The sequence below is a fragment of the Thermomonospora echinospora genome, assembly GCF_900108175.1.
Taxonomy (GTDB): Bacteria; Actinomycetota; Actinomycetes; order Streptosporangiales; family Streptosporangiaceae; genus Thermomonospora; species Thermomonospora echinospora.
Genome location: NZ_FNVO01000016.1, coordinates 114,274 through 162,485, shown reverse-complemented (window position 1 = coordinate 162,485; position 48,212 = coordinate 114,274). Strand labels below are relative to the sequence as shown.

Below are 48,212 nucleotides of genomic sequence, written 5' to 3'. Positions count from 1 at the left end.
CGCCACAGAGTTTCCCGTGCTGTTGGGCCGGATTGCCGGTCTGGGGGTGCAGGGGTGAGGCGTTCCGGTGGTTATGGCGGAGGGGAAACACCCGGTCTCTTTCCGAACCCGGTAGTTAAGCCCTCCAGCGCCGATGGTACTGCATGGGAGACTGTGTGGGAGAGTAGGACACCGCCGGACACATACCTACAGTGGTCGGGGCCCGTCTGGAGTGATCCAGGACGGGCCCCGACCCATATCCGGACCCCTTTTCCTACCTTGCCGTTGATGGTTTTCCAGCCAGAAGCCGGCACCCGCTGCCGGACGGTTCCTCTGGACAGGAACGCCTGGATGGAAATGGCCGCCCGGGACACTGCTCCGGTCTATGTGCCGGAGGCGGAAGCTTAGACGGACTCGCTGTCTTCCTTCCGAGAAGCCTGTGAGGCCTCGGTGAGGACGGCATCCAGAGTCCGGGCCCATTGGGTCAGCAGGCGGGTGCGGCGGGCCGAGTCGTCGGTGAGCAGGTCGGCCAAGCCCAAGCCGCGGACCAGGTCCAAGGTGGCCTGGACGGTTTCGCGCACGCCCGGTACAGACTCGTCGGCGTTCAGGGCCTCGACGGTGAGGCGGTGGGCCTCGCGTCCCACTCTGACCTCCAGCGGGAGGACCTGGGCCTTGAGCTGGTCGTCGGAACTGGCGGCGACCCACAGTTGCAGAGCGGCCCGGAACAGGGGGCTGGTGTACAGCTCGCCGAGCATGGTGACCACCTCCAGTGTGCTGGGGCGGGCATCGGCGAGGGCGTCCAGACGAGCGCGCATCTGCCGCATGCGGACGTCGGAGCCGTACTCGACCGCAGCGGTGACCAGCTCCTCACGGGTGCGGAAGTGGTGCTGGGCGGCTCCCCGGGAGACCCCGGCCCGTTCGGCCACCACCGTCACGGTGGTGCCGGCCCAGCCGACGGAGGCCAGGCAGTCGATGGCGGCCTCCAGCAGACGTCGCCGGGTGGCCCGGCTGCGGTCCTGCCGGGGCTCGCGGGGAAGTGCCTGGGGCGTCATGCCGTCCTCTGCTCGGTCGATGTCCCCGAGTGAACCAGAGGGCGACCGAGCAAAACAATCATGCATGATTGATTTTTTCCCGGGTGGCTGGCAGGGTGCAGCCATGACCCACGCGCAGGGAGCGCCGCTGCGGATCGGCAACGCCTCGGGCTTCTACGGGGATCGCTTCACCGCGGTCCGCGAGATGCTGGAGGGCGGCCCGCTGGACGTGCTCACCGGTGACTATCTTGCCGAGTTGACCATGCTGATCCTGGGCCGGGGCAGGCTCAAGGACCCCGGCGCCGGGTACGCCACGACGTTCCTGCGGCAGATGGAGGACGCCCTCGGCCTGGCCGTCGAGCGCGGCACCAGGATCGTCACCAACGCGGGCGGGCTCAACCCGAGGGGGCTGGCCGACCGACTGCGCGAGCTGGCCGAACGGCTCGGCCTGGACGTCAGGGTCGCCCACCTGGAGGGGGACGACCTGCTCGGACGGGCCAAGGAGCTGGGGTTTGCCGACACTCGGTACGGGGATCCGCTGACCGCCAACGCCTACCTGGGGGCGTGGGGCATCGCCGAGTGCCTGCGCGGCGGGGCGGACATTGTCGTGACCGGCCGGGTGACCGACGCCTCGCTGGTGACCGGGCCGGCCGCCGCCCGCTTCGGCTGGCAGCGCGACGACTGGGACGCGCTCGCCGGGGCCACCGTCGCCGGGCACGTTCTGGAATGCGGCGCCCAGGCCACCGGCGGCAACTACGCGTTCTTCCGGGAGGTGGGAGACCTGCGCCATGCCGGGTTCCCGATCGCGGAGATCCATCCGGACGGATCCAGCGTCATCACCAAGCACGAGGGGACGGGCGGCGCGGTCACGACCGAGACGGTCACCGCCCAGCTGCTGTACGAGATCGGCGGGCGGCGCTACGCCGGTCCCGATGTCACCACGAGGTTCGACACGATCGAGCTGGCCCAGGAGGGACCCGACCGGGTGCGGATCACCGGGGTCAGGGGCGAGCCGCCGCCTTCGACGGCCAAGGTGTGCCTCAACCATCTGGGAGGCTTCCGCAACGAGATGACGTTCGTGCTCACCGGGCTCGACATCGAGGCCAAGGCCGAGCTGGCCAAGGCACAGATGGAGGCGGCGTTCGGCGACGCCCGCCCGCGCCGGGTGGAGTGGACGCTCATCGGTACGCCCGGGACCGATCCGGCGACCCAGGGAGCGGCCACGGCACTGCTGCGCTGCGCTGTGCTGGACCCGTCCGAGGGCAGGGTGGGACGAGCCTTCAGCAACGCCGCCGTTGAGATGGCCCTCGCCGGGTACCCCGGGTTCTCGATGACGTCCCCTCCAGGCAAGGGCGCGCCGTACGGGGTCTACACACCCGCCTACGTCGACAGCGCGGAGATCGACCACATCGCGGTCCTGCCGGACGGCACCCGCGTCCCGATTCCGCCCTCGCCGTCCTCGGACCGCTGCTCCGACGCGGATCCGGGCACCCGGCCTAGAGCGTACGAGGAGTCGGGCCTACCGCCCGGGACGGATGCGGAGCCGAACGCACAGCCCGGCACGGATGCCGGGTCGGGGGCGGACGCGGCAACCGGCGGACGGGCCGAGGCGCCGCCGGGCGGTCCGCCATCGGACGAGGGGCTGCCCGAGCCCTGGGACGGCTCCGGCCGGTCGGTGAGGGTGCCCCTGGGCAGGGTCGCGGGTGCGCGCAGCGGCGACAAGGGCGGTGACGCCAACATCGGCGTGTGGGCCCGCACCGACCCGCAGTGGCGCTGGCTCGCGCACTTCCTGACCGTGGAACGCCTCGGGGAGCTCCTGCCGGAGACCCGGGAGCTCACGGTCACCCGGTATGTGCTGCCCAACCTCCGCGCGGTCAACTTCGTGGTCGAGGGGCTCCTGCAGGAAGGAGTGTCGGCCTCGACCCGCTTCGATCCGCAGGGCAAGGCCCTCGGCGAATGGCTGCGTTCCCGTCTCGTCGATCTTCCGGAGGCGATTCTGTGAGCGCCCTGACCAGTACGCTCGACCCCCACGACCCCGAGTACCGGCGGCGTCGGGAGTCCATGCTGGCCAAGCTCGCCGAGCTGGACGCCGAGCACGCCAAGGCGCTGGCCGGCGGCGGCGACAAGTACGTCGAGCGGCATCGCCGGCGCGGCAAGCTGCTGGCCCGCGAGCGCATCGAGCTGCTGGTGGACCCGGACGCGCCGTTCCTGGAGCTGAGCCCGCTGGCCGCCTGGGGCAGCGACTTCCCGGTGGGCGCCAGCGTGGTGACCGGCATCGGCGTGGTCGAAGGCGTCGAGTGCATGATCGTCGCCAACGACCCCACCGTACGGGGCGGGTCCAGCAACCCGTGGACGGTCAAGAAGAGCTTCCGGGCCAGCGACATCGCGCTGGAGAACCGGCTGCCGGTGATCAACCTGGTGGAGTCCGGGGGCGCCGACCTGCCCACCCAGAAGGAGATCTTCATCCCGGGCGGGCGGATGTTCCGGGACCTGACCCGGCTGTCGGCGGCGGGCATCCCGACGATCGCGCTGGTGTTCGGCAACTCCACGGCGGGCGGGGCGTACATTCCGGGCATGTGCGACCACGTGGTGATGGTCAAGGAGCGCGCCAAGGTGTTCCTCGGCGGGCCGCCGCTGGTGAAGATGGCCACCGGCGAGGAGTCCGACGACGAGGAGCTGGGCGGCGCCGAAATGCACGCCAGGACCTCCGGGCTGGCCGACTACATGGCCGTCGACGAGGCGGACGCGCTGCGGCTGGGCCGGCAGATCGTGGCGCGGCTCAACCACCGCCGGCTCGGCCCGGCGCCCGGCCCGGTGACCGAGCCCCGCTACGACGCCGAGGAACTGGCCGGGATCGTCCCGGAGGACCTGAAGGTGCCGTTCGATCCCCGGGAGGTCATCGCCCGGATCGTGGACGGCTCGCAGTTCGACGAGTTCAAGCCGCTGTACGGGACCAGCCTGGTCACCGGGTGGGCGCGGCTGCACGGCTACCCGATCGGGATCCTGGCCAACGCACAGGGCGTGCTGTTCAGCGCCGAGGCGCAGAAGGCCGCCCAGTTCATCCAGCTCGCCAACCAGGCCGACACCCCGCTGCTGTTCCTGCACAACACCACCGGCTACATGGTCGGCAAGGAGTACGAGCAGGGCGGCATCATCAAACACGGCGCGCTGATGATCAACGCGGTGGCCAACAGCCGGGTGCCGCACATCTCGATCATGATGGGCGCCTCGTACGGGGCTGGCAACTACGGCATGTGCGGCCGGGCCTACGACCCGCGGTTCCTGTTCACCTGGCCGAGCGCCAAGTCCGCGGTGATGGGCCCGCAGCAGCTGGCCGGGGTGCTGTCGATCGTGGCGCGCGCCGCCGCCGAGGCGCGCGCCGCCGCCGAGGCGCGGGGGCAGGCCTACGACGAGGACGCCGACCGGGCCATGCGGGAGATGGTGGAGGCCCAGATCGAGGCCGAGTCGCTGCCGTTCTTCCTGTCCGGGCGGCTGTACGACGACGGGGTGATCGACCCGCGCGACACCCGTACCGTGCTGGGGCTGTGCCTGTCGGTGATCCACAACGCTCCGGTGCGCGGAGCCGACGGCTTCGGTGTCTTCCGGATGTGAGGCGGGTCCACCAGATGAACAGGAGCGAGATGGAAGCGATCGGCACGCTGCTGGTGGCCAACCGGGGGGAGATCGCCCGCCGGGTCTTCCGGACCTGCCGTGATCTGGGCATCGGCACCGTCGCGGTGTTCTCCGACGCGGACGCGGGGGCGCCGCACGTCCGGGACGCCGCCCGCGCCGTGCGGCTGCCGGGCGCCGCGCCGGCGCAGACGTACCTGCGCGGCGACCTGATCGTCGAGGCGGCGGTGGCGGCCGGGGCGGACGCGATCCATCCCGGGTACGGGTTCCTGTCGGAGAACGCCGCCTTCGCCCGCGCCGTGCGGGACGCCGGGCTGACCTGGGTGGGGCCGCCGCCGGAGGCGATCGAGGCCATGGGGTCCAAGGTCGCCGCCAAGAAGCTGATGGCGGACGCGGGCGTGCCCGTACTGCCCGAGCTGGATCCCGACGCGGTGACCGAGGACGATCTGCCGATCCTGGTGAAGGCGGCGGCGGGCGGCGGCGGCCGGGGGATGCGGGTCGTCGGCACGCTCGCCGGACTGCCGGATGCGGTGGCCGGCGCGGCGCGGGAGGCGCAGTCGGCCTTCGGCGATCCGACGGTGTTCTGCGAGCCGCTGCTGGGAGCCGCCCGGCACATCGAGGTGCAGGTGCTGGCGGATCGGCACGGCACCGTGTGGGCGTTGGGGGAGCGGGAGTGCTCCATCCAGCGGCGCCACCAGAAGATCGTCGAGGAGGCCCCGTCCGCCGCCGTCGGGCCGGAGCTGCGCGCCCGGCTCTGCGCGGCGGCCGTCGAAGCGGCCCGCGCCATCGGCTACGTGGGGGCGGGGACGGTGGAGTTCCTGCTCGCCCCGGACGGGCGCTTCTTCTTCCTAGAGGTCAACACCCGGTTGCAGGTCGAGCATCCGGTCACCGAATGCGTCCACGGAGTGGACCTCGTCCGGCTGCAGATCGAGGTGGCCGAGGGCGCCCGGCTCGCGCCACGGCCGCCCGAGCCGCGCGGGCACGCGATCGAGGTCCGCCTGTACGCGGAGGATCCCACGCAGGACTGGCGGCCGTCGAGCGGCGCCCTGCACACCTTCGAGGTGCCGGGGGTGGACGCGCGGTTCGCGGTGCCCGCCTCGTACGGGCTGCGCCTGGACAGCGGGGTGGAGAGCGGCGGCGAGGTCGGGATCCACTACGACCCGATGCTCGCCAAGGTGATCGCCTGGGCTCCGACGCGGGCGGCGGCGGCGCGCAGGCTCGCGGCGGCGCTGCGGGACGCCCGCGTCCACGGACTGACGACCAACCGCGAACTGCTGGTGCGGATCCTCACCGAGCCGTGCTTCCTGGCCGGGGAGACCGACACCGCCTACCTCGACCGGCACCCCCCGTTCAACCGCGGTACCGGCCAGGTCCCGGCGTGCGCCGGCGCGACGGCCGACCTGACCGCGCCGCTGGCCGACGGCGACGCCGTCCGCCTGTCGGCCCTGGCCGCCGCGCTGGCCGACGCCGACGCCAACCGGAAGGCCGCGACCGTGCTGGGCGGGCTGCCCTCCGGCTGGCGCAACGTCCCCTCGCAGCCGCAGCGCAAGTCCTACCAGGGGGCGGACGGCGAGATCGAGGTCGCCTACCGATTCACCCGCGACGGCCTGGTCGCCGAGGGGCACTCCGGCGTGGCCTGCCTGGCCGCCGGTCCCGTCGTCACGCTGGAGGCGGACGGGGTGCGCCGGGACTTCGCGGTGCGGCGGGTGGGCGACGCCGTGTACGTGGACTCCGACCTGGGGCCGGTCGCGCTGCGGGCGCTGCCGCGTTTCACCGACCCCAGCGTCCGGATCGCGCCCGGCTCGCTGGTGGCGCCGATGCCCGGCACCGTCGTGCGGGTCGAGGTGGAGCGGGGTGCGGCCGTCACCGCCGGGCAGGCCCTGGTGGTGCTGGAGGCGATGAAGATGGAGCACCGCATCGCCGCCCCGTCCGCCGGAGTCGTCACCGAGCTCAACGTCAGTGCGGGACAGCAGGTCGAGGCCGGTGCCGTCCTCGCCGTCATCACGGAGGAGAACCACCAGTGAGCTTCATCGAGTCCGAGGAGCGGCGGGCGCTGCGGGCGGCCGTGGCGGAGCTGGGCGCCAAGTACGGGCCGTCCTACTACGTCGCCAAGGCCAAGGCGGGGGAGAAGACCGACGAGCTGTGGAACGAGGCCGCCGCGCTCGGCTATCTCGGGGTCAACGTCCCCGAGGAGTACGGCGGCGGGGGCGGCGGCATCGGCGATCTGGCGGCCGTCTGCGAGGAACTGGCCGCGGCCGGCTGCCCGCTGCTGCTGATGGTGGTCTCCCCGGCGATCTGCGCCACGATCATCGCCCGGTCCGGCACCGAGGGGCAGAAGAAGCACTGGCTGCCGCGGTTCGCCGACGGGTCGGTCAAGATGGCGTTCGCGATCACCGAGCCGGACGCCGGGTCCAACGCCCACTGCATCACCACCCAGGCCCGCCGCGACGGCGACGGCTGGGTGCTGAGCGGACAGAAGACCTTCATCTCCGGGGTGGACGAGGCCGACGCGGTGCTGTTCGTCAGCCGCACCGAGGACCAGAAGGGTAATCTGCGGCCCTCGCTGTTCATCGTGCCGACCGACGCGCCCGGCTTCACCTGGACGCCCATCGAGATGGAGATCGTCTCCCCGGAGAAGCAGTTCATCTGCCATCTCGACGAGGTCCGGCTGCCGTACGAGGCGCTGGTCGGCGAGGAGGACGGCGGGCTGCTGCAGCTGTTCGCCGGGCTCAACCCCGAGCGGATCATGGCCACCGCGATGGGCGCCGGGATCGGCCGGCTCGCGCTGGACAAGGCCGTCTCCTACGCCAGGGAGCGGCAGGTGTTCAAGGTGCCGATCGGCGCCCACCAGGGCCTGGCGCACCCGCTGGCCGCCGCCAAGGTGGAGTTGGAGCTGGCCCGGCTGATGGGGCAGAAGGCCGCTTGGCTATACGACTCCGGTGACGACATGGGCGCGGGCGAGGCCGCCAACATGGCCAAGTACGCCGCCGCCGAGGCCGCGGTCCACTGCGTCGACCAGGCCATCCAGACCCACGGCGGCAACGGCCTGACCACCGAGTACGGCGTCGGGATGCTGGCCGGCGTGGTCCGCCTGATGCGCATCGCCCCGGTGAGCCGGGAGATGATCCTCAACTTCGTCGCCCAGCACTCCCTGGGCCTGCCCAAGTCCTACTGACGGCGGCCCGGACCGCCGGGACCGCGTCCTCCCGGTGGTCCGATCGCCTGCCGTCCGGTGGCCGGGGCGGCCCGTCCGGTGGCCGGGGCGGCGGTGTGCCGGCCGGCTGTGCGGCGCCGACGGCGTACCGGTGGAGGGCGGGGTCAGGAGGTCGTCGCGGCCACGAGCCTGTCGAGCCGGTCGGCGAGGGCCGGGGATGCGGACAGGCGGTTGTCGACCTCCAGGTGCGGGACCGGAGGCGGGACGCCGGGGCGCATGCGGGCGAGGAAGGCGTCGAAGGCGGCCAGCTTGCCCGCGTCGCGGGGCAGGGCGCGGGCGGTGAGACGGTGGTGCAGGGTTTCGGGATCGGTGCGGATCCACACCAGGTGCACCGGCGGGCCGCCCAGCTCCCCGACCCAGGCGTGCCAGCGCCCGGTGTCGTGGATCTGGCCGGTGAACGGGCCGGACAGCAGCACCGGGCAGCCGTGGGAGCGGATCTCGCGGGTGGCGGCGGCCATCCCGGCGTACTCGTGGCGCTTGATGTGCTCGTCGTACCAGGGGCCCTCGCGCTCTCCCGGGTCGCGTCCGTGCGCGGCGAGGGTGGCGGCGACGAACGGGCCGTACATGGTGTCCTTGTCCAGCAGGGCGGGAACGGGACGCAGGCGTGCCAGCAGGGCGTCGGCGACGGTGGTCTTGCCGCTGCCGGGCGGTCCCGCGACCACCCAGACCGCGGCGGGGGCGGTCACGCCGGGATCCGCAGGGTGTCGGTGGCCAGCCGGGCGATGCGGTCCTCGTCGACCTCATGGCCGAGGCCGGGCTGGGTGAGCGGCACCCCGACCACGCCGCCGGAGGAGCGGACCGGCGGCGACACGAAGGCCGGGCCGCCCGCCGGGTCGGTGACGTCACTGGGCAGCGTGCAGCCCGGCAGCGCGGCCACCGCCACCGCGGCGGCCTGGCCGATGCCGAAGGAGCCGGACCCGACGCACCACACGTCCCAGCCGGCGGAGTAGGCGCGGTCGTGCGCGCCGCGCGCGGCGGTCAGCCCGCCGAGGCGGCTGACGTCCAGGCCCAGTGCGCGGCCGGCCTGTTGCTCGATGGCGGCGTCGAGCATGTCCAGGTCGCCGATTTCCGGGCATAGGGCGGTGGTGAGCCGCTGCTGGAGCCGGGCGTGGGCGGCCAGGTCGCCGGTGGGGAAGGGCCGTTGGAGCGCCAGCAGCCCGTAGGCGTCTAGGGCCTGCAGGGCGTCGAGGTGCTCGGCCGACTCGGTGTAGGAGCCGCCGGCGTCGGCCACCACGGCCAGCGCCGGGTAGGCAGCCCGGACGGCGCGTACCGGCTCGATGTCCCAGCCGGGCCGGACCCGGAGCGTGACCCGGGTGTGGCCGCCGCCCACCGCCTGGTTGGCCCGGGTCACCAGGGTCTCCAGGAGGAACGGCTCGGTGTCGATGCGGACGCCGGTCACGATGGAGGTGCGGGTGCCGCCGAGGGCGTGCGCCAGGGGCAGGCCCCGGATCCGGCACCACAGGTCCCAGCAGGCGATGTCCACGGCGGCGGCCGCCCGCCGGGTGCCGAACTCGGAGGTGGCCGACACGTCCTCGGGCCGTTCCCAGTCCAGCCCCAGCAGCGCCGGGGCGAGCCGTTCCTCGATGTCGGCCCAGGTCGAGTCGGGGGGCTCGGGAAAGGCCACCTCTCCCCAGCCCACCGTGCCGTCCTCGCCGGTCAGCCTGACCAGGATGCTCTGCGGCCGCCGCCCGCGCGGCATCGTCACCCGGAAGGCCTGACAGCCCTGGACCCTCGGCACTGCACCCGCCTTCCCGGTCGTCTGTTGCGTCCACCTTCCATGATCCCCCCTCGGGAGGACCGGAACGGACGGCGACCGGGCCGGGCGGGGCGGCTCAGGCCGCGGCGTCGGCGCTGCTCAGCGTCCGGTCGATGACGGCCGCAGCGCGCCGCAGGTCGGTGACGGGGGCGATTCGGTCGGCCCACGACCACCAGAACCAGAGGTCGTCCTCGCTGCCGCGCTCGCAGATCACGGTGCCGTAGCGGTCGGGGTCGGTGCGGTCGAGCACGTTCAGGCGGGGCGTCCCGTCGGTGACGATCATGGTGAGGTGACCGCGACCGGTCAGCTCCTCGCTCAGGTCGTCGAGATGGGCGAGGTCGGCGTGCTCCTCGCTGCTCGTCGGTGCCATGGACATCCCCCTGTGGTTGTGCGGGTCTTCATGGAGGTTCGACGCGGGCTGGGCCGCCGAAGTTCGCCGTTCCGGACAAATTGGGATGAGCCGGGCGAGATTGCGGAGCCCCGCCCGCGGGTCGTCCGTGTCCCGCGCCGCTGGCGCCGGCACCGGACGGGTGCCCGGACGATTGATCGCCGCAGCGCGGGTAGAGGCCTTCACCGGCAGAAGACACGAAAGGGGGACGCCATGACCCAGCCCGATCACCAGCCGCAGCCCCGGAACCGGCCCGAGCCCGATCCGCACTCCCGTTTCGAGGACGAGGGCATACCGGATCTGCAGGAGGGCACCCCGGAGCAGCAGCGGGCCGTGGACCCGAGCGAGATGCCGCTGCCCGGCGACCAGCCGGTGGCCGTCGACGAGTGGGGGACCACGGCCGAGGAGCAGGCCGAGGGCGAGCCGATGGACCTCAAGCTGTCCAGGGAGCAGCCCGACTTCGGCGAACGGCCGGTCGACACCTCCCAGGCGGCCGGGCGGATCGTTGAGGAGGACGAGGGCGTCCGCCCCGACACCGAGAAGGACAGCGTCGCCCGGGATGTCGGGCCCGACTTCGGCGGCTACACGGCCGAGGAGCAGGCGATGCGCATCGATCCGAGCTGAGCGCTCAGTGGCGGGTGAAGCGCAGCGGGCGCTTGGTGTAGCCGCCGTCCTCCAGGCCGGCCAGACGCTCGAACGGGTTGTAGGAGGCGTGGTCGCCGCACAGCGCCATCGACAGGCCCGCACCCGCCAGATAGAGGACGATCATGAGGGGCCCCAGGCAGCAGGCGTACTGGGTGGCGTGGCGGGCCTCGTGCGCCAGCAGCCGGGGCCGCCGCTCCAGTACCGAGCCGTCCCCCCGGACCAGCACTACGTTGCCCACCGTGAACGCGGGCGCGACCGGCAGCGGCAGCCGGTAGCCGGTGCCGATCAGCAGCCCCTGCGGCCCGCGCCGCAGGCCGCCGGTGCCGGTCCGCGCCAGCAGCACGCCCAGCGGCGTGGACAGGTTGGCGACGTTGACGATCTGGCGGAGGCGGTGCCGGCGCTCCATGCCGCCGAGCCCGTCAGGACGGGCAGGACTCGTCCAGCGAGACCGGCTTGGCCTGGTCGCGGGCGTCCGGCGAGGAGGAGGCGTGCGGAGAGGAGGAGGCGTGCGGGCGCGGGGTGGCCGACCGCGACGAGGACGGTGACGGCGAGGGGGTGGCGGTGGCGCCCTTCTCGCTGGCGGCGATGGCCTTGGCGGTCAGCGACTTGATCAGGTCAAAGTCGGGGTTGCCGGTGCTGATCAGCGGCGGCACGAACTGCAGGCTGTTGATCGTGGCGCCGTCCCGCATCCGGCTCGACAACTTGACGAAGGCCGGCAGCAGCTCGGCCGGGATGTCGGTGGAGACCGCCCGGCGGGCGGCTTCGGCCAGTTGGTCGAAGCGGGTCAGCACCCGCTGTGGGTCGGCCTGCCGGGCAACGGCCCGCAGCAGGCACTTCTGCCGCCCCATCCGGACGTAGTCGTCGCTGTTGGTGCGCGAGCGGCCGTACCAGAGGGCCTCTTTGCCCGACAGCGTGCGGGTGCCGGCCTTGACCCGGCCCTCGCCGAGCCTGCCGTAGACGATGTCCTCGGGGACGGTCAGCCGCACCCCGCCCATCGCGTCGATGAGGTCGGCAAAGCCCTGCATGTCGACCAGGATGTAGTAGTCCACCGGCACGCCCAGGATCCCGGCGAAGGTGCCCTTGATCAGCTCGGGGCCGCGCTGCTTCTTGGGGACGCCGGGAACGACGTCGGGGTGGTTCTCGGCGTACTCGTAGACCTCGTTGAGCAGTCCCGGGGTCTGCGGCCCGTCGCCGGTGAACCCGTAGGGGAACCGGTCGCGGGCGGGCCCGGGCGGCATCGGGAAGCTCTCCAGATTGCGCGGCAGGCTGAGCAGGACGGTATCGCCGGTGTGGGTGTCCACGCTGGCCAGCGTCATGCTGTCGGTGCGCACCCCGACCCGGTTGGGGCCGGCGTCCCCGCCGAGCAGCAGCACGTTGACCCGCCGCTGCCCGTTCCAGGGGTCCTTGCGGTCGATCTCGCGGCCGTTGCCGCCGGCCTGGAAGATGCTCGACAGGGTGTCGTTGGAGACCTGGGCGAGGTGAGCGGCCCACACCAGCGGCAGCGACACCAGCACGCACAGCACGGCTACGGCGGTGGCCCCGACGGTGCGGGTGAACGCGGTCCGGTCGAAGGGCCGCGCGATCTGGTACGAGCGGATCACCACGGCGGCCCACACGATGCCCAGCGTGAGCAGCCCCGCGGTGATCCGGGTCAGCCAGTCCGACTGGACGGCCAGGCCGGTCAGCTCCGGCCTGAAGAGGGTCACCGCGACCACCGTCACGGTCACCAGCGCGGTGTACAGGGCCATCAGCAAGATCCCGGCCACCCGGCGGCCCGCCCACAGGTGGGCCACCCCCCACAGCAGGCCCGAGGCGAGCGTCAGCCCCAGCGCGCCGGGGAGACCGCGTGCGCCCGTCGCGTCCGGGGGTTGGTTCTCCCCGGGCGCGGTGCCGCGGCCACGGACCGCTTTCCAGGCCATGTCAGCTCCGATCCCCCACGCGCGGTGATATAAGCCACCGCCTATCTACTGGACGCGCAAGACCGGCCGACGGGTTGCGCGGTAGTGGACCGAACGCGAACTGTCACCGCATTGAGCGCATGTGTGGGAAACAATACGCAATTCGGCGGGCTTGTTCCGGTCCGGGCCGGAATCCTTGATCGTGGGGACTGTCCGGCGGTCCGGGGGCGGCGGCCGGCTCGCGCCGCAGGTGGCAGTATCCGGTCGAGGCGATCCTTACCTGCCGGGTCCAGGACCAGGCCGGACCACCGTGCCGCGCGGTGTTCCCCGGTGCGCGCGCCTGGCGGACACACCGGGGCGGCTCCCCGGCCACGCATCACGCCGCCCCCTCCCAGGGGCGATGATCGGCCCCTGGGGAGAAGCGTGCGCGTTCAATCGCGGACTGCGCCAGCATGGTTACGGCGTGTCGCTTGATTGGGGTGCGCCGTCGCCCTACCGCCGTCTCACCAACTGGTGGCCAGCGGCATACCCTCCGCGTAGCCGGACGAGCTCTGCACGCCCACCAGCGCGCGCTCGTGGAACTCCTCCAGGGTCCGGGCCCCGGCATAGGTGCAGGCGCTGCGCAGCCCCGCCACGATCGAGTCGATCAGGTCCTCCACGCCGGGCCGCCGCGGGTCCAGGAACATCCGGGAGGTGGAGATGCCCTCCTCGAACAGCGCCTTGCGGGCCCGCTCGAACGGCGAGTCGTCGGCCGTGCGCAGCCGCACCGCCCGCGCGGAGGCCATCCCGAAGCTCTCCTTGTACAGCCGCCCGTCGGCGGAGCGCTGCACGTCGCCGGGGGACTCGTAGGTCCCGGCGAACCACGAGCCCACCATGACGTTGGCGGCGCCCGCGGCCAGCGCCAGGGCCACGTCGCGCGGATGACGGACCCCGCCGTCGGCCCAGATGTGGCGGCCCAGCCGGCGGGCCTCGGCCGCGCACTCCAGCACCGCCGAGAACTGCGGCCGGCCCACCCCGGTCATCATCCGGGTGGTGCACATGGCGCCGGGGCCCACCCCGACCTTGACGATGTCGGCGCCCGCCCCGACCAGGTCGCGGACCCCCTCGGCGGTCACCACGTTGCCCGCCACCACCGGCACCGACGGGTCCAGCCCGCGCACCGCGGCCAGCGCGGCGATCATCTTCTCCTGGTGGCCGTGCGCGGTGTCCACCACCAGCAGGTCGGCGCCCGCCTCCAGCAGCGCCTTGGCCTTGCCCGCCACGTCGCCGTTGACCCCGACGGCGGCGGCGACCCGCAGCCGTCCGGCGTCGTCGGTGGCGGGCGTGTAGAGGGTGGCGCGCAGCGCGCCGGTACGGGTCAGGATCCCGGTCAGCCGGCCGGCGGCGTCCACCACCGGGGCCAGCCGGTGGCCGCGCTCGTGCAGCCGGTCGAACGCCTCTTGCGGGTCGACGGCGTCCGGCAGCGTGACCAGGTCGCGGGACATGATGTCGCGCACCTGGGAGAAGCGGTCCACACCCTGGCAGTCGGCCTCGGTGACCACCCCGACCGGCCGGTCGTCCTCGACCACGATCACGGCGCCGTGCGCCCGCTTGTGCAGCAGCCCCAGCGCCTCCCCGGCGGTCCCGGAGGGGGCCAGCCGGATCGCGGTGTCGAAGACCAGGTGGCGGCGCTTGACCCAGCCGATGACGTCGGCCACCACCTCGGCGGGGATGTCCTGCGGGAGGACGGCCAGGCCGCCGCGCCGGGCGATGGTCTCGGCCATCCGGCGGCCCGCCACCGCGGTCATGTTGGCCGCCACCAGCGGGATGGTGGTCCCGCTGCCGTCAGTGGTGGTCAGGTCGACCTCTAGCCGGGAGCCCACCGCCGAACGGCGGGGGACCATGAAGACGTCGTTGTAGGTCAGGTCGTGAGCGACGCGCTCACCGTTCAGCAGCCGCACGGTCTCAGTTCACACCCATCTCGTCGGAGGTTTCAGTCTAGAAGCCGCAGGCATGGGGATCGGCCGCGCGGACGGCCCGCCCCCTGACCTCCCGTGCGCCTCGCGGGGCCCGGCCGCAGGGTGCGGCCGGGGTGACGTTACGGGCGATCTTGACCGCCTTGTGAAGTTCTGCATGCCCTGCGGCGAGGCGAGATCGTGAGATTTCACCGGTTCTCGCGTTACCACTTGACGAAAATGCCGCATCATTGCACTTTTCTTACAAGTGCCTCAGGCGGTCGTCCGTTCCGCCGGGCGAAGCGACAGATGAACACCGGGAGAGACGCATGCATGTCAGGCGCCGGTACCCGGTGCGGTCGAGGGACGGCCCGGCCCGCCGCGCGGGCCCGGGTGCCGATCGTCGCCCGGGCCGGGTCCGTCCGCGTGCGCGCGGCGGGTCCGCTGGGAGTCGGAGACCGGCTCGCGCGGGTCCGCACGGGAGCGCCGTGCCACGGTCGCGTACCGGGTGGCGTCGCGCTTTTCGGCGCCGCGCGGGCACCGCGCCCGACGCATCGACGGCGGCCGGAGGGAGCGAACACGATCAAGATCAATATTTGACGGGTTACCGCCCGAAAATGGAATGATCTTGCGGTCGGTGACATAACGATTCACTGCAGTCGAGGAGGAGACCCGTGCTGGATGCGGTCGACACCGTGCTCGTCCGCGAGCTCCAGCGGGATGGCCGGGCCACGTTCCAGGCGCTGGCTGATCGCGTGGGGCTGTCACGGACGGCGGTGCGGGCCCGGGTGCAGCACCTGCTCGAGACGGAGGTCGTGCGGGTCGTCGGCATCGTGCACTCCGCGGTGGTGGGCACCGAGGCGGTCGGCCATGTGTCGATCACCGTGAACGGGTCGGCGCGGGAGGCCGCCGAGAGCATCGCCGAGCGCCCGTGCGTCAGCTTCACCGCGCTCACCGCCGGACCGTACGATCTGGTGGCGCAGGTGCGCACCCGTGACGACGCGGCCCTGGCCGCGGAGGTGGACCAGCTGCGGGCGGTGCCGGGCGTGCGCTCGGCCGAGGTGTTCCGGTCGGTGACCACCGTGCGGGACGCCCACTCGGTGGTACGCGAGCTCGGCGACATCGCGCTCGACGACATCGACTGGCGGCTGCTGCAGGAGCTGCAGCGCGACGGACGCGCCCCCTACACCCGGCTGGCCCAGGTCATCGGCCTGTCCCAGGCCGCGACGCGGGCCCGGGTGGTGCGGCTGATGCGCTCGGGCGTGATCCAGGTGACCGGGCTGGCCGACCCGCTGGCGCTCGGCGCCGCCGAGCTCGGCGGCTTCGGGCTGGTGGTGGCCGGCGGCGTCCGGAGGGTGGCCGAGACGGTCGCCGCCCAGCCGGGGGTGCGCTACGTGGCCACCGGATTCGGCCGCTACGACATCGTGGGGCTGGCCGAGGCCGCCTCGCGGGAGGATCTGGTCGGCATCCTGGACTCCGTCCGCAGCGTGCCGGGGGCGACCGTGCGCGAGTCCTGGCACCACCTGCACGTCGTCAAGGAGTCCTACGCCGCGGAGCTGCCCGAGAAGCCGGGCGAGGGCTGACCCCGGGTCCCGGGGGCCGGCCGGCCCCCGGGACCCGGTCAGTCGCGCGACAGCGCCACCTCCTCCAGGTCCAGCTCGTTCAGGACCCGGTCGAGGACCTCGTCGTCGATGCGGCGCTCGTCGCGCATGCGGACGAACACCTCCCGCTCGGCCGCCAGCATCTGTCTGCGCAGCCGCCGGTAGGTGGCGGTGGGGACCTCCGCGCCGCCGGGGCCGGTGCCGCCGCCCAACCGTTCCCACGCGCTCAGCCGCCGGTACTCGGCCAGGTCCCGCAACCGCTCCACCACCTGGCCGTCCAGCCGCTCGCCCTCGGCGGCGGCCAGCGTCTCCAAGCGTGCCAGGGCGGCGCTCCCGGCGGCGTGCTGGGCGCCCGCCTCGGCCACCGCGTCGGCGTGCTGCTCCTGCGATCCGCCGATCCCCAGCCGGCGGATCAGCGCCGGGAACGTCGCCCCTTGGAGCAGCAGCGTCCCCAGCACCGTGGTGAACGTCAGGAAGCTGATCAGGTCGCGCTGCGGGAAGGCCGCGCCGCTCGCGGTGCTCAGCGGGATGGCGAAGGCGGCCGCCAGCGACACCACCCCGCGCATGCCCGCCCACGAGATCACCGTCAGCTGCCGCCACTCCAGCCGCCGCCCGTTCGCGCCGCCGCGCCGCGACAGCAGCGCGGGCACCGGCGCGGTGGCGAAGACCCACAGGAACCGGGCGGCGACCACCACCCCGAACACCGCCGCCGCCCACCAGGCCAGGGTCAGCGGATGCCATCCGGACACGCCCGCCAGCACCGCCGGCAGCTGCAGCCCGATCAGCAGGAAGACCACGCTCTCCAGGATGAAGATCATCACCTTCCAGAACGAGCGGCCGATCAGCCGGGTCACCGGCGGCGAGTCGGTGAACCGGTGCCCCAGGTACAGCCCGCTGACCACCACCGCGATCACCCCGGAGGCGTGCACCGCCTCGGCGACCAGATACGCGGCGAACGGGGCCAGCACCGCCACCGAGTTCTCCACCAGCGGATCACGCAGCCGGGTGCGCAGCCGGTGCAGCGGGGGCCCGGCCACCAGCCCGATCAGGGCGCCGCCGAGCGCCGCGTACAGGAACCGCCAGCCGCCGTCCAGCAGCGAGACCCCGGCGCCGCCCACCGCCACCACCGCGATCCGGTAGGCCGTCAGGGCGGTGGCGTCGTTGAACAGGCTCTCGCCGACCAGCACGGTGACCACCCGGCGCGGCAGCCCCAGCCGTTTGGCCACGCTCACCGCCGCGACCGCGTCCGGCGGCGCCACGATCGCGCCCAGCACGAACGCGGCCGGCAGCGGCAGCCCCGGGACGATCAGGTGCGCCGCGTAGCCGACGGCCAGCGCGGTGAACAACACCAGCCCGACCGACAGATAGGCGATGGTCCGGCCGTTCTCGCGCAGGTTGGGCAGCGAGCTCTCCCAGGCCGCCGAGAACAGCAGCGGCGGCAGGAAGACGAACAGCACGAACTCCGGATCCAGCTCGAACGCCGGCGTCCCCGGCACCATCGCCGCCAGCAGCCCGGCGACGACCAGCGCCAGCGGGGCCGGCACCCTCGTCCGGCGGGCCGCCGCGGCCACGCCCACCGCCGTGACGGGCACGGCCAGCAGCCACAGTGCCTGCGTCGCGTCCACGCATCCTCCCCCAGCCGATCGGAATCTGGCAGGGGAACACGCCGCGGGCTAGAGGTGTTCCCTGACCCGGCCGTCACCGTTGCGGCGCTCGCGGGCGGCGTCCTTGGCGAACGCCAGGAAGTCGCGGGCCACCGGCGGCAGCCGCCGGTGGGCGTGCACCAGCCCGATCATCCGGCTCAGCGGCGGCGTGAAGGAGCGGACCACCAGCCCCTGAGTGTCCTCCAGCCCGCTGCGGTACCACAACAGGGAGCCCGCCCCGGCCCGCACCCAGCTCGGCCAGGAGCGCTGCTCGTCGGATTCCACGGCGGCCACCGGGCTGACCCCGATCCGGGCCAGCATGGCGTCCAGTTCGGCGCGCCGAGGCCCGCCCCGGGTCGGCAGCACCAGCGGCATGCCGTCCAGCACCGCGGGCGGCAGCGGCTCGCGCAGCTTCAGGCCCGGCGGGGACACCAGCACCACCTCACGGTGCTCGACCGGATGCGCGGCCAGGTCCGAGGGCACCGGCAGGTCGGTCAGCGCCAGGTCGGCTCGGCCCGACCGGATGGCCGCCGCTACCGCCTCCCGCCCGGCGCAGCGCACCGCCCGGATCCGGACGGCCGGCTGGTCGCGGGAGAAGCGGGGGATCAGCCACCCGGTCAGCTCGGCCTCCAGCGCCAGGGTGGCGGCCACCCGCAGCTCGGCCCCGCGCCCGTCGGCGCGCGCGACTGTCAGGCCCTCGATGGCCTCGACGGCCTCCAGAGCGATCCGGGCCTGCCGGACCACCTGCTCGCCGACGGTGGTCAGCGCGACGCCGCGCCCGGACCTGGCGAACAGCTCCACACCGAGTTCGCGTTCGAGCTCGCGGACGGCCCGGGAGAGGGCGGGCTGGGCGACATAGAGCGCCTGGGCCGCCGACGTCATGGTGCCGTGGTCGGCGGTCGCCACCACATAGCGCAGCTGCCGCAGATTCATGCCTCGACCGTATGGCAACGAACCGATGCGGTCCTGGACATAGCCGGAATCGAAGGCGACGTCCTGCGGTCACCAGGTGTTTGACAAGGCGTCATCCTGGCTGGTGGGAGCCCTCCCAGGGGTCCGGGAAGCGGACAGACGTGGAGATACGGTGTGTCAAGTCAGCCGCCGACGGCCCGGCGGAGCCCGGTCAAGGTCTCCCGGCACATTGCCATGTGGCCGATTGAGGCCGCGTACTCGGCCAGCGCCGCGCACAGGAACACCGCCAGCACCCGCGCCCGCAGCTCGCGCTCGGCGTTCACCGGGCCGTAGGCCGACAGCATCGCCGACCGGGCCGGGCCGGTGAACGCGCTGTAGGCCAGCGAGAGGTCCACGGCGGGGTCGGCCAGGCACAGGTCGCCCCAGTCGATGACGCCGGCCGCCCGTCCGTCCTCGCCGACCAGCAGGTGACGCGGATGCAGGTCGCCGTGGCACACGACGGGCCGGTCCGCGGACGCCCCCAGCCGCGCGCCCTCGGCCAGCAGGTCCGTCACGGCCTCGTCGGGTTCCCACAGGCCCTGGCCGGCGAGCCGTTCCAGCCGTTCGCGGGCCATCGGCACGCGCACGCTCGGGTCACCACGGCGCAGGGGGTCGCGGGGCAGCCCCGCGCCCGCCTCCTCCACCAGCCGGGGGTCGTGCAGCGCCCGCAGGAACGCCCCCGCTCCGGCCGCCGCCACCGTCCTGCGGGCATCGGGCAGCCCGGCGTCCACCAGTTCCCGGCCGGGCAGGTGCCGGGCGCCCCAGAACGGCCAGGGGAAGCCACCAGCCGGGCGCCCGGCCAGTTCCGGCACCGGGACGGGCAGCGGCAGGTGCGGCGCCAGCCCCGGCAGGTACGCGATCTCGCGCTCCACTCCGGGCACCGCGATCGCCCGGCGCGGGAACCGGAAGATCCACCGGCCGCCCACCAAAAACACCGTGTTGTCCCAGCCGGTGGCCAGCGGCTCGACCGGTGCCCCGGCCAGTGCGGGGAACTGCGCGCCCACCAAGTCGGCCGCCTCGGCAGCGTGTACGGCGTGCTCGGCGTCCCATTCGGCCGGGGCGGGCGCGGAACCGTTCACGGCGGTCACGTTACCGAGGCGGCGCCGGGAGGGTCAGGCGACGGGCGGGGCCGGTCGGGCTCCAGGGGAGGGGCGCCGATGCCGCAGTGGCTCCGGCACACCGGCTCGGCCGCGCGCGGTGCGGCGCGCAGGGCGTCGTCCCGGACCGTCAGGAACGTCAGGACGGCGCCCAGGGCCAGCAGCCCGGCACAGACCAGCAGGGACGCCTGGAAGCCGGCGGAGAACGCCGCCGGGTCGTCGTAGGCGTCGCCGGTGAGCCCGGCCAGCGACGGGATCGCGGCCACCGCCAGCAGCCCTCCGGCCCGCGCGACGGCGTTGTTGACGCCGCTGGCCACCCCGGCGTGCGCGGGATCCACGGCGGCCAGCACGGTCGCGGTCAGCGGGGCGACCACCGCCGACAGGCCCAGCCCGAACACGATCACCGGGGGCAGCACGCCGGTGAGGTAGGAGGTGCCCGCGTCGATCCGCCCCACCAGCAGCATCCCGGCCGAGGCCACCACCAGGCCCGCCGTCATCGGCCACCGGGGGCCGATCCGCTGGGCCAGCGCCCCCGCCCGCGCCGACAGCAGCAGCATCAGCACGGTGACCGGCAGCAGCGCGGCGCCCGCCGCGACCGGCGAGAACCCCGCCACCACCTGCAGGTCCACCACCAGCAGGAAGAACATCACGCCCATCCCGCCGTACACCACGAATGTCACCGCGTTGACCGCGGAGAACTGCCGGGAGCCGAAGATCCGCGGCGGCAGCATCGGCTGCGGCCCGCGGCCGCCGGAGCGGGCCCGTTCTACCAGGACGAACGCGATCCCGGCGAGCATCCCGGCCACTCCGGCGGTCCACACCGCCCCCGGAACCGCCGTCCGCTGCGGCGCCTCGGTCAGCGCGTAGGTCACCCCGGCCAGCGCGAGCGCGGCCAGCGCCGCCCCCAGCACGTCGAAGCGGCCCTGGGCGCCCGGGTCGCGGCTCTCGGGCACGTGCCGCACCGCCACCAGTGCCACCACGGCGGCCAGCGGCACGTTCAGCAGGAACACCCAGCGCCATCCGGCCGACTGCACCAACCAGCCGCCCAGGAACGGGCCGAGCGCGCCGGCGATCCCGCCCAGCCCCGACCAGGCGCCCACCGCGCGCGGCCGGTCCTCCTCGGCGAAGGACGCCTGGATGAGCGCCAGCGAGCCCGGGGTGAGCAGCGCCCCACCGACCCCCTGCAGCGCCCGCGCGGCGATCAGCGTGGGGATGTTCGGGGCCGCCCCGCACAGGGCGGAGGCGGCGGCGAACCACACCACGCCGATCACGAAAACCCTGCGGCGCCCGTAGCGGTCGCCCAGCGAGCCGCCCAGCAGGATGAACCCGGCCAGCGTCAGCGTGTAGGCGTTGACCGTCCACTGCAGGCCGGCCATGGACGCCCCCAGGTCCCGGGCGACGGCGGGCAGCGCCACGTTGACGACCGTGGAGTCCAGCAGCGCCACGCCGGAGCCCAGGACCGTCGCCAGCAGGATCCACCGGCCGGGCGCCGAGGCCAGCCGGACGTCCGGCATCACACGATCAGTTCGTCGGCGAAGCACCAGCGCCAGTGCTCGCCCGGCTCGAACGACCGGATGACCGGGTGCCCGGTGTCCTGGTAGTGCTTGAAGGCGTGCCGTTGCGGCGAGGAGTCGCAGCAGCCCACGTGCCCGCAGGTCAGGCAGAGCCGCAGGTGCACCCACCAGCTGCCCTCCCGCAGGCACTCCTGGCAGCCCTGCGGAGTGCGCGGCTCGGGCTCGGCCGCGGACGGCTCGGGAACGTGTTCACAAGTGCTCATAGGGGCCATCGTCGCACGGCGGCGCCGGACGCCCGGACGCGGCCGGCCCTCACCAGTGGTCGGGGCTGAACGGCTCGTCCTCGGGCCGGTTGGAGCGTGACAGCAGGCGAAGATCGGACTCCACCATCATCGCCACCAGCTCCTCGAACCCGACCTCCGGCTCCCAGCCGAGCTGCTCGCGGGCCTTCTTGGGGTCGGCGCACAGCAGGTCGACCTCGGCCGGGCGGGTGTAGCGGGAGTCCAGCACGACATGGTCCTGCCAGTTCAGCCCGACGCTGCCGAAGGCCAGCTCGACCAGCTCGCGCACCGACTGGGTGCGGCCGGTGCCGATCACGTAGTCCTCGGGGCGCTCCTGGTTGACCATCAGCCGCATGGCGCGGGCATAGTCACCGGCGTAGCCCCAGTCGCGCCGCGCCTCCAGGTTGCCCATCCGCAGCTCGGTGGCCAGCCCCAGCTTGATGCGGGCGACGCCCAGCGAGACCTTGCGGGTCACGAACTCCGCGCCCCGGCGCGGCGACTCGTGGTTGAACAGGATGCCGCTGACCGCGAACATCCCGTACGACTCGCGGTAGTTCTGCGTGATGTAGTGCCCGTAGGTCTTGGCGACCCCGTACGGGCTGCGGGGGTGGAACGGGGTCTTCTCGTTTTGCGGGGTCTCCCGCACCATCCCGAACATCTCCGACGAGGACGCCTGGTAGAAGCGGATCTGCCCGGCGCCGGGGGTGCGCGACTGGCCGACCCCCGACACCACCCGGATCGCCTCCAGCATGCGCAGCACGCCCATGCCGGTCACCTCGGCGGTCAGCTCCGCCTGCTGCCAGGACATCGGGACGTAGGAGATGGCGCCCAGGTTGTAGACCTCGTCGGGCTGCACCCGCTCCACCGCGGAGATCAGGCTGCCCTGGTCCAGCAGGTCGCCGGTGGTGATCTGGACGTCCCCGACGTGCTTGCGCAGCCGCGACACGTGCGGGTTGGCCTGGCCGCGGACCATCCCCCACACCTCGTACCCCTGCTCCAACAGATGCTCGGCGAGGTAGGAGCCGTCCTGCCCGGTGATGCCGGTGATGAGCGCTCGCTTGGACAGCGGAACCTCCCTGGCCGATATGGGCAGTCCTCTGGCCCATCGTGCCCTTTGCGCGATGAGCGGTGAGGTACGAGGTTAGCGACCGGTCCGGGCGCTGACGAGTCCGGCCCGCCGTGGACCGAATCACCTTCGGTCGCCTGTGGACCCCGGCCTCCGGCCGGGCCGATACCCTGTGTTCACTATGAGGCTGCCGTCATGCCGCCGGTGAGCGGCCCCCCGGGGACCCCGGCCCCCAACGGCCGGCCGCTCGGCCGGTTCGCGATCATGGCGGTGGTGAACCGCACCCCGGACTCGTTCTTCGACCGCGGCGCCACCTTCGGCTTCGACGCCGCGCTGGCGGCGGTGGACCGGGCGGTCGCCGAGGGTGCCGACATCGTCGACATCGGCGGGGTCAAGGCCGGCCCCGGCGACGAGGTGGACGTCACCGAGGAACTGCGCCGGGTGGTGGACGTGGTGACCGCCGTCCGCGAGCGCCATCCCCAGGTGGTGATCAGCGTGGACACCTGGCGGGCCGAGGTCGGCCAGGCCGTCGCCGAGGCCGGCGCCGACCTGCTCAACGACACCTGGGGCGGGGTGGACCCCGCGCTGGCCGAGGTCGCCGCCGCCCACCGGATCGGGCTGGTGTGCGCGCACGCCGGCGGCCTGCGGCCGCGCACCCGGCCGCACCGCGTCGGCTACGACGACGTGGTGGCGGACGTGATCGCGCACGTCACCGCCGAGGCCGAGCGCGCCGTCGCGCTCGGCGTGCCGCCCGAGGGCGTCCTCATCGACCCGGCCCACGACTTCGGCAAGAACACCCGGCACTCCCTGGAGATCACCCGGCGGCTGGGCGAGCTGGTGGCGACCGGCTGGCCCGTCCTGGTCGCGGTCTCCAACAAGGACTTCATCGGGGAGACCCTCGGCCAGCCGGTGGAGCGGCGCGGGGTGGGCACGACGGCGGTGCTGGGGGTGTCGGCCTGGCTGGGCGCGCGGGTGTTCCGCGTCCACGACGTGGCGGGCGCCCGCCACGCCCTGGACGCCGTCGCCGCACTGGCTCCGGAGCCTGCGGCGCCGTAGGCGGCCCGCGTCATCCGTGGGCGGCCTCGCGCTGCCGGGCACGGTAGGCGGCCACGTGCATGCGGTTGCCGCAGGTGCGGCTGTCGCAGTAGCGGCGGCAGCGGTTGCGGGACAGGTCGACCAGCACCCGCGAGCAGTCCGGCGCCTCGCAGGTGCGCAGCCGGTCCAACTCGCCCGCCGCCACCACGTAGGCCAGCGCCATCCCTCCGTCGGCGGCCAGATGTTCGGCCACCGGGGCGCCCGGTGCGAAGAAGTGCACGTGCCAGTCGTAGCCGTCGTGGTCGGTCAGGTGCGGCGTGGTGCGCACGGCCCCCACGATCCGGTTGATCAGCTCCACCGCGCTAGGCACGTCGGGGGCGTCGAATACCGCCCGGAACGCCGCTCGCAGCGCCCGCACCCGGGCCAGGTCATCGTCGGTCAGTTCCGGGACGTCGCTGAACCTGTTGCGCTCAACGAAGGACCGCAGCGCGGTCAGGCCGGCCAGCCCGTCCTCGCCGGAGTCGTCCGGGCCCGTGTTGACCAGATCCACCACGGTGCCGAGCGCGTGCTCGGTGTCATGAGTGAAGATCACATCGTCTCCAGTCTCGGCGACCGGGCGATCGTGCGGCCCGGGCCTGTGTCCCGGCATCACCCTATGCGGCAGACGGCGGCGGGCCGCGTCATTCGAGCCCGATTCGTGTGCCGGGCCATGCCCCGGGGCGCCGGTGATCCCGCTTCTGGCCGGGGACCGGCGCGACGCGCACCGGGGCCCACCCGGCGGCCCCTACCGCGAGTACAGGGGGTCGGCGACGACCGGGTAGTAGGAGCCGGAATGCTGCACCCGCATGATCACGGTGGAGCCGTCCAGCGCATAGTCGGCCTTGACCGGCCGGAACATCGAGTCGCTGGCCCACGGGTTGTAGAAGCGGCCCACGGTGGCCCCGTAACGCAGGTGGACGACGTCGTACCCGCCCGAGGGCATGGCCTCCAGCGCCAGGCCCTCGGCCAGACTGAGCGGGAAGCGGAACTCGGTGGGGGCGTCGGGCCCGTGCAGCACCGTCAGCAGCCGTACCCCCGAGGCGGTGGTCTGCGCGACGATGTCGGTGTCCACCTCCACCCCGACGAAGACCCGCAGGCTCGGGCGCAGCACGGTGGCCGGCTGGTCGCCGGCCGAGCACTCGATCCCGATGTGGATGCGCTGGCCGTCCCTGGTCGGCGCCCATACCCCGTCACGAGTGCGCTGGCCCCAGCTGACGTCCGGGTTCTCCAGCTCCTGGGGCTCGTACTTGCCCCGGGCCACGAGAACCCGCGACGCGGCGTTCATGGCCGCGGCGGCCCCGTCTCGCGCATGCCTCATGGCGGGCCCCCTCGCCTCCTGTGTCGTCATCCTGTCCCTGTCCCTGTCGCGCCGCTGCTCCGGTCTATCACGGCGACGCCCACAGCAACCGGGTTCGGGCGGGTAATGGTGCGTTCGTCATCATTTGCGCCGCGCGATGTGGGACCTTACACCAGCCGTCGGAACGGTCCCGGCACCCGGTCCTGATCCCTACAGCGCCCGGATCGCCGGGAATGTCACACCCGACCGCCGTCGCGGATCGTGGAAGACCTCCTGTTCGGCGGGCAGCAGCCGGACGGCGGTGCCCAGCGGCTCGCCGGTGCCGGGGTTGCGGGCGAACCTGGGGAACGAGCCGCCGCAGACCTGCACCCGGATGCGGTGCCCGGCCCGGAACCGGTAGGCGGTCGGCCACAGGTCCACCCGCACCGAACGCACCCCCTCGGCGTCGGCGGGGAACCGCTCCGGGGTCACCCGCTGCAGCCCGTCGCAGACGTTGAGGGAACGCCCCCGGGGATCGACGTCGCACACCCGGACGAACACGTCGGTGTGCGCCCGGCTGGAACGCAGCTCGACCCGGGCGCTCACCGGGCCGATCACCTCGACCGGCTCGCCCAGCGCCGCACTGGTGAAGACCAGCACGTCAGGCCGGACCTCCACGGCGGCGTTGTCCTTGCGGCCGCCGGCCTTGCCGTCCAGCAGCGGCCCGCCCACCCCCGGCGTCGGATCCGCCGGGTCGTAGCGGAACCGGCTGGGCGCCGACTCGGCGGGGGAGTGCGGCGCCAGCCCGCCGCCCGGCTGCAGATGCCAGGTCCACGGCTTGGGACCCGGCGGCGGCCATGTGGGGTAGTCGCGCCACTCCTCGGCGCCCTGGACGTATAGCCGCACCGGCTCGGCCCGCAACGCGCGGCGATCACCGGTCACATGGGCGCGGAACCACTCCAGCGCCTCGTTGACCGCCACGCCCAGCGCCGCCCGGTCCGAGTGCACCCACGGCCCGATCGTCAGATGTGGCTCCCGACCGGCCGCCCGCAGCGCCGCGTAGTCCTCCAGTTGGGAGAACAGGAACAGGTCGTACCAGCCGCCCACCATGCTCACCGGCGCACGGACCTCGCCCACCCGGGCCCGATGGTCGCGCTCGGGCTCCCAGTAGGGATGGCCGCGGGTCTCGGCGGCCAGCCACTGCTGGAACCACTCGACCCGCCGCCCGGTCGCCAGCGTGTCGGCCTCCGCCAGCGGCAGGTGCTCCATCGCCGCCAGCGTCCGCCGGCGCCCGCGCAGATCGTGCAGCAGGGCGCGCAGCCGGCCGTCCTGCCGGCCGGCCATCAGCGCGGTCCAGTTCAGCGTGCCGCGCAGGGTGTAGGAGTCGCCCAGGTACGTCTGGTCGCGGAACTGGGACGCGGTGACCAGCGGCGCCATGGCGGTGATCCGGTCCCCGGCGTCCGGCGCCATCGCCCACTGCGCGTAACCCAGGTAGCTGGGGCCGAAGGTGAGCAAATGGCCGTGGAACCAGGGCTGCTTCTCGATCCAGTCCAGCGTGGCCAGGCCGTCGGCCCGCTCGTGGCCGAACGGGTCGAACCGCCCGCCCGAACCGCCGGTGCCCCGGCACGCCTGCACCAGCACCTGGTAGCCCCGCTCGGCGAACGGCCGGCACAGCCCCGCCCCCATCAGCCCGCCGCGCCCGTACGGGGTGCGGATCAGGATCGTCGGGGCGCCGCGTACCCGCCGCGGGGCGTACCGGTCGGCCAGCAGTTCCACACCGTCGGGCATCGGCACCCGCAGCCCCCGGCGGACCTCGACGTCACGGGTCAGCGCGGGCGGCAGGTCCAGCACCCGTTCCGCGATCCGGTTCAGCAGCGCCATGCCGTCGACCCTAGAGGATCAGCGTCCCAAAAAATGCGTTGCACGTGCTTCCGGGACATCGCATTGTTGGAGACGTCGAAGCGAAAGCGACGGCGAAACGCAAAGGGGTGAGCCACCGGTTAGGCGGCTGGTCTCCAAAACCAGCGGAAAGCAGGTTCGACTCCTGCCGCCCCTGCGAAGGGTCACAGATGCACGGGACCGTGGTGTCAAAGGGAACACGCCTGCCTTGCAAGCAGGAATTCCGGGTTCGAATCCCGGCGGCTCCACCAGGCGGATCACGCCGCCGTCAGGGGCTCCCGGGCCTTCTCGGGGGGCGACCCCGGACGCGCCGCGAGCATGACCGGTGATGCAGCGGACTCTTAATCCGTGGATCGGGGTTCGAGTCCCCGGCGGCGCACGTGGACGAAGTGTTGTAGCGGCACGCGGCCCCGCCAAGGCCGAGGCGCGGGTGCGATTCCCGCCGTTCACACGGCTCGTGCCGCGTATCCGGCGTGCGGGGTGCGGATAGCGGCACGAGCGCGAGGAAGGTTGGCCGAGAGGTAAGGCAGTCGTTTCGAAAACGATCGTCAGGGTGATACCTGCCCGGGTTCGAATCCTGGACCTTCCGCCGTTCGCCCCCGCGATGGGGGGCGGACCGGCTCACCAGGGGGCGGGCGATCCGGCCAGCGCGGGCTCGGGCGCCGTCACCTCGGCCAGCACCTGCGACAGGCGGTCCAGGGAACGGGCGATCCACGGCAGAGTCTGCGGGGCCGGCGAGGCGAGGGCCTCCAGACGCTGCTCGTCGTCCTCGCCGTAGAGCAGCGAGGTGGCCACCCGCAGCCGCAGCGCGCCGTCCGGCTCGCCGAACGCGCTGCCCGGCAGCGTCCCCACTCCGTAACGGTCCAGCAGCAGGGCGGCCAGGTCCGGGCCGGTGCGCACGCCGCGGGCGGCCAGCCGGCCGGCCAGCGGCCCGAAGTCCGGGTACAGGTAGAAGGACGCGTGCGGCCGCGGCACCCGGCAGCCGGCCGCGGCGAACCGGTCGGCGACCGCGTGCGCGACCGCGGCATGCAGCCCACGGCTGCGGGTGACGTGCTCGGCCAGCTCGGGCGGCTCCCCGAAGGCGTAGGCGGCGGCGCGCTGGACGGGCGCGGGCGCGCAGGACCAGATCTCACTGGCCGCCCCCAGCAGGTCGGCGCGCAGCGTGCGGCCGCGCGGCCCGTCGGGCAGCCGGGCCACGCCCAGCCGCCAGCCCCCGGCCGCCAGATGCTTGCTCAGCGCGGTGGTGACCACGGTCCGCTCCGGCGCGTACGCGGCGGGGCTGGTCACCGCGTGGGCCGGGTCGTGCACCAGGTCCCGGTAGATCTCGTCGGAGATGATCAGCAGGTCCAGCTCGCGGGCCACCTCGCACAGCCGCCGCACGGTCGGCTCGCCGGCCAGCCGGCCGGTGGGGTTGTCGGGCAGCGTCACCACCACCGAGCGGACGTCGCGTCCCTGCCGGCGGGCCCGCTGCACCGCGTTCGCCAGCAGCCCGGGGTCGGGGACGCCCCCCTCGTCCGGCGGGGTGGGCACGAACAGCGCCCCGGCGCCGGTCAGCGCGGCCTGCGCGGCGTAGCTGACCCAGCTGGGGCGGGGCACCGCCACCTCGCCGCCGATCACCAGCAGCAACCCGAACAGCAGTGCCTTGCTCCCGGGCCCGGCCACCACGAGCCCCGGTTCGGTGGGCAGGCCCCGGCGCGTCCAGTAGCCGGCCGCCGCCGCGCGCAGCTCGGGGGAGCCGGCCACCGGGCCGTAGGCGTTGCGACCGGCGGCCTCGGCCAGCTCCCGCCGCAGGGCGGGGTGCAGCGGCAGGCCGGCCTCGCCGAAGGCCATGGGCAGCACCGGAACCCCCTCGCGCCGCTTGCGTTCGAGCGTCTCGTTGGCGGCGAGGGTGGCGGAGATCCCGGTGCGGCCGGCCGGCGGCTCGGCGGGCGGGGAGTCGGAACGATCAGGGAAGGGCATGGCTGCTCCAGGGCGTGGCTGAGACATAGGTGACACATGGTCAGGAAGGGGCCCCGTCAAACCCGCGCGGGTTCGCCTCCATCGTTCACTCCGCAGAGCATCACCACAAGCGAGTCTTATCGAGGCAGACCGTAAGATCTTCTTATGCTCGATCTGCGCCGGCTCCGGCTGCTCTGCGAGTTCTCCCGTCGGGGCAGCATCGCGGCCACGGCCGCGGCCTTGGGGTACACCCCGTCGGCGGTCTCCCAGCAGATGGCCGCGCTGGAACGGGAGGCCGGCACCGCGCTGCTGGACCGCACCGCGCGCAGCGCCGAGCTCACCGACGCAGGCCGCCGCCTGGCCCGGCGCGCTGAGGAGATCCTGAGCATGGTCGAGGCCGCCGAGGCGGAGCTGTCGGCCGAGGCCGGCACCCCGTCGGGCCGGGTGGTGGTGACCGCCTTCCCCACCGCCGCCGTCGCCTTCGCCCCCGCGATCGCCCGCAGCCTGGCCGACCACACCGAGCTCACCTTCGTGCTCCGGCAGAGCGGCCTCGGCGCGGGCCTGGCCCAGGTGCGGTCGGCGGAGGCGGACATCGCGCTGGTCGACGACTGGTCCGGGACGCTCGCCGAACAGGCCCCGGCCACCTTGCGGTTCTTCCATCTGCGGCACGACCCGCTGGTGCTGGTGCTGCCGCCCTGGCATCCGATGTCCGACCCCGCCGAGCCGCTGGACCTGCGCGAGCTGCGAGACGAACCGTGGATGGCGGCGCCGCCCGGTGAGCCGTCCCGGCAGGCGGTGGACCGGCTGCTGGAGAGCGTGGGCGGGGCGCCCACGGTGGCCTGGGAGTTCGAGGGCCTGCACACGCTGCTGAACCTGGTGGCCCGGGGCATCGGCATCGCGGTGCTGCCGGCCCTGGCGCTGGTGGGCGTGGGCTCGGCGGTCGCGGTGCGCGAGATCCCGCAGCCCGCGCCGGCCCGCGAGGTCTACGCGGTCGCTCGGACGGCCGGCGTGCGGCGGCCTTCGGTGGCGGTGACCCTGCGCGCGATCTACGCGGCGGCCCAGGAGCCGCTGGCCTACACCCGCCGCCCGTCCTGACCGTGGGGGCTGGTCAGGGGGTGATCGCGGGCCGAGACGCGCCGAGCCGGCCGTCGCCCAGATCGGCGCGGTCTCCGGCGACCCGGCCCGCCCGGTAGCCGTCGGCGCGCAGCCGCTGGACGCGCGGCCTGCCCAGTTCCGGGAACCGCGCGGCGAACTCGGCCGCCACCCGCCGGTCCTCGCCGGCCAGCACCAGCGCCCGCGAGGAGCCCCCGCCGTCCTGGGCGAGCAGCCCCTGGCGGGCCTGCTCGATCCGTCGCGCGACCGCGTCGCCGTAGCCGACGATGAACGCCCGGAAGTAGTTGTTGGCCCACCGGCTGCGGTCGGAGCGGCGGGCGAAGGCGTCCTTGGGCACGGTGGCCATGTAGGCGTCGGTCTCGCGGCGGCCGGCGCCCTCCATCTGCAGCTCCAGCGACGGCAGCAGCAGGAGCAGGGCGTCGCGCGCCGCCCGGGTCGTGACGATCAGCAGCGTGATGTCCTGCCCGCGGGTGCCGTCGCCGCGTACGGCGTAGCGCCCCCCGTACGCCTTGATGACCGCACCGGCCGCCGCGGTGCGGGCCCGCGCGTGGCCTCCGCCGCCCGGCGCGATCCGCTCCCAGTACACGGCGGGGTCGGGCACCTGCCCTTGGTCGGCGCGCAGCGCGGCCTCGTCGAGGGCGTGGCGCAGCATCAGCTCGGCGGCCTTGGCGTGCGCCGCCTCGGCCTCCGGTCGGGGAGTGGCGGGGTGCTCGGCGCGGGCGAGCAGGGCCCGCACCCGGGCCTCGATTCGTTCTGCGTCCACGTCAGAGCATCCTCACCGCGAGACCGATGGCACCGCCCACGCCGATCAGCCAGGCCGAGTTGAGCCGGACTCGCCACAGCAGCAGTACCGTGGCCACCGCCAGCACCACCGTGAGCGGATCGACCAGCGCCTCCCGTCCCAGCTGGTAGGACACGCCCGCCATCAGGGCCAGCGCCGTTGCGTTCACCCCGTCCAGCAGCGCGGCCGACCAGCGCGCCGAGCGCATCCGCGCGGCCAGCCGGGTCAGCAGCGCGACCAGGGCGAAGGACGGCAGGAAGATCCCCACCGTGGCCAGCACGGCGCCCGGCCAGCCGGCCGCCAGATACCCGACGAAGGTGGCGGTGGTGAACAGCGGGCCTGGGGTCACCTGGCCGATCGACACCGCGTCCAGCAATTGCTGTTCGGTCAGCCAGCCCAGCCGCTCCACGAAGTCGCCGCGCAGGAACGCCAGCAGCACGTAGCCGCTGCCGTAGAGCACCGAGCCGATCTTGAGCATGGTCCAGAAGAGCTGCGGCAGCCGTTCGTCGTGCGGAGCCGCCAGCAGCAGCGGCAGCACCGCCGCCCGGCCGTCCCGCAGCCGGGCGGCGGTGCGCCAGGCCGTCACCGCCAGCCCGCCGGCCGCCAGCACGGCCAGCTCGTTGGCCCCGGCCAGGTAGGCGGCCAGGGCGGCCAGGGCCACGCACCACAGCAGCGGGCCGCGCACGGCGGTGCGCAGCAGTCCGACCAGGGCCCAGGCGATGATCCCGACAACCACCGGCTTGATCCCGTACAGCAGCCCCTCGGCCTCGGGGGTGCTCCCGTACCGCACGTACGCCCAGGCCAGCGTGGACACCATGACGACCGCCGGGACGATGAAGCAGACCCCGGCGACCAGCAGCCCGCGCCACCTGCCCCGCTCGTACCCGAGGTGGATCGCCAGTTCGGTGGAGTTCGGGCCGGGGATCAGGCTCACCGCGCCGATCAGGTCCACGAACCGCCGCTCGTCCACCCAGCGGCGGCGGCGCACCACCTCCTCGTGCATCATCGCGATATGCGCCGCCGGGCCGCCGAAGCCGATCACCCCCAGCTTCAGGAACAGCGCCGCCAGTTCCCGCAGCGGCCGCGCGGGCCGCTCCCGGCCGTGCCCGGAGTCGGGGCCCTCCCCGGAGCCGGGACCGTGCTCGGGGCCGGGAGAGGTCGTCATGGGGCACAGTCTGCCGACCGGTGGTGAACGCCGGGTGAGCGGGCCGCCCTCCGACCCGATGATTTTCGAACCCGGAGCCGTTCCCGGCCGAACTAACGTGCGTCGGGCGCACGGGCGCACGGGCGGACGGTGAACGGCAGGGGTGGTGGCGATGCGCACACAGGCGGGGGAAGTGTCCGGTTTTCGGGCCGGCCCGGGGCGGTCATCACATACTGTGGGGCGGGTCGTCACCGCACTACCGGCCGACTCGGGGGCCCTTCGCACCATGTCTGAGACCGCTCAGCCCGCGGCCTGTCCAGCCCACCTTCCGCACCCCTCGCACGGGTTCGAGCTGCCCAGGCTGACCTCGATGCTGTGGCATGCGCTGCCGCGCTTCGCCGAGGGGGTCGTGGCCCCGGTCGCCGTCTTCTACGCGGCGTTCGTCCTGCTGGGCCTGAACGGCGCGCTGGTGGCGGCGGTGTCGTGGGTGTACGGCGGCATCGTGTGGCGCAAGGTCCGGGGGCAGGGCGTGCCGGGGCTGCTGATCCTGGCCGCCCTCGGCGTGACGGTCCGCGCCGGGCTGGCCGCGGTCACCCACAGCCCGGTGGTCTACTTCCTGCAGCCCACCCTCGGCACGCTCATGGTCAGCATGACCTTCCTGGCCTCGGTGCCGCTGAACCGCCCGCTGGCGCGCAAGGTCGCCACCGACATGGTCCCGATGCCGGAGGCGTTCCTGCGGCACGAGCGGGTGCACCGGTTCTTCCTGCGGATCTCGCTGCTGTGGTCGCTGGTGTTCGCCATCAATGCCGCGATCAGCCTGTGGATCCTGTTCAACGAGTCGATCGGCACCTACCTGTGGGTGCGCACCGGCCTGGTGGCCGCGCTCGGCGCGGTGGCGGTGGCGGTCTCGGTCCTGGGCTTCCGGCGCTGCCTGCGGCACGTCAACGCCGAACCGGCCGGCTGACACGACAGACCCCGTCACGCCGAACTTTTCCCCCGCCTCCGGCGTCTGGGTATCTCGGATAGATTCTTCGCCAAAGGGGTGAAGATCAGATATGGGGGATCGTGTGAGCGGGAGAGCCAGGCTCTGGCTGATCGTGACCGGTGGCGCCGGTGCGGTGACGGTCTTCGTCAGCGGCTGCAGCGGCGGTGCCGGCGCCCTCAGCTCGGCCAAAGAGGCCACGGTGACGATCACGCCCGCCAACGGCACGGGCGCGGTGAAGCCGGACGCGCCGATCGAGGTCAAGGTCGCCGACGGCACGCTGGAGGACGTCAGCGTCACCGGCGGCGCCGTGCCCATCACCGGGAAGCTGAGCGGGGACCGCACCGGCTGGAAGTCCGCCCGGACGCTGGTGCCGGGCACCTCCTACACCGTCACCGTGCGGACCAAGAACGGCGACGGCAAGGTGGCCTCGGCCAACAGCACGTTCACCACGCTCAGACCACAGCAGACCTTCGCCCTCGCCGACGTCACGCCCAACGTCAAGGGCGAGAAGGTCGGCGTGGGCATGCCGATCATCGTCCGGTTCGACCGGCCGGTCACCGACAAGGCCGCCGTGGAGCGGGCGCTGGAGGTCAAGCCGGAGAAGCCGGTGGAGGGCGCCTGGCGCTGGATCGACCCCCAGCAGGTCATCTACCGGACCAAGACCTACTGGCAGCCCTACCAGAAGGTGCGCTTCACCGCGCGGCTGGCCGGGCTGCAGGCCGCCAAGGGCGTCTACGGGACCAAGGACAGCTCCTACACCATCGAGATCGGCGCCAAGCAGGTCACCACCGGCAACATCAACGACCACCACGCCACCGTTTACCGGGACGGCAAGAAGCTGCGCACCATGCCGTTCAGCGCCGGCAACGGCACCACCCGGGAGTACACCACCACCAGCGGCGTTCACCTGCTGATGGAGAAGGGCAACCCGGTCAAGATGACCGCTCCTGGGCGTAAGGAGGGCGACGCCGGCTGGTACGAGCAGTCGGTGAACCACGCCATCCGCATTTCCAACAGCGGCGAGTACTTCCACGCCGCGCCCTGGTCGGTGGGCTCGCAGGGGTCGGCCAACGTCAGCCACGGCTGCCTGAACCTCAGCCCCGAGAACGCCCGCTGGTACTACGGCATCCACCAGCGCGGCGACGTGGTCAAGCTGACCGGCACCAGCCGCCAGCTCGAATGGGACAACGGGTGGGGCTACTGGCAGCTGTCCTTCAACGAGTGGAAAGAGGGCAGCGCGCTGACCTGACCGCCGCCGCGGGGACACCGATCCCCGCCGCAGGCCGCCGAGAGCCCCCGGGGAAAGCTCCGGGGGCTCTCGGCGGATAAGAGGTGCGGGCCGAACGGCAACACTTCGATCTCGACCGGCCGGAATTCCGGCTTATGGCAGGTCAACGGTGACTTTTGTCGCTAATGTCGGTCCGGAATGTGGTGGGGTCTGGGAGGTTCAGGGTGTTGTTGCGCGGAGTGGGTGCTGCGGGGGTCACGGGGGCGGTGGTGCTGCTCGCGGCGACGGCCTGCTCGGGAGGTGACGACGGCGGTACGGGCACGGGGAGCACCGTCGCCGGCCAGGAGGACGCGTCGGCTCCCCAGGTGACGATCACGCCGGCCACCGGGACCAACAGGGCGCTTCCGGACCGGGGCGTCGTGGTCAAGGCGGGTAACGGGACGCTGGAGCAGGTCACCGTCACCGCCAAGGGCAAGCCGGTGGATGGGCGGATGTCCGCCGACAAGACCACCTGGCAGTCCCGCACGCTGATCCCCGGGGCGTCCTACGAGGTCTCGGCGATCGCCCGCAACCCCAAGGGCAAGACGACCACGGCGACCAGCAGCTTCCGGACGGTGCGGGCCGCCGCCCCGCTGACGGTCGTCGACATGATCCCGATGCCGGGAGAGAAGGTCGGCGTCGGCATGCCCATCACGCTGACCTTCAACCGGTCGATCGCCGACCGTGACAAGAAGGCGGTGGAGCAGGCGCTGCGGGTCAAGTCCACCAAGCCGGCCACCGGCGCCTGGTTCTGGGTCAGCGACCGGCAGGTGATCTTCCGGACCAAGAACGGGGCGTACTGGGAGCCCAACCAGACGGTCGCGGTCCGCGCCGACCTCGCCGGGGTCCGGGCGGGCAAGGGCGTGTACGGCACCGCCGACTTCGGCCGCAAGTTCCGGATCGGCGACTCGCACATCTCGATCGCCAGCGCCAAGACCAAGAAGATGATCGTCAAGGTCAACGGCAAGACGGTCAAGAAGACCGGGATCAGCGCCGGCAAGGGCGGCCGGGTCGTCAACGGCGTCGACACCTACCTGACTACCAGCGGCATCCACCTGACCATGAGCAAGCACAGGGTCGAGCGGATGACCTCGGCGTGGATGGGCGTCGACCCCAAGGACAAGGCCAACGGCGGCTACGACCTGATGCTGCCGCACGCGGTGCGCATCTCCAGCACCGGCGAGTACGTGCACGCCGCTCCGGACCGCTACTGGGCGTTCGGCCGTACCAACGCCAGCCACGGCTGCGTCAACGCCCCGCCGCCCTTCGCCGAGTGGTTCTACAACCTGTCCTACCGCGGCGACATCGTCATCGTGACCGGCACCAAGCGGAGCCTGCCGTGGAACAACGGCTGGAGCTACTACGAGATGCCGTGGGCGAAGTGGGTCAAGGGCAGCGCCCTGGACCGCGAGGTGACCACGGGCTGACCACGGGCTGACCACGGCCGGCCTCGTCCGCGCGACGTCCGCCCGGATCGGGCGACGACCACGTGCCCCGTCCGATCCGGGCGGGGCACGCTCGTGTCACGGGTGGACGGGGACCGCGGTGATGACGATGTTGTCGCGGTAGTGACCCAGGGCGGCGTCGAAGGGGCCGCCGCAGGTGATCACCGTGAGCCGGGGGAGGCCGTCGCGGGCGAAGAAGACGTTGAGGGGCATCGCCGACCTCTCGATGACCTCCCGGGAGACGACGCGGTAACCCACCTCGCGTCCGTCGGCGAGGCGCACGGTCAGCCGGTCGCCGGGAGAGACACGGTGCAGGGAGGCCAGCGGGCCCGTACCGCGCTCCCGGGAGTCGACGTGCCCCGCCAGTACCGCCGAGCCGCCGGCCGAGCCGGGACGTGGCCCGTACTGGTACCAGCCGACGTACGAGACATCGTCGGGCAGGGCCATGGCGCCGGTCTCGTCGACGCCGACCGGGACCACCGCCGCGCGCAACATGATCGAGGGCGCCGACAACGCGACCGGAACCGCGGGAGACCGCAGGACGCCCCTTCGGGCGCCGTCCGTGCCGAAGGCGGGACGACGACCGGCGTCCGTGAGCCCGTTCGCGTCGTTCAGCAGCCGGATTGCGGCGGCTCCGGCGCCGGCGACCACGGAACCGGCGACCATGAGGGCGACCAGTGGGCGTGGGGTCGTGAGCATCGGTCTGGCGTTCCCGGCTCGTGGACGGTGGCCCGGCCGGGACCGGCGGAGCGTCGGCATGCCCGTCGGCCCCGGCCCGGTGCCGCCCGTCGTCCGGTGTCTTCCGAATCAGCCGGGACGCCGCAGGATCAGCAGCCGCGAACCCGCGCCGACCACCACCAGCATCGCCAGGCCGGTCAGCCCGTACATCCAGCCGGGCGCTCCGCCGTCGGGTCCGGCGGCCTGCCCGCCGCTGCCGGCGGGCACCCTACCGGGAGCGGTCTGCATGCCCTTGATGCTCTGCACGGCGAGCTTGATGTTCTTGTCGCGGGCGCTGCCCCAGGCGTAGACGATCGTGTCGCTGCCCTCGGAAGGGTTCAGGTCGGCCGGTCCGGCCACGACGTTGCCGGTGCCGGCGAGTACCACGTCGGCCCTGACCTTTTTGGCCGGGACCTCGAGTTCGGCCTGGCCGGGGTTGGCCAGGTTCCGCACCACCGGCTTGCCGTCGGCGCGGACGTCGACGGCGGGTGCGGCGGCGATGTGCCGCAGGGTCAGCCGGGCCTTGCCCGCCGGGACCTTCGAGGTGTCGTTGACGAAGGCGGTGATCGCGGGCTGGCCGCCCTCGTTCAGATGCGCGGTGATCGTGTCGTTGGATCCGTCCGCCACCTGCACGGTCTTGCTGACCAGCGGGGTGGCGCCGGGGTTCTCGCCGGCCTTCAGCACCTTGATGTCGTAGCTGCCCGCCGGGAGCTTCTGCGGCGAGCTCAGCGAGCCGGGTGTGAAGTTCGACAGCAGCTTCTTGCCGTTGGCGTAGACGTCCACCGTGGCGCCCGGCACGCCGTGCAGCACGCTGACGGTCGCCGTCCCCTGCGCGGAGACGCCGGGCGCCCCGGGCCGGCTCGCCGACGTCGTGGCGGTCGCCGGCGCGGCCGCCGTGATCATCCCGAGCGTCACCGCGGTCAGCACCGCCGCCCCGGATCTGTGCGTTTTTGCGGGTTCGCGCATCATCGAAACTCCCATTCTGCTCGGCAGGGTCTTCGCGCTTATTCCTTTCGGTGAAGTCCTCCTCGGATCTCCGGCGGCACGGATCCGGCGAGCGGAATCAGGGCTCGGCGCACTCGGCTCCCATGGCCGTCACAATGCGGGAGTTCAAGCGACGGCGCCGACGGTCAACGCGCCGACAACGCCCCGGCACGACCGGTTGTGCGGTCCATCCGTCCTATCGGCGGTCCCGGCGGACCGTGGTCACGTCCGGTTCGTGAACGCCGGGGCCATGACATCCTCCACGTCCCGGCGGATGGCTCGTCCTCATGATCGGCTACCTCCCTGATGAGGACGAATCTGCGATTGCCCTTGGAGGATTGCCCGCGAACCGATCCATAAGCGACGCGAACTCCAAAATATTTGCAATCCACGTGATCGGGGCCGGCGCCTTCGGCGATCCGGACGATGACGATCAGGGGGCCGGCCTTCGGCGAGGCGCGGTGGAGCCCCGGTACGGCCACGGTTCGGGGCGGTGATGTGGCGGTGTGTCAGAATTTGCCCGGATCTTGCTGTCTTTGGCACCTAGTGCCATCCTGGCCCGGACGATCATCGGCCCGGCCCACGGGCGTTCGCTCCGTCCCAAGGTCATCCGCCCCGTATCGTCGGGTCCGGCCGATTCCGACCAGCGTGGAGGTAACCCATGGGACGTCTGACGGGCAAGGTCGCTTTCATCACCGGCGCCGCGCGGGGACAGGGCCGGGCGGAGGCCGTCCGGCTGGCGGCCGAGGGCGCGGACATCATCGCGATCGATCTCGTCGAGAGCCCCAGCCGATACGTCGGGTATGCGCCGGCCACGCAGGCCGAACTGGACGAGACCGCCAAGCTGGTGGAGGGGCAGGGGCGGCGGGTGCTGGCCCGCAGGGCCGACGTGCGCGACCTCCAGGCGCTGGAGGCGGTGGTGAGTGAGGGCGTCTCCCTGCTCGGCCGGCTGGACGTCGTGGTGGCCAACGCGGGGATCGTGAACTACGGCCGCACCTGGGAGCTGACCGAGGAGCAGTGGCAGGACGTCATCGACATCAACCTCACCGGGGTGTGGAAGACGGTCAAGGCCACCGTGCCGACGCTCATCGAGCAGGGCCAGGGCGGGTCGGTCATCATCATCAGCTCGGTGGCGGGGTTGAAGGGGCTGCCCTTCCTGGCCCATTACGCCAGTTCCAAGCACGGCGTCGTCGGCCTGGCCAAGACCCTGGCCAACGAGCTGGGCGAACACGACATCAGGGTCAACACGATCCACCCGCACGGCGTCCGGACCGGTATGAACGACGGTGGGCTGGAGGAGTTCCTGACCGGCTCCCCCATGCTCGGCCCCCTCTACATGCCGGCGCTGCCCTACCAGATGGTCGAGCCGGAGGACATCGCCAACATGGTCGCCTTCCTGGCCTCCGACGAGGGCAAGTACATCACCGGCGCCCAGATGCGCGTCGACCTCGGCGCCCTCAACCGCTGACTCGCCCTCGCCGCCCCCGTCGGCGGGGGCGGCGGGCCGGCCGCCCGAACGCGTTCCTCAGGGCGTGGAGATGCCGGCCGGGCGGGCGGGGCGGCTGAAGCGCACCGGAACGCCGGGGGAGTACAGGACGCTCACCGGCTCGCCGAGGTGCTCGGGCAGGCCTGCCGCGGTGGTGAGGTCCTGGTCGCAGTACAGCAGCGTCGCGCGGTGCAGGGGCCAGCGGGGGTGGACGTTGGGCAGGTACATCAGACGCCCGAGGAAGGCGTTGTGCAGGCCCCAGCGGGCGGTCAGGAAGTGTTCCAGCTCGGTGGGCTCCTCGATGGGCTCACCCCTGCGGACGGCGATCCGGCTGTGGGCGCCGCGCGGCCCGGGCCATCGTCGTGAGCTGGTGTACCTGATGACGTCGCCGTCGGCGCGGACCGTCATGCGCGACCACAGATAGGGGAGCCGGAAGCCCGCCCGCGCCATGATCACGGGTACCAGCCGGGAGGCGTCCAGCGACCGGAAGACCACGCCGCGCCGCCCGTGCCCGTCCACCGAGTAGAGCCGGACATTGGTCTCCGGGAACGTCCCCAGGTAGGGAAGCCCGGGGAGCCGGAACCATCCCACGCGGTGCATCCGGAACGCGACGAGCCCCACGTAGGTGACCCCGTCGAGCGTGTCGGGGACGGCCCCGGCCGGCAGCAGCGGCTCCACGTCCTGCGGATCGACGGCCCAGTGGACGAAGGCCAGATCGAGCCAGGACTGCGTGAGCAGCGGATTGGTGATGGCCCCGGGGGCGTCGGCCGTGACGGGCTCCGGAGCCGGCGAAGCGGCGTGCACCTGGCCAGCATCCCAGAGGCCCGGGCCCCGGGGCCGGCCGGGTCCGGCGTCCCGGCCGCGCCGCCAAGGAAGGCCCGGCTCCCGGAGTGACGGGGGATCAGAGGCGGTAGAGCTTGCGGGCGTTCTCACCGAGGATCTTGCGGCGGGTCTCGTCGGAGAGGGACTTCATGGTCTCCTGGGCGCGCTCCACCGGGTTGGGGTACAGGCAGGTGGGGTGGGGGAAGTCGGTCTCGAAGAGGATGTTGTCCTCGCCCACGGACTCGACCAGGGCCGGGAGCTTGTGCCGGTTGCTCTCGAACCAGTAGGTGGCATAGAGGTTGCTGCGGAAGTACTCCGACGGAGGCTTGCGGAGTTTGGCGAGGTCGCTGGGGGCGTTCTCGGCCATCTCGTAGTCGAGGGCCTCCAGGATGAAGGGGATCCAGCCGCAGCCGCTCTCCACCGAGACCATCTTGAGGTCGGGGTGGCGGTCGAACACGCCCGACACTAGGAGGTTGGCGACCACCCGGGCGTTGCCGATGAACAGCAGGGTGCCGCCGATGGCCAGCCGGGTGCTCGGCGGGTGGGACGGCCAGGGGTACTTGCCGTAGAACGTCATGTTGGTGACGCTGGCGCCGATGTGGAAGTGCACCGGGAGCCGCGCCTCGGTGCAGGCCTCCCAGAACGGGTCCCACGCGGGGCTGGCCAGGTCGGGGGAGCCGAGGTCCTGGGGGTCCGACGTCATGTTGACGCCGCGGGCGCCCAGGGCGGCGACGCGCCTGGCCTCGTAGACGCATGCGTCGACGTCCCAGGCGGGCATCAGGGGGAGGGGAAGCAGGCGGTCGCCGGAGTCCGCCTGGATCTGCGCCTGCCGGTCGTTGTAGATCTCGACGGTCAGACGGCGGAGCCTCTCGTCCTCGACCATGGCCAGGCTCTGGCCGCCGAGGCCGATGGTGCTCGGGAAGATGACCTGGGCGTCGATGCCGCACTCGTCCATCACCTGCAGCCGGACCGTCGGGTCGTAGGCGCCCTCGTGAATCTGGTCGATGGTCCAGCTGTGCAGCGCGATCTCGGACTCCTCCTTGGAGCCGTCGCGGGCCACGACGCCACCGGCGCTGAACCTGCCGACCGGCTGCCCGTCGAAGACCCACATCAGCCGGCCGTCGACCTCCTCGACCCGGGGCACCCGGTCGCGGTACTCGGCCGGCGCCATGCTGGTGAACAGGTCGGGACGCTCACACCAGTGAGAATCGGCATCTACCACAAAGTCAGTCTTCGACATACGAATGAGAGTAGGACTCTCCTCATAACGAAGCAAGTGTTCACTCGCAAACCTCTGGAACCTTGTAGAGTGAGCGATTACTTGCTAACCTCCGGCCGTGGACAGGGAAGCCTTGGAGCGCGAGCTGGTACGCCGGTTGCTGGACCACATCGAGCACCGCACGACCGACCTCGCCGACGACGTGATGGAGCTCCCGGCCGAGGTCTACTCGCCGGAGCACCACGCGGAGGAGGTCGAGGTCCTCTTCCGCGACGAGCCGCTGGTCTTCTGCCTGTCGGGGGCCCTGCCGGAGCCCAGGACCTACCTGACCGTCGACCTGTGCGGGACGCCGATCCTGCTGACCAGGGACAAGGAGGGGAAGGTCCGCGCCCTGCTGAACGCCTGCCGCCACCGCGGCGTGCGGGTCGTCGACGGCGCGGGCGAGGCCGTCAGGTTCACCTGCCCCTTCCACGCCTGGACCTACGACATCACCGGCCGCCTGGCCCGCGTCCCCACCGCCGGCGCCTTCGCGGGCATGGGCAAGGAGGACAGAGGACTGGTGGAGCTGCCGGTCGCCGAGGGTCACGGGCTGGTCGTCGGTCGCCTCCGCCCCGGCCCCACCCCCGACATCGACGCCTACCTGGGCCCTGGGCTGGCCGACGAGCTGGCGATGTTCGGCTTCGCCGACTGGAAGCCGTACGGCGAGCCGCACGTCCACAAGGTCGCCGCCAACTGGAAGGTCACGCTCGACACCTTCCGGGAGAACTACCACTTCGACTTCCTGCACAGCAAGACGCTGGCGACCTACGCCCACGGCGGGGTACTGACCTTCGATCCATTCGGCCCGCACCTGCGCAACTGCTCCGCGCTGCGCTCCATCGACCGGCTGCGGGACCTGCCCGAGGAGGAGTGGGGGGACGTGGGGCAGCACTTCAGCTACCAGTACGCGCTCTTCCCCAACACCAGCCTGACCATCGACAGCCGGCACATCGAGCTGTGGCAGATCCTCCCGGTGGACGCCGCCGCCTCGGAGGTCCTGCACACCTCCTACTTCCGTCCCGACCTGAGCGAGCAGGAGCTGGCGAAGGCCGCCGAGATGGCGCCCTGGATCTGCGAGACCGTGGTCGACGGGGAGGACTTCTGGGTCGCCGGCCGTACCGAGCCCGGCATCCGGACCGGCCTGCTCGGCACGGTCGTCTTCGGCCGCAACGAGCCGGCCCCCCAGCACCTGCACCGTGGCTTCGACGCCGCCTTGGCGGCGGCGAGAGGGCGTTCGTCCACGGCGAAGTAGTCCGTGGAGCGTCCACGGGGCGTTCGGAGAACGGCACCCGGCCCGGGCCGCGTCCGTCGTGGTCCAGGCGGTGCGCGGACATCGGCAGGGCCGGATCTGCGGTGCATTGACAAACGGGCTCGTCCAGTGCGCTCACGGAACGCACAAGACCTGCCTTCCGGTGATCCCTACATTTTCCAACGCGACTTCTCTCCGGCTGCCGGGCGGGGCGAACCGCAGGGGCGGCGCAAGAGGCACGGCGGAAGAAAAAGGTGGTACCCGATGTCCGCGGATGATCCCCGTGATCTACGGCGTAGGCTCCCGCTCTCCGGATCTGGCCCTGCCACGCGGGTGGCGGTGACCGGCATGGGCGTCAAAAGTCCCGCCGGGAGCACCGTCAAGGACGCCTACGCGACCGTGCTGTCGGGCAAGCCGCAGGCCGTCCACGTTCCCGCGTTCCTTGACCTGGGACTCCCCGTCACCATGGGGTGCCCGGTACAGGGCTTCTGCCCGGAGGCGTATTTCTCCAAGGCCGAGCGCCGGCGGCTCGACCGCACCGCGCAACTGGGTGTCGCGGCGGCGGCCGACGCCGTCACCGACGCCGGTCCCGGCTTCGCCGGAGACCCCGCCCGCTCCGGTGTCTACGTGGGCAGCGGAGGCGTGAGCCTGGCCGCCGCCATGGAGCTGACCGATCACGGGCGCGTCGACGCGGCGATGCCCGTCACCACGGTGCCGAGGATCATGCCTAACGCCACGGCGGCGTGGATCTCGATCCGGCACCGGATGCAGGGACCCTGTGTGACGGTCACGGCGGCCTGCGTGAGTGGCGCGATGGCCGTCGGGGAAGCCGTGCAGGCGATCCGCGCGGGCCGCATCGACCGCGCCGTGGCGGGCGGGGTGGACGCGCCCCTGGCGCCGGCCTTCATCGCGGCCTTCGCCCGGCTGGGAGCTCTGTCGCGGCGCAACGACGCGCCCTGCGAGGCCGGCCGTCCCTTCGACGACCGACGGGACGGCTTCGTCCTGGGCGAGGGCGCCGCCTTCCTCACGCTGGAACGGACCGAGGACGCCGAGAAACGCGGCGCCCGGATCTACGGTGAGATCACCGGCTACGCGGTGGCCACGGACGCCGCCCACATCGTCGGTCCACGCGACGACGGGGCCCTGCTCGCCCGGGCGATGACGACCGCACTGGAGGAGGCCGGGCTCACCCCGCACGACGTCGGGCACGTGAACGCGCACGGCAGTTCCACCCGGCCCGGCGACCGGGCCGAGGCGGCCGCCCTCCGCACCGTCTTCGGCGGCTCGGCGAGCGGCGCGACGCCGCCGATCGCCGCCGTCAAGGGTGTCACCGGATACCTCCTTGGCGCGGGAGGCGCGTTCGAGGCGGCGATCGCGTTGCTGTGCGCCGGGGACGGCCTCGTCCCGCCCGTCCCCAACTTCGGCGGTGGAGCGGACTCCGCGGGCCTGGACATCGTCACGACCAGTCCACGACGGCTCGCCCCGGCGCCGGCACTGTCCTGCTCCACCGGTTTCGGCGGCCAGAACGCGGCCCTCGTGCTCGACCCCGTCCCCTCCCGGTGGGCCGCCGGAGCCTGACGTCACCGCCCTCGGCACCCGCCGGCCGATCATCGCCGGTCGGCCGGCGAGGGGGAACGACGCCTGCCGGGCGGGTCCCGGACAGGGGCCCAGAAGCGGTGCCGGGACGTCGACGGGACTCAGGGAAGCCTCAAGGGGGCCGTCGTGCCCTGCCGGACGCGGGATCTCCGCCGATCTCAGTCCGTGTCGATCCACACGGACTTGACGTCGAGGTACTCGTCCAGCGCGTGCCGTCCCATCTCGCGGCCCCAGCCGCTCATCTTGTACCCGCCGAACGGGACGGCCGGGTCCATGAGCAGCATGCTGTTGACCCAGACCGTGCCGGCCCGCAGCTCCCGCGCCATGCGGTGCGCCCTGCCGACGTCGCGCGTCCACACGCCGCCGGCCAGCCCGTAGGAGGTGTCGTTGGACCGCGCCACGACCTCCTCCAGGGTGTCGAACGGCATCACGCAGGCGACCGGCCCGAAGATCTCCTCCCGGGCGATCCGCATGGTGTCCCGGACGTCCGCGAAGACGGTGGGCGCGACGAAGTATCCGCCGGCCAGCCCGTCGTCCGTCAGGCGCCGTCCGCCCGCGGTGGTGCGCGCGCCCTCCTGCGGGCCCAGCTCCAGATAGCCGGTGACGCGCCGCAACTGCTCGGCCGACACCAGCGGCCCGATCTTCGTGTTCGGATCCAGGCTGTCGCCGACCCGCAGCCCGGCGGCGAACTTCGACACGCCGTCGACGAACTCCTCGTAGACGGGCCGTTCCACGTAGATGCGGGTGCCCGCGCAGCACACCTGGCCGGAGAAGGCGAACACGCCCATGGCCGCCCCCGGGACGGCCTTGGTGAGGTCGGCGTCGGCGAACACGACGTCGGGGGACTTGCCGCCGAGCTCCAGCGACAGCCGTTTGAGGTTGCCGGCCGAGGCCCGGACGATCTGCCGGCCCACCTCGGTGGATCCGGTGAAGGCCACCTTGTCGACGCCGGGGTGCTCGGCGAGCGCCGCGCCGGCCGGCTCGCCGAAGCCGGTGAGGACGTTCACCACGCCGTCGGGCACGCCCGCCTCGGCGAGCAGTTCCCCCAGGCGCACGGCGACGAGGCCGGCCTCCTCGGCGGGCTTGAGGACCATGGTGCAGCCGGTGGCGAGCACCGGCGCGATCTTCCAGACCGCGTTGTTGATCGGCCGGTTCCACGGGACGATCGCGGCGACCACCCCGACCGGCTCCCTGAGGGTGTAGCTGAACACCGAGCCCGGGATCGAGTTGGGGATGGTCTCCCCGTGGAGCTTCGTCGCCCAGCCGGCGAAGTACCGCAGCACCTCCGCCTCCCAGGCGGGGTGCCGGCCCGAGCGGGACCGGCCGATCGGCGCGCCCATGTCCACCGACTCCAGCAGCCGCAGCTCGTCGTAGTGCGCGTCGACGGCGTCGGCGCACCTCAGCAGGATCGTCTGGCGCTGCCGCGGCGTCATGCGCCGCCATGGTCCGTCGAGGGCGGCCCGGGCCGCCGCGACCGCGCGGTCGGCGTCGGCGGCGCCGGCCTCCGCCAGCTCGGCGATCACCTCGCCGTTCGACGGATTGACGCTCGGGAACGTCCTGCCGGAGGCCGCCTCGACCCATCGGCCCCCGATGAGCAGCCGCTTCGGGCGGCCGTCGAGGAAGGTGAGCGTGTCGGTCCGGGGGAGAGCCGGCATGGGGACTCCTTCGTAAGGCGCCGGACGCCGATGATAGTGAGTTCCGAGCCTAGATAAAAGAGCGCTCACTCACCACTCTCGGCCCGCCGGAACGGGCGAGCGAAGCTCAGGGCCGGAGGAGCTCCCGACCCTAGAAAGTGATCGCTCACCTTGTTATGTTGACCCAATGGAGAAGACCCCCCCGACGTCGGTCTCCATGCCCGACGAGTGGTGCCTGCGGCACTTCGACCACCTGTCCGCGGAGCTCGCCGCGACCATGCCGGAGACCATGGCCCGCATGCGCGAGCTGTGCCCCGTCGCCCGCAGCGAGGAGCACGGCGGCTTCTGGGTCGTGACCCGGTACGAGGACGCGCTGCACGTCGCCCAGAACTGGCAGGTGTTCAGCTCCGCGCACGGCCTCAACATCACCCGCGCCCCGATGCGGATCCGCAACCTCCCGGTCCAGGCCGACCCGCCGGAGCAGCGGATCTTCAAGCGCCTGATCAACCCCTTCTTCACCCCCGCCGCCGTGGCGCCGTGGGAGCGGCCGATCCGCGACCTGGTGAACCGCCTCATCGACGGCTTCGTCGAGGACGGGTCCTGCGAGTTCATGGCCGCCTTCGCCCGCCCGCTGCCCAGCCTCGCCTTCTTCGAGCTCGCGATCAACGCCCCCGCCGAGGACCTGGCGAAGGTCGCCCACCTGGCCTCCAGGTCGGCGACCCCCGACGCCCCGGACGCCGGCGAGTGCTGGCGGGGCCTGCACGAGTGGGTCCGCGACTTCACCCGCCGCCGGCGCACCGAGCCGCCGCGCGGCGACGTCGTCGACGCCGTGGTGCGCGCCGAGATCGACGGCCGGCCGATCACCGAGGAGGAGATCGTCGGCACCGTGCAACTGCTCATCCTGGGCGGGCTGGAGACCACGGCCGGCGCGCTGGGGCTGATGGTCGACCGGTTCTGCGCCCAGCCCGAGATCCCGGCGCTGCTGCGCGCCCGGCCCGAGCTGATCCCGGCCGCCGTCCAGGAACTGCTGCGGCTGGACTCCTCGTTCGTCGCCGTCGGCCGCACCGCCGTGCGGGACGCCGTGCTCGGCGGCCACCGGATCAGAGCGGGGGACAAGGTGCTGATCCACTGGGCCTCGGCCAACCGGGACCCGGGCGAGTTCGCCGACGCCGACGCCTTCGACCCCGCCCGCGAGCGGAACCGGCACCTCGGCTTCGGCGTGGGCCCGCACCGCTGCGCCGGATCCAACCTCGCCCGCCTCAACCTGCGGGTGGCCCTGGAGGAGCTGCTGCGGCGTCTGGCGGACATCAGGCTCGCCGAGGGCGCGACCGTCGGGTACCACCGTGGGCTGACCCGCTCGCCCGACGCCCTGCCGATCACCTTCACCCCCGGCCCGCGCCTGGCCCCGGCGGCCTCCTGACGCCATGGCCGAACGCACCCTCCTCACCAACGCCCGCGTGCTGACCTGCACCGGCGACCGGCACGAGCGGCCGATCGCCGCCGACGTCCTCATCGAGGGCGACCGCATCACCCGGGTGGCGCCCGGCATCGAGGCCGGGCCGGCCCGGGTCGTCGACCTGCGCGGCGCCACCGTGCTGCCCGGCCTCGGCGACGCGCACACGCACATCAGTTGGCCGCTGGACTTCGTGTTCGACCACGCCACCGTGGCGGCGGCCCCGCCCGCACCGCACATCCTCGACGTCGCCGCCGTCACCCGGACGTACCTGGAGAGCGGCTACACCTTCATCATCGGCGCGGGCACCACCCAGCCGATGGACGACCTGCTGGTCAAGGACGCCATCGACCGGGGGCTGCTCCCCGGCCCGCGCATCGTCCCCAGCGGCCCGATGATCGCCGAGGCCGGCGGCCTCGGGGGCGACGGCGAGATCATGGAGGTCGTCGCGAACGCCGCCGAGCTCCGCGAGAACGTCGCCTGGCAGTGCGGCATGGGCGTCCGCGCGCTTAAGCTGTTCATCTCCGGCGACGGCGTCGTACCGGAGTTCCCCTCCGAAGACGTCTACATGAACGACGAGATGCTGCTCGCGGCGGCCGAGGAGGCCGGCAGGCACGGCGCGTTCCTCACCACCCACGCCCGCGGCTCGGCCAGCGTCGCGATGGCCGCGCGCACCGGCGTCCGGATCGTCCACCACGCCTGCTTCCTCGACGACGAGGCGCTCAAGGCGCTGGAGGCGCGGCGCGGCGACATCTGGGTGTGCCCCGGGCTGCACTACCTGTACGCGGTGGTCAACGGCCACGCCGAGCCGTACGGCATCACGCCGGAGAAGGTGGAGGCGTCCGGCTACCACGAGGAGTTCCGCTCGCAGGTCGAGGGGCTGCACCGGCTGCGGGAGGCCGGCATCGGGATCCTCGCGGGCGGCGACTTCGGGCACCAGTGGACGCGCCACGGCACCTACGCCGCCGAGCTGCAACGGTACGTGGAGCTGGCGGGCATGACCCCGGCCGAGGCCGTCCACACGGCCACCCGGAACATGGGCGAGGCCGCCGGGCTCCCCCTCGGGCAGGTCCGCGAGGGCTACCTGGCCGACCTTTTGGTCGTCGACGGCGATCCGAGCGCGGACGTGACGGTCCTGCAGGATCCCGCGCGGCGGCGCGCCGTCATGAAGAACGGCAGGTTCGCGTACGTCAACCCCGAGGTCTATCCGTGACGCCCGCGGAAACCGTCACGGTCCTGTCCGGTGTCGACGCGCTGGTAAATCTGCTGGTCCTGCGGCGGCGGCTCGACGAGCGGGACGGCCTGGAGACGGCCACCATGGTCTCCGGATACCCGGGGTCGCCGCTGGGCGGCTTCGACCTCGCCCTGGAACGGCTCGGCGACGCCCTCGCCGAGCACCGGATCGTGCACCGCCCAGGGCTCAACGAGGAGCTCGCCGCGGCGATCGTCTGGGGCAGCCAGAT

41 protein-coding genes, 5 tRNA genes and 1 rRNA gene (1 of these 47 running past the window's edge) are annotated in these 48,212 nt (G+C 72.8%); 23 read left to right on the top strand and 24 right to left on the bottom strand.

Annotated elements, in window-relative coordinates:
* Nucleotides 1–63 precede the first annotated feature (63 nt).
* Nucleotides 64–180: ribosomal RNA gene (gene rrf, locus C4U03_RS29035) — 5S ribosomal RNA — on the top strand.
* A 203-nt stretch (nucleotides 181–383) separates the two neighbouring features.
* On the opposite strand, the gene C4U03_RS29030 is transcribed toward rrf, so the two are convergent.
* Complete coding sequence (locus C4U03_RS29030; protein WP_103942147.1) at nucleotides 384–1,031, bottom strand: TetR/AcrR family transcriptional regulator; 648 nt, start codon at nucleotides 1,029–1,031, stop codon at nucleotides 384–386.
* Nucleotides 1,032–1,134: 103 nt separating this feature from the next.
* Between C4U03_RS29030 and C4U03_RS29025 the strand changes: the two genes are divergently transcribed.
* From C4U03_RS29025 to C4U03_RS29010, 4 genes are read left to right on the top strand one after another with little or no spacing between them, the layout of a single operon-like run.
* On the top strand, nucleotides 1,135–3,012 hold the full coding sequence (locus tag C4U03_RS29025) for an acyclic terpene utilization AtuA family protein (RefSeq protein WP_103942145.1): 1,878 nt from the start codon (nucleotides 1,135–1,137) through the stop codon (nucleotides 3,010–3,012).
* Nucleotides 3,009–4,622 carry an acyl-CoA carboxylase subunit beta gene (locus C4U03_RS29020; protein WP_103942142.1) on the top strand — a complete coding sequence of 538 codons (1,614 nt, stop codon included), beginning with the start codon at nucleotides 3,009–3,011 and terminating at the stop codon, nucleotides 4,620–4,622. The genes C4U03_RS29025 and C4U03_RS29020 overlap by 4 nt, the downstream gene beginning before the upstream one ends.
* 29 nt (nucleotides 4,623–4,651) lie before the next feature.
* Nucleotides 4,652–6,664: an acetyl/propionyl/methylcrotonyl-CoA carboxylase subunit alpha gene (locus tag C4U03_RS29015; RefSeq protein ID WP_200827546.1), complete on the top strand. Its 2,013-nt coding sequence runs from the start codon at nucleotides 4,652–4,654 to the stop codon at nucleotides 6,662–6,664.
* A complete protein-coding gene (locus C4U03_RS29010) occupies nucleotides 6,661–7,815 on the top strand; it encodes an acyl-CoA dehydrogenase family protein (RefSeq protein WP_103942138.1) in 1,155 nt (384 codons plus the stop codon). Before C4U03_RS29015 ends, C4U03_RS29010 begins: the two co-directional genes overlap by 4 nt.
* A gap of 143 nt (nucleotides 7,816–7,958) precedes the next feature.
* Here C4U03_RS29010 and C4U03_RS29005 read toward each other — a convergent pair whose 3' ends face one another.
* The 3 genes from C4U03_RS29005 to C4U03_RS28995 form a co-directional block, all read right to left on the bottom strand.
* Complete coding sequence (locus C4U03_RS29005) at nucleotides 7,959–8,540, bottom strand: AAA family ATPase (RefSeq protein ID WP_103942136.1); 582 nt, start codon at nucleotides 8,538–8,540, stop codon at nucleotides 7,959–7,961.
* Entirely contained in the window at nucleotides 8,537–9,592 is a 1,056-nt protein-coding gene (locus C4U03_RS29000) for an enolase C-terminal domain-like protein (protein ID WP_103942134.1), read from the bottom strand. The genes C4U03_RS29005 and C4U03_RS29000 overlap by 4 nt, the downstream gene beginning before the upstream one ends.
* 94 nt (nucleotides 9,593–9,686) lie before the next feature.
* Nucleotides 9,687–9,980: a hypothetical protein gene (locus C4U03_RS28995; protein WP_146087565.1), complete on the bottom strand. Its 294-nt coding sequence runs from the start codon at nucleotides 9,978–9,980 to the stop codon at nucleotides 9,687–9,689.
* A 231-nt stretch (nucleotides 9,981–10,211) separates the two neighbouring features.
* On the opposite strand from C4U03_RS28995, the gene C4U03_RS28990 reads away from it, so the two are divergent.
* Complete coding sequence (locus C4U03_RS28990; protein ID WP_103942130.1) at nucleotides 10,212–10,622, top strand: DUF5709 domain-containing protein; 411 nt, start codon at nucleotides 10,212–10,214, stop codon at nucleotides 10,620–10,622.
* A 4-nt stretch (nucleotides 10,623–10,626) separates the two neighbouring features.
* Here the strand turns inward: C4U03_RS28990 and C4U03_RS28985 are convergent, their stop codons facing one another.
* The 3 genes from C4U03_RS28985 to C4U03_RS28975 form a co-directional block, all read right to left on the bottom strand.
* Nucleotides 10,627–11,049, bottom strand: a complete 423-nt coding sequence (locus C4U03_RS28985; protein WP_103942128.1) for a hypothetical protein — start codon at nucleotides 11,047–11,049, stop codon at nucleotides 10,627–10,629.
* A 13-nt stretch (nucleotides 11,050–11,062) separates the two neighbouring features.
* Nucleotides 11,063–12,562, bottom strand: a complete 1,500-nt coding sequence (locus C4U03_RS28980) for an LCP family protein (protein ID WP_103942126.1) — start codon at nucleotides 12,560–12,562, stop codon at nucleotides 11,063–11,065.
* Nucleotides 12,563–13,044: 482 nt separating this feature from the next.
* On the bottom strand, nucleotides 13,045–14,481 hold the full coding sequence (locus C4U03_RS28975) for a GuaB1 family IMP dehydrogenase-related protein (protein ID WP_103942123.1): 1,437 nt from the start codon (nucleotides 14,479–14,481) through the stop codon (nucleotides 13,045–13,047).
* A 668-nt stretch (nucleotides 14,482–15,149) separates the two neighbouring features.
* Between C4U03_RS28975 and C4U03_RS28970 the strand changes: the two genes are divergently transcribed.
* On the top strand, nucleotides 15,150–16,058 hold the full coding sequence (locus C4U03_RS28970) for an Lrp/AsnC family transcriptional regulator (protein ID WP_103942121.1): 909 nt from the start codon (nucleotides 15,150–15,152) through the stop codon (nucleotides 16,056–16,058).
* A gap of 38 nt (nucleotides 16,059–16,096) precedes the next feature.
* Here C4U03_RS28970 and C4U03_RS28965 read toward each other — a convergent pair whose 3' ends face one another.
* From C4U03_RS28965 to gmd, 6 genes are all read right to left on the bottom strand, one after another.
* Nucleotides 16,097–17,701 carry a Na+/H+ antiporter gene (locus tag C4U03_RS28965; protein ID WP_103942120.1) on the bottom strand — a complete coding sequence of 535 codons (1,605 nt, stop codon included), beginning with the start codon at nucleotides 17,699–17,701 and terminating at the stop codon, nucleotides 16,097–16,099.
* Nucleotides 17,702–17,749: 48 nt separating this feature from the next.
* Nucleotides 17,750–18,652, bottom strand: a complete 903-nt coding sequence (locus C4U03_RS28960) for a LysR family transcriptional regulator (RefSeq protein WP_103942117.1) — start codon at nucleotides 18,650–18,652, stop codon at nucleotides 17,750–17,752.
* A gap of 161 nt (nucleotides 18,653–18,813) precedes the next feature.
* Nucleotides 18,814–19,749 (bottom strand): phosphotransferase, encoded by a 936-nt coding sequence (locus C4U03_RS28955; protein WP_103942178.1) that lies wholly within the window; start codon nucleotides 19,747–19,749, stop codon nucleotides 18,814–18,816.
* Nucleotides 19,750–19,754: 5 nt separating this feature from the next.
* On the bottom strand, nucleotides 19,755–21,281 hold the full coding sequence (locus C4U03_RS28950) for an MFS transporter (RefSeq protein WP_103942116.1): 1,527 nt from the start codon (nucleotides 21,279–21,281) through the stop codon (nucleotides 19,755–19,757).
* Entirely contained in the window at nucleotides 21,281–21,544 is a 264-nt protein-coding gene (locus C4U03_RS28945) for a ubiquitin carboxyl-terminal hydrolase 14 (RefSeq protein WP_103942114.1), read from the bottom strand. Before C4U03_RS28945 ends, C4U03_RS28950 begins: the two co-directional genes overlap by 1 nt.
* A gap of 49 nt (nucleotides 21,545–21,593) precedes the next feature.
* Entirely contained in the window at nucleotides 21,594–22,628 is a 1,035-nt protein-coding gene (gene gmd / locus C4U03_RS28940; RefSeq protein ID WP_103942112.1) for a GDP-mannose 4,6-dehydratase, read from the bottom strand.
* A 195-nt stretch (nucleotides 22,629–22,823) separates the two neighbouring features.
* Here gmd and folP point away from each other — a divergent pair, with 195 nt between their 5' ends.
* The gene (gene folP, locus C4U03_RS28935) at nucleotides 22,824–23,684 is read left to right on the top strand and encodes a dihydropteroate synthase (protein WP_103942110.1); all 861 of its coding nucleotides are present in this window, start codon (nucleotides 22,824–22,826) and stop codon (nucleotides 23,682–23,684) included.
* Nucleotides 23,685–23,694: 10 nt separating this feature from the next.
* On the opposite strand, the gene C4U03_RS28930 is transcribed toward folP, so the two are convergent.
* From C4U03_RS28930 to C4U03_RS28920, 3 genes are all read right to left on the bottom strand, one after another.
* Nucleotides 23,695–24,255, bottom strand: a complete 561-nt coding sequence (locus C4U03_RS28930; RefSeq protein ID WP_103942109.1) for a CGNR zinc finger domain-containing protein — start codon at nucleotides 24,253–24,255, stop codon at nucleotides 23,695–23,697.
* Between the two features lie 192 nt (nucleotides 24,256–24,447).
* On the bottom strand, nucleotides 24,448–25,020 hold the full coding sequence (locus tag C4U03_RS28925) for a hypothetical protein (protein WP_103942107.1): 573 nt from the start codon (nucleotides 25,018–25,020) through the stop codon (nucleotides 24,448–24,450).
* A 189-nt stretch (nucleotides 25,021–25,209) separates the two neighbouring features.
* A complete protein-coding gene (locus C4U03_RS28920) occupies nucleotides 25,210–26,859 on the bottom strand; it encodes a CocE/NonD family hydrolase (RefSeq protein ID WP_103942105.1) in 1,650 nt (549 codons plus the stop codon).
* Between the two features lie 103 nt (nucleotides 26,860–26,962).
* On the opposite strand from C4U03_RS28920, the gene C4U03_RS40695 reads away from it, so the two are divergent.
* From C4U03_RS40695 to C4U03_RS28905, 5 genes are all read left to right on the top strand, one after another.
* A tRNA-Trp gene (locus tag C4U03_RS40695) sits at nucleotides 26,963–27,034 on the top strand.
* A gap of 19 nt (nucleotides 27,035–27,053) precedes the next feature.
* Nucleotides 27,054–27,128 (top strand) — tRNA-Ala (locus tag C4U03_RS28915).
* Nucleotides 27,129–27,184: 56 nt separating this feature from the next.
* Nucleotides 27,185–27,256, top strand: a tRNA-Lys gene (locus tag C4U03_RS28910).
* 1 nt (nucleotide 27,257) lies between these two features.
* Nucleotides 27,258–27,328 (top strand) — tRNA-Gly (locus C4U03_RS40690).
* 53 nt (nucleotides 27,329–27,381) lie between these two features.
* Nucleotides 27,382–27,466: transfer RNA gene (locus C4U03_RS28905), tRNA-Ser, on the top strand.
* Between the two features lie 32 nt (nucleotides 27,467–27,498).
* Here C4U03_RS28905 and C4U03_RS28900 read toward each other — a convergent pair.
* On the bottom strand, nucleotides 27,499–28,836 hold the full coding sequence (locus C4U03_RS28900; protein ID WP_103942103.1) for a pyridoxal phosphate-dependent aminotransferase: 1,338 nt from the start codon (nucleotides 28,834–28,836) through the stop codon (nucleotides 27,499–27,501).
* Nucleotides 28,837–28,980: 144 nt separating this feature from the next.
* Here C4U03_RS28900 and C4U03_RS28895 point away from each other — a divergent pair, with 144 nt between their 5' ends.
* Entirely contained in the window at nucleotides 28,981–29,910 is a 930-nt protein-coding gene (locus tag C4U03_RS28895; RefSeq protein WP_103942101.1) for a LysR family transcriptional regulator, read from the top strand.
* A gap of 13 nt (nucleotides 29,911–29,923) precedes the next feature.
* Here C4U03_RS28895 and C4U03_RS28890 read toward each other — a convergent pair whose 3' ends face one another.
* Entirely contained in the window at nucleotides 29,924–30,691 is a 768-nt protein-coding gene (locus tag C4U03_RS28890; RefSeq protein WP_103942099.1) for a DUF2786 domain-containing protein, read from the bottom strand.
* Between the two features lies 1 nt (nucleotide 30,692).
* Nucleotides 30,693–31,874 (bottom strand): chromate efflux transporter, encoded by a 1,182-nt coding sequence (gene chrA, locus C4U03_RS28885; RefSeq protein WP_103942097.1) that lies wholly within the window; start codon nucleotides 31,872–31,874, stop codon nucleotides 30,693–30,695.
* A 265-nt stretch (nucleotides 31,875–32,139) separates the two neighbouring features.
* Between chrA and C4U03_RS28880 the strand changes: the two genes are divergently transcribed.
* The 3 genes from C4U03_RS28880 (at nucleotide 32,140) to C4U03_RS28870 (ending at nucleotide 35,532) form a co-directional block, all read left to right on the top strand.
* Nucleotides 32,140–32,817, top strand: a complete 678-nt coding sequence (locus C4U03_RS28880) for a VC0807 family protein (RefSeq protein ID WP_103942095.1) — start codon at nucleotides 32,140–32,142, stop codon at nucleotides 32,815–32,817.
* Between the two features lie 103 nt (nucleotides 32,818–32,920).
* Nucleotides 32,921–34,087, top strand: coding sequence for a L,D-transpeptidase (locus tag C4U03_RS28875; protein WP_103942093.1), 1,167 nt, complete (start codon nucleotides 32,921–32,923; stop codon nucleotides 34,085–34,087).
* A gap of 218 nt (nucleotides 34,088–34,305) precedes the next feature.
* A complete protein-coding gene (locus tag C4U03_RS28870) occupies nucleotides 34,306–35,532 on the top strand; it encodes a L,D-transpeptidase (RefSeq protein WP_235018227.1) in 1,227 nt (408 codons plus the stop codon).
* A gap of 96 nt (nucleotides 35,533–35,628) precedes the next feature.
* Here C4U03_RS28870 and C4U03_RS28865 read toward each other — a convergent pair whose 3' ends face one another.
* Nucleotides 35,629–36,249 carry a class F sortase gene (locus C4U03_RS28865; protein ID WP_160147132.1) on the bottom strand — a complete coding sequence of 207 codons (621 nt, stop codon included), beginning with the start codon at nucleotides 36,247–36,249 and terminating at the stop codon, nucleotides 35,629–35,631.
* Nucleotides 36,250–36,357: 108 nt separating this feature from the next.
* On the bottom strand, nucleotides 36,358–37,236 hold the full coding sequence (locus tag C4U03_RS28860; RefSeq protein ID WP_200827545.1) for a DUF4397 domain-containing protein: 879 nt from the start codon (nucleotides 37,234–37,236) through the stop codon (nucleotides 36,358–36,360).
* Nucleotides 37,237–37,912: 676 nt separating this feature from the next.
* Here C4U03_RS28860 and C4U03_RS28855 point away from each other — a divergent pair.
* A complete protein-coding gene (locus C4U03_RS28855) occupies nucleotides 37,913–38,719 on the top strand; it encodes a mycofactocin-coupled SDR family oxidoreductase (protein ID WP_103942087.1) in 807 nt (268 codons plus the stop codon).
* A gap of 57 nt (nucleotides 38,720–38,776) precedes the next feature.
* Here the strand turns inward: C4U03_RS28855 and C4U03_RS28850 are convergent, their stop codons facing one another.
* Complete coding sequence (locus C4U03_RS28850) at nucleotides 38,777–39,541, bottom strand: YqjF family protein (RefSeq protein ID WP_103942085.1); 765 nt, start codon at nucleotides 39,539–39,541, stop codon at nucleotides 38,777–38,779.
* 97 nt (nucleotides 39,542–39,638) lie between these two features.
* Nucleotides 39,639–40,799 (bottom strand): amidohydrolase family protein, encoded by a 1,161-nt coding sequence (locus C4U03_RS28845; protein WP_103942083.1) that lies wholly within the window; start codon nucleotides 40,797–40,799, stop codon nucleotides 39,639–39,641.
* A gap of 97 nt (nucleotides 40,800–40,896) precedes the next feature.
* Here C4U03_RS28845 and C4U03_RS28840 point away from each other — a divergent pair, with 97 nt between their 5' ends.
* Together C4U03_RS28840 and C4U03_RS28835 are read left to right on the top strand one after the other, a co-directional pair.
* Nucleotides 40,897–42,069: an aromatic ring-hydroxylating oxygenase subunit alpha gene (locus C4U03_RS28840; protein WP_103942082.1), complete on the top strand. Its 1,173-nt coding sequence runs from the start codon at nucleotides 40,897–40,899 to the stop codon at nucleotides 42,067–42,069.
* A 261-nt stretch (nucleotides 42,070–42,330) separates the two neighbouring features.
* Nucleotides 42,331–43,644: a beta-ketoacyl-[acyl-carrier-protein] synthase family protein gene (locus C4U03_RS28835; RefSeq protein WP_103942080.1), complete on the top strand. Its 1,314-nt coding sequence runs from the start codon at nucleotides 42,331–42,333 to the stop codon at nucleotides 43,642–43,644.
* A gap of 176 nt (nucleotides 43,645–43,820) precedes the next feature.
* On the opposite strand, the gene C4U03_RS28830 is transcribed toward C4U03_RS28835, so the two are convergent.
* Nucleotides 43,821–45,317 (bottom strand): aldehyde dehydrogenase family protein, encoded by a 1,497-nt coding sequence (locus C4U03_RS28830; RefSeq protein WP_103942078.1) that lies wholly within the window; start codon nucleotides 45,315–45,317, stop codon nucleotides 43,821–43,823.
* A gap of 166 nt (nucleotides 45,318–45,483) precedes the next feature.
* Between C4U03_RS28830 and C4U03_RS28825 the strand changes: the two genes are divergently transcribed.
* The 3 genes in view from C4U03_RS28825 to C4U03_RS28815 are tightly spaced (at most 4 nt apart) and all read left to right on the top strand, a layout consistent with a single transcriptional unit that may run on beyond the window.
* Nucleotides 45,484–46,716, top strand: a complete 1,233-nt coding sequence (locus C4U03_RS28825; protein WP_200827544.1) for a cytochrome P450 — start codon at nucleotides 45,484–45,486, stop codon at nucleotides 46,714–46,716.
* A gap of 4 nt (nucleotides 46,717–46,720) precedes the next feature.
* On the top strand, nucleotides 46,721–47,962 hold the full coding sequence (locus C4U03_RS28820; RefSeq protein ID WP_103942076.1) for an amidohydrolase family protein: 1,242 nt from the start codon (nucleotides 46,721–46,723) through the stop codon (nucleotides 47,960–47,962).
* Nucleotides 47,959–48,212, top strand: the beginning of a protein-coding gene (locus C4U03_RS28815; protein ID WP_103942074.1) for an indolepyruvate ferredoxin oxidoreductase family protein. Its footprint extends 3,190 nt past the window's final position; the window shows 254 of its 3,444 coding nt (coding positions 1–254); the start codon lies at nucleotides 47,959–47,961; its stop codon lies off the right edge, out of view. Before C4U03_RS28820 ends, C4U03_RS28815 begins: the two co-directional genes overlap by 4 nt.

Excerpts from the sequence above, each read along its gene's own strand:
- C4U03_RS29030 (WP_103942147.1), bottom strand. The coding sequence starts at position 1,031 with ATGACGCCCCAGGCACTTCCCCGCGAGCCCCGGCAGGACCGCAGCCGG.
- C4U03_RS29025 (WP_103942145.1), top strand. The coding sequence starts at position 1,135 with ATGACCCACGCGCAGGGAGCGCCGCTGCGGATCGGCAACGCCTCGGGC.
- C4U03_RS29015 (WP_200827546.1), top strand. The coding sequence starts at position 4,652 with ATGGAAGCGATCGGCACGCTGCTGGTGGCCAACCGGGGGGAGATCGCC.
- C4U03_RS28995 (WP_146087565.1), bottom strand. The coding sequence starts at position 9,980 with ATGGCACCGACGAGCAGCGAGGAGCACGCCGACCTCGCCCATCTCGAC.
- C4U03_RS28990 (WP_103942130.1), top strand. The coding sequence starts at position 10,212 with ATGACCCAGCCCGATCACCAGCCGCAGCCCCGGAACCGGCCCGAGCCC.
- C4U03_RS28985 (WP_103942128.1), bottom strand. The coding sequence starts at position 11,049 with ATGGAGCGCCGGCACCGCCTCCGCCAGATCGTCAACGTCGCCAACCTG.
- C4U03_RS28980 (WP_103942126.1), bottom strand. The coding sequence starts at position 12,562 with ATGGCCTGGAAAGCGGTCCGTGGCCGCGGCACCGCGCCCGGGGAGAAC.
- C4U03_RS28960 (WP_103942117.1), bottom strand. The coding sequence starts at position 18,652 with ATGAATCTGCGGCAGCTGCGCTATGTGGTGGCGACCGCCGACCACGGC.
- C4U03_RS28950 (WP_103942116.1), bottom strand. The coding sequence starts at position 21,281 with ATGCCGGACGTCCGGCTGGCCTCGGCGCCCGGCCGGTGGATCCTGCTG.
- C4U03_RS28945 (WP_103942114.1), bottom strand. The coding sequence starts at position 21,544 with ATGAGCACTTGTGAACACGTTCCCGAGCCGTCCGCGGCCGAGCCCGAG.
- folP (WP_103942110.1), top strand. The coding sequence starts at position 22,824 with ATGCCGCCGGTGAGCGGCCCCCCGGGGACCCCGGCCCCCAACGGCCGG.
- C4U03_RS28925 (WP_103942107.1), bottom strand. The coding sequence starts at position 25,020 with ATGAGGCATGCGCGAGACGGGGCCGCCGCGGCCATGAACGCCGCGTCG.
- C4U03_RS28920 (WP_103942105.1), bottom strand. The coding sequence starts at position 26,859 with ATGGCGCTGCTGAACCGGATCGCGGAACGGGTGCTGGACCTGCCGCCC.
- C4U03_RS28900 (WP_103942103.1), bottom strand. The coding sequence starts at position 28,836 with ATGCCCTTCCCTGATCGTTCCGACTCCCCGCCCGCCGAGCCGCCGGCC.
- C4U03_RS28895 (WP_103942101.1), top strand. The coding sequence starts at position 28,981 with ATGCTCGATCTGCGCCGGCTCCGGCTGCTCTGCGAGTTCTCCCGTCGG.
- chrA (WP_103942097.1), bottom strand. The coding sequence starts at position 31,874 with ATGACGACCTCTCCCGGCCCCGAGCACGGTCCCGGCTCCGGGGAGGGC.
- C4U03_RS28880 (WP_103942095.1), top strand. The coding sequence starts at position 32,140 with ATGTCTGAGACCGCTCAGCCCGCGGCCTGTCCAGCCCACCTTCCGCAC.
- C4U03_RS28865 (WP_160147132.1), bottom strand. The coding sequence starts at position 36,249 with ATGCTCACGACCCCACGCCCACTGGTCGCCCTCATGGTCGCCGGTTCC.
- C4U03_RS28860 (WP_200827545.1), bottom strand. The coding sequence starts at position 37,236 with ATGATGCGCGAACCCGCAAAAACGCACAGATCCGGGGCGGCGGTGCTG.
- C4U03_RS28855 (WP_103942087.1), top strand. The coding sequence starts at position 37,913 with ATGGGACGTCTGACGGGCAAGGTCGCTTTCATCACCGGCGCCGCGCGG.
- C4U03_RS28845 (WP_103942083.1), bottom strand. The coding sequence starts at position 40,799 with ATGTCGAAGACTGACTTTGTGGTAGATGCCGATTCTCACTGGTGTGAG.
- C4U03_RS28835 (WP_103942080.1), top strand. The coding sequence starts at position 42,331 with ATGTCCGCGGATGATCCCCGTGATCTACGGCGTAGGCTCCCGCTCTCC.
- C4U03_RS28830 (WP_103942078.1), bottom strand. The coding sequence starts at position 45,317 with ATGCCGGCTCTCCCCCGGACCGACACGCTCACCTTCCTCGACGGCCGC.
- C4U03_RS28825 (WP_200827544.1), top strand. The coding sequence starts at position 45,484 with ATGGAGAAGACCCCCCCGACGTCGGTCTCCATGCCCGACGAGTGGTGC.
- C4U03_RS28820 (WP_103942076.1), top strand. The coding sequence starts at position 46,721 with ATGGCCGAACGCACCCTCCTCACCAACGCCCGCGTGCTGACCTGCACC.